Origin of the sequence: Brachybacterium sp. AOP3-A1-3, from assembly GCF_052378285.1 — a bacterium.
In the GTDB taxonomy this organism is placed as follows: Bacteria; Actinomycetota; Actinomycetes; order Actinomycetales; family Dermabacteraceae; genus Brachybacterium.
This window is the reverse complement of the sequence record NZ_JBQSXM010000009.1, coordinates 1-54,484: the sequence shown is the minus strand read 5'-3', so window position 1 is coordinate 54,484 and position 54,484 is coordinate 1. Positions and strand designations below refer to the sequence as shown.

Here is a 54,484-nt window from a genome sequence, read left to right as displayed (position 1 = left end):
CGGTGATCAGGGTCGTCGCGACGGGTCGACGCTCGCTGTCGTAGCGGTCCAGAGCCGCCTCGGTGCACCGCCCGGAGGTGACGTCGGCCAGCAGGTGCGCGAGGTGGTGGGCATCCTGCAGGCCGGTGTTCATGCCCTGGCCGCCGAGGGGTGAATGCACGTGCCCGGCATCGCCGGCGAGGAAGGCGGCACCCTGCCGGAAGCGCGGGGCGATGCGGTGGTGCACGCGGTAGGTGGAGAACCAGTCGACCCTGTCGTAGTCGATGTCGAGGTCGGCGCGGGCCTCCGCGAGGGCAGATTCCTGCTCGGGATGCTCATCGCCGTGCAGCCAGATCAGCCGCACATGGCCGCCGGGCCCGAGCGGGAACAGGACCGCGAACTTCTCGTCCCCGAAGCGGGCGGCCAGGGACTTGTCGGGCAGCCCGGTGACGCCGTGGAGATCTGCCACGCAGAACGTCGCGTCATCGGTGACACCGTCGAAGGGCAGGCCCAGCTCGTGGCGCACGGTCGAGCTCGCCCCATCGGCGCCGATGCACCAGCGCGCCCGGATCCGCAGCGGCCCGTCCGGGCTGCTGACCAGTGCTTCGACCGGGCTTCCGGAGGGTGCGTCCAGCGACTCCAGCGCATGCCGCCACAGGACCGGACGGCCCTCGTCGGCGAGGACCCGGGCCAGCAGCTCCTCGTTCCGGGACTGCTCGAAGACCTGGACTCCGGGGAACGGAGTCTGACCCTGCTGCATGCGCTCGATGTCGACGCCGCTCGCGCTCGACAGCAGACCGCCCGACGCGCTCTCCGCACGGATCTGCATGCCCTCCGCGGCCACGGCCCCGTCGATCACCTCCTGCGCGAGACCCAGCTGGTCGTAGATCTCCATGCTGCGCGCCTGGACCACGATCGCTCGCGACTCCCGCGTGGGTCCGGCCTTGGCGTCGATCACGAGGGCAGGCACCCCGCGCCGGGATAGGACCAGGGCGGCCATCAGTCCGGTGGGCCCGGCGCCGACGACGAGCACGTCTGTCTCCAGCAGCGGCAGACCCTTCTCCGTCGCTGCAGTCGATGACTGCGACGTGGCCGACTCCGTCGTCGCTGGTGGTGTCGTCATGGGAGGCGCCTTTCCTCGGCACGTCCGGTATGGGCGTGCTTCTACGGTAGTGCGCGGGGTCAAGGGCAGGAAGGGGAGCACAAGATCAGCCCGCCGTCGCTCAGGCGAGAACCTCATCCCGTCCTGACGACAGAGAGCCACCGACCCGTCCTGACGACAGAACGAGCCGTGCGTTCTGTACGGAGAGTGAGGCCTGTCTGCACAGAACGTACGGCTCGATCAAGGGCGCCGGGCATCGGGACCTGCCCGTCGGATCAGCCCTTCTGCCGACCCTTGAACCGGGGGTCCTTCGTGTTGATCACGTAGATCCGGCCGCGGCGACGCACCACCTGGGCGCCGGGCTTGCGGATCAGGGACCGCAGCGAGGAGCGAACCTTCATCAGGCACCCGCAGTCTCTGCGGCACCGGCACCGGCACCGGCATCGTCAGCGGCGGCCGGCTGAGGGGCGGACTTCCCGTAGCGACGACGGAACTTCTCGACCCGGCCTGCGGTGTCGAGCACGGTCGCCTTGCCGGTGTAGAAGGGGTGGGAAGCCGAGGAGACCTCGACGTCGATCACGGGGTACTCCCTGCCGTCCTCCCAGGTCACCCTCTTGTCGGAGGTACGGGTGGAGCGGGTCAGGAACGAGAAGTCGGCGCTCGCGTCGCGGAAGACGACGCTGCGGTACTCGGGATGGATAGCTGTCTTCATGGTCGAGTCCTCTCCGGGTGATCTCTCACCGGAACGTTGTGGTTGGGGTTGTTGTTGTGGCTGGCAGGCGACCGGACGGGCCCGGTTCCTCACCGCGGCGCGTCGTGGTCACCAGCTGGATTTCGTGATGCCGGGCAGCTCACCGCGGTGGGCTGCGGCCCGGAAGTGGACTCTCGAGAGCCCGAAGGTCCGCAGGTAGCCGCGGGGCCTGCCGTCGATCGCGTCGCGGTTGCGCAGGCGGGTGGGGCTGGCGTCCCGTGGTAGACGCTGCAGGGCACGTTGGGCCTGGACCTTCTCGGCGAGGGTCGTCGACGGGTCCTTGATCGCGGCCTTGAGGGCGGCGCGGTGCTCGGCGTGCCGGGCGACGGTCCTCCGTCGGCGCTGGTCAGCGGCGATCTTCGAGGTCTTCGCCATCAGCGCTCCTCGCGGAACTCGACGACGGCGCGAGCGCGCGGATCGAACTTGCGGGCAGAGAGCCGATCCGGGGTGTTCCGGCGGTTCTTGCTGGTCATGTACGTGTAGCCGGTGCCGGCGGTGGAGCGCAGCTTCACGGTGCCGCGCACGTCGTTCTTCCTGGCCATGGGTATGGCTCCTTTCAGATCTTCTCGCCGCGGGAACGGATCTCGGCCACGACGGCCTCGATCCCGCGGCGATCGATGGTGCGCAGGCCGCGTACGGAGACTCGGAGCCTCACGGTGCGGCCCAGGGACGGGACGTAGAACCGCTTGCGCTGGATGTTGGGGTCGAACCGGCGCGAGGTGCGTCGATGCGAGTGGGAGATGGACTTCCCGAAGCTCGGTGCGGCTCCGGTGACTTGACAGTGCTGGGACATGCTCAGCGATACTATTAATGAGAATCGTTATCGTCAAGTAAGGAAGGTGGTGTCGGCATGACCGACGTCCACGGGTTCGATCAGTTTCAACGACCGCGGGGTGATGGGCATTCCCTGCCTGTCGCCGTGGTCACGGCCATCGATCCGGTGCTCCGGGATGCGCTGGTCGCGAGCCTGCTGCTCGACGGCCAGGGCGTGGTCGAGCTCCGCTACGAGGTGGATGCGGCCTCTGCCGCACTGCGCCGCCTGATCCTGCGGGCCGACGGTGTGATCGAGGACGAGGTCATCCACCTCGAGCACCCGTGCGTCTCCTGCGCCATGCGCGAGGACGCCGTGCCGACCCTGGCCCGTCTCGCGGGGGATCCCCGGTGCGCCGGTGTGCTGCTCGCACCTCCCCTCAGCGCCGATCCCACGGTCGTGGTGGGAACTCTGCAGCCCCATCAGGACCGCTGGCATCTCGCAGGTGCCGCTGCGGTGCTCTCCTCCGACTCCGCACTGGATGATCTGCTCGGGGACGCCACGCTCGCCGAGCGCGGCGTGCAATGGGCCGACGGGGACCAGCGAAGCGTCGGCGAGGCGCTCGCCGCGCAGATCGAATACTCCGACCTGCTCGTCGTGGACGGAGATCCTCGCTCGGAGGGCGCTGAGCTGCTGGAGCATCTGCGTGCCCCGGATCAGATCCTCGCAGCCGGGCCGCACGAGGTCGGGCTCGACCAGGTTCTCGGAGGGCACCTCGATCATCTCGTCGGCCTGCGCCGACGCGACATGCGATACGTCGAGCCCTACGGCGGCCTGACCGCGCACGGCACCTGGACGCTCGACCTCACCTCCCGGCGACCGTTCCATCCGCAGCGCCTGCTCGAGAACATCGAGGACCTGGGATCCGGGAAGCTGCGCAGCCGGGGTCGGTTCTGGGTCCCTGACCGGCCCGACAGCATCTGCCAATGGGACGGCGCCGGCGGTCAGGTCTCCGTCGGCGCCGTGTGGAAGGCGGGTCTCGAGCTGCCCACGACGCGCCTGGTGGTCACCGGCGTCGACCCGGCCGATCGGGAGCGGGTGCGCGGGGCCTTCGGGCGCAGCCTGCTCACGGCGGACGAGTGGTCCGACGGTCTTGCCCCGTGGCTCGGCGCCGAGGATCACCTTGCGCCGTGGTTGGGGGCCCGGGACGCGACCGTCTGACCGGACGCGGTCAGGCGGTCAGGACCCCGGTGCGGCCGTAGCGGCGACGGAACTGCTCGATCCGGCCCGCGGCGTCGCGCACGGCGGCGCGGCCGGTGTGGAAGGGGTGCGAGGCGGAGGAGATCTCGATGTCGATCACCGGGTACTCCTTGCCGTCCTCCCAGGTCACCGTGGTGGACGACGTACGGGTGGAGTTGGTGAGGAACGAGTGGTGGGCGCTCGCGTCACGGAAGACGACGGGGCGGTACTCGGGGTGGATGTTCTTCTTCATGGTGTTCTCCTCGCCTGCTGGCGGACGCGGCCTGGTGGGGTGCGGTGCCGGTCGACCGACGCTCGTGCCGAGAGCCGTTGACGTGAATTTTCAACGAGGGGAGGGGATGGTGTATTCCCCGCCAGTCGAACGGGTTCCGGCGGCCACCTTCCCGGCGGGCGGAAGGGCCCGCCGCACGAAGGCGCGATGGGCGAGGATCGTGAGCGTCAGCAGGGCGCCGACGCTGATCACACCGATCAGGATGTGGAGGATCCCGCTGGTGGTCGCATCCCAGGCGGTGTGCATCACGATCGCGCCGACGTAGGCGACGGCCAGGGCGAGCACGCCGCGCAGCTTGTGGGAGGTCTCCACCAGGAACCACAGGGCCGCGCAGATCGCGCCGGTCCAGGCCACGTGCCCGGCCGGCACGAGGATGCCGCGGAGGATCAGGGTCGAGTCGAGCGCGCCGAGTCCGCCGCTCCTGGACAGCAGGGCGTTGAACCCGTAGCCCATGGTCTCCAGGACCGCGAACCCGGTGCCGGCCGCGATGCCGATCACGACGCCCCCGCCCCGGGTGCTGCGATGGGCCAGGCCCAGCACGATCAACGGGACCACGAGCTTCGCGGTCTCCTCGATCACGCCGACCAGCAGGATCGAGGCCTTGCCCAGGAGCAGGCCGGCGATGGTCTCCTCCAGGCCGGCGGCGCAGATCCCGAACAGCCCGCCCAGCGCGACCGTCACCAGGACGGTGCGGGTGGGCACGAGCGGGCCCACCCGGCTGGACTGCGCGAACAGCAGGACCGTGAGGGGGATGGTCGCGGCGCCGACCAGCAGCACGGTGGGCAGCATCGTGGGGTTCCGGGTCAGCAGCATGATCACGAACGTCGCCACATACGCGATGATCCCGGCCACCAGCGCGAGGATCCACGCGAAGCGCAGGTACCAGGGGTAGCGGGCGGTGCCCGCGGTGCCTGACGATGGAGCCGCGGTCAGCGACGGGGCCGGTCCGGGGTGCGGACCCGACGATGCCTGCGGCATCCGCGGGGGAACCGACGGTGCCTGCGGTGTCGGCGGGGGACCGGATGGCGCGACGGTCGGGGCCTGCGGGGGGATGGCTGGCTGCTCGCTCATCAGACGATCCTTCCTGGAGCGGGATCGGACCCGCCCACCCGAGGTGCGGCGTCGTCGAAGCGGCGGCGTCGCTCTCAGTATGCGCCCCGGCCGCGGGCGGACGGGGCGATCATCAGGAAGCGTTCTGCGTCTGCGTCTGCGTCTGCGTCTGCGTCTGCGTTCGCGTCCGCAGCTCGGCGAGGTGCGGGGGCTGGGCGCCGTGACGCCCCACGGTGAGCGCGGCGCTGCGGAGCGCGATGCGGGCCCAGCCCTCGACCGTCCGCCGGCGCAGGTCACCGGTGCGCACGGACTCGTCGCCGTCCTTCGAGAGCACGGCGTACAGCAGCCCGGACATGAAGGCGTCGCCTGCACCGATCGTGTCCACCATCGTCGTCGGCTCGGCCGGCATCCGGCCAGACCACTCGGCGGTGCTGAGGAAGCATCCGCACGCACCGAGGGTGACCACGAACAGCCGCACCCCGGCCCCGTGCATCCTCGCCGCGACCTCGCCCGGCGACGCGCCCGGGTACAGCCACTCGAGGTCCTCGTCGCTCATCTTGACCAAGTGGGCGTGGCCGATGGCGACCTCGAACCGTGCCAGCGCCTCGTCCCGGGAAAGGCCGAGGGACGGCCGGATGTTGGGGTCGAGGGAGACGAGCGTGGAGGGGGTGGCCGCGGAGAGTGCGGCCGAGACCTCGGACGCACCGGGCTCCAGAACCATCGCCAGCGACCCCGTATGAAGCACCCGCACCTCACCGACGCTGATCGGGCCCGGGTCCCAGTCGATGTCGAAGGAGTAGATCGCCGCACCGTCGGGGCCGATCCGGGCCACGGCTGTGGAGGTGCGATCGGGCCCGGCCGAGATGGCTGGTACCAGGCCGACGCCCGCCTGCTCGAGATGGCTGCGCAGCTCGTCCCCGTAGGCGTCCGGCCCGATCCGGCACAGCAGATCGGTCGCCACCCCGAGCCGCGCGAGCCCCACGGCGATGTTGGCCGGACTGCCGCCCGGACGCGCCTCCTCGGCGCCGTCGGCCCCGATCACCACGTCGGTGAGCGCTTCGCCGACGACCAGCACGGTCAGGTCGCTCATGCCGAGCGCTCGACCAGCACGGCGACGGTATCGGCAGCGGGGAAGATCTGCTGGGAGACCATGGCGCGGCCGCCATCGAGCTCGAGGTCCACGCAGGAGCGGTCCACGACCAGGTCGAAGGCGACGCCCTCGGCTCCTGCCAGGGGGCTGTAGGGCAGTGACCGGGAATGGTCGGGAGCGAAGGGCTCGAGGTGCGCGCGGCTGCGGTCCAGGACCACGTGCCCCTCCGGGTCCAGGCCCAGCACGAGCTCGCGCTGCGCCGGTCCGGCACCAAACCGGAGCACGATCCGTCGTGCCCCCTGCGGGGAGAGGGTTCCTCGCAGAAGGAAGGGCTCGTCCGCGTCCAGCTGGACGGGCTCCCCGTCGACCGCGGCGTCGAGATCCACGGATCGCAGACCCCCCGGGACGATCGCGTGCTGGACCACGTGGAGCGTCCCGTCCGCGGCCGGCTCCACGTGGAGGGTCCGCGGCAGCGTCATCGCCGAGCGCCACGGCGCGGTCGGAGTCTGCTCCGCATAGGCCCAGTTGTTCATCCAGCCCAGCAGCACCGGATCGCCGTCCACGCCCGAGAAGGACACCGTCGCGTAGCAGTCCTGCCCCAGGTCCAGGGGGACCGGCGACGCGTCGCTCGTGAAGCGGGTCCCGTCGAAGTCGCCGATCAGCGCGTAGGTGCCGGATCCACCGGCCGGTCCACCGGGGTTGGTGCTGATCACCAGGACCCATGCCTCCTGCCCGGGGGCCCGGTCAGTTCCCGGGACCTGCACCCGCAGGAGATCCGGACACTCCCAGATGCCGCCGTCGAGCCCCGGGTGCGTGACGGTCGAGGCAGGCTCCCAGGACAGCAGGTCGGTGGATGTGTGGAGATGAACGGCGTGGTCCAGGGCCTCGACCGTGACCATCACCCAGCGGCCGCTCTCGGGATGGAAGAACACCTTCGGGTCCCGGAAGTTCTCCGAATCTCGTGTGAGCACGGGGTTCTCGGCGTAGAAGTCCCAGGTCGTGCCGCCGTCGAAGGAGAAGGCGATCGACTGCGCCTGGATGCCGGGAGCCGTCGCATGCTCCGGCGTGTACGCGCTCGTGTAGAAGGCCACGAGCGGACCGTCCTCGCCCGGCGCCCCCAGGCCGGAGGTGTTCGCGGCGTCATGGACGATGCTCCCGGAGAAGATCATCTCCGTCTCGGAGCAGAGGAGTGCGACCGGCAGGTGGGTCCAGGTCGCGAGGTCATCGGAGACCGCGTGGCCCCAGGACATGTTCCCCCAGGTGCTGCCGAAGGGGTTGTTCTGGAAGAACGCATGCCAGACGCCGTCGTGGTGGATGAGCCCGTTGGGATCGTTCATCCAGGTGGCCTCGGGGGTCAGATGGAACTGCGGGCGATGCTGATCGGTGCGCTGGCGGGACGGGGAGGTGATGGTCATGGTCTCTCAGTCGATTGTCGTGGGGCCGGCTGGGGACACCGCGTCCAGAGCGGAGCGTGGTGGTGAGCCGTCTGGGTGATCGGGTGTTCGAGGTCAGGTGTTCGAGGTGAAACGGTCGTAGGCAGTCTGGTAGACCTCGACGACCTCGGGAAGGCCGATGCTCTCCAGCTGGGCGACGTAGCCTTCCCACTGGTCCTCGATGCCTCCCTTCACGATCCAGGTGGCGATCTTCTCGGTGACCAGGGTGTTGATGTCCGTCTCGATGGTGCTGATCCGGTTCAACTCGTCCACCGAGAGCATGACCGGTGGGTACTTCTCGTTGGCGCGATGGGGCTCATAGTGCTCGGCGATCTGGGCCTGGCGCTCGGCGGCCCGGGGCTCCGCGAGCACGACCGTCTCGAAGTCCTTCGCGGTGATGATCTTCGGGCCGCCGGGGGCGACCTTCACCCGACGCTCCTGCTCGGTCTCGCCCTCGCCCACGGGGATCTGCTCGAGCAGTCCGTCGTCGTTGATCTCCTGCGAGATGCCGATCGGGCCCCAGTTGGCCTGGGCGCTCATGACCGGGTCGAAGAGCATGTCCGCCCAGCGCAGGGTGGCGGCGGCGTACTCGTTGGTGCGGCTGATCGCGAAGGCGCCGCGGTTGATCTCCTGGTTGTTGGCGACGCTGGCCCGCTGGACGCCGTCGGGGCCGGGGAAGATCGGCACGATCGCGTACTGGTCCGCGCGCTCGGGGCCGACCACTTCCGGGATCTCCCAGAAGTAGAACGATCCCAGGGTCTGCGGATCCGCCTTGCCCTTGGAGACGAACTTGACGTAGTCCTGGGAGAACGACTCCTGGTCGATGAGTCCTTCCTCGTACCAGGTGTGGAGCTCGGCGATCGCGTCGCGGAAGCCCTCGGTGTTCGCGGTGTAGATGACCTTGCCGTCCTGGACGATGCGGTGATCGGGGTTGTCGGGCTGCCCGCCGATCGCCGCGATCAGGTCCGCGATGTCGCTGACCTCGAGGAAGGACAGGGGAAGGACGCCACCGGGCACATTCTCCTTGAAGGCCAGCAGAACCTGGTGGTACTCCTCTACCGTCGTGGGCATCTCCAGGTCGAACTCCTCGAGCCAGTCCGTGTTGAGGAACAGCATGCGAGGGAACTCGACCAGGCCCATCTCCTCGACGGAGGGCAGGGTGTAGATGTGCCCGTCGGATGCCGTGATGGCGGCCTTGATGTCCGGTCGCTCCGCGAGGATCCCCGCCAGGGTGGGGGCGTTCTCCTCGATCAGGTCCTCCAGGGCGATCAGGGTGCCGTTGGCCCCGTACTTGGCGACCTCGGCATCGGAGAGCCCGGTGTTGAACAGGGCGTCGGGAAGCTCGCCGCTGGCCAGCAACAGGTTCTTCTTCTCCCCCCAGACCTCGTCGGGCTCGTTGTTCCAGGTGATCTCGATGCCGGAATCGTCTTTCCAGGTCTTGACCAGCTCCATCGTCTCGAAGTCCGGGGCCAGCGCGGACTTCGCGCCGCCGAAGGCGAGGGTCAGCTCCTCGGTCACGATCGGCACGCCGGAGTCAGTCATGCCGACGTCGGAGGAGAGATCCTCGGTGGTGCGCTCCGAGGGTCGGGAGCAGCCCGAGACCCCGAGCATCGTGACGCCGAGAGCGGTGGCGGACAGGGTGAAATGACGGCGAGAAAGCATGGCGGTACTCCTTCGTAACGGTGATGCAGTGAGGGGGTGATGCAGGGAGGGGATGCGGGGTCAGCTCTTCAGAGCGCCGAGCGTGGCGCCCTTGATGAAGTGGCGCTGCAGGAAGGGGAAGGCGATCAGGAGCGGGATCGTGGAGACGACGATCATCGAGTACTTGAGCAGCTCGCCCATCTTCTGGGCGGCGGCCGTGCTGTCCATGGAGGCCATGTCCATCCCGGAGGCCGAGGCCTGGGACTGGATGAGCACATTTCGCAGGATGAGCTGCAGCGGATACTTCGATTCGTCGTTGAGGTAGATCATCGCGTCGAAGAACGCATTCCAGTTCGCGACGAGATGGATCATCACCATCAGCACGATGAGCGGCTTGGACAGCGGGATCGCGATGCCGAAGAAGAAACGGAAGTCGGAGGCACCGTCGAGCTGGGCGGCCTCTCGCAGCTCTGGGGAGAGGTTCTGCTGGAGGAACGTGCGGGCGATGATCAGGTTCCAGACCCCGACTGCGCCGGGCAGTACGACCGCCCACATGGTGTTGAGCATGCCGAGCTCCTTCACCACGAGGTAGCGGGCGATCATGCCGCCGTCGAAGAACATCGTGATGACGAACAGGATCATGAAGAGGTTGCGTCCGGGCATGTCCTTCCTGCTTAGGGCGTAGGCGCCGGTGAGGATCATGGTCACGCTGAGCGCGGTGCCCACCACCGTGTACAGCACGGAGTTCGCGAACCCGCGCACGATGGTCGAGGTCCCGAAGATGGTCAGGTAGCCGTCGAACGTGATCCCCCGGGGGAAGAGGACGACCTTGCCCTGCTGGACGAGGCTCGGGTCGGAGATCGACGCGATCACGATGAAGTAGAGCGGATAGACGATCAGCACGATCGCCACGGCGATCAGGCCGTAGGTGACCACGCCGAACAGAGGATCTGCCATGCGGCGGTGGAAGGGCTCCCTGCGCGGGGAGTTCTTCGCGGGGGACAGGGTGCTCGACATGTTCATCACCACAGGCTCGATTGGTTGGCCTTCTTCGCGACCCAGTTGAAGGTCAGGAGAAGCAGGAGGTTGAGGACGGAGTTGAAGAGCCCGATGGCTGCTGAGTAGCTGAACTGGGCGTTCTGCAGGCCGGTCTTGTACACGTAGGTGTTGATGACCTCGGAGGTGGGGAGATTGAGGTCCGTCTGCATCAGATAGACCTTCTCGAACCCGAGGTTGAAGATGTTCCCCACGGCGAGGATGAACAGGATCGTGATGACGGGAAGGATCCCGGGGATGTCGATGTGCCGGATCCGCTGGAAACGATTCGCGCCGTCCATCCGGGCCGCCTCGTGCAGCGACGGATCGATGGCCGTCAGCGCCGCGAGGTAGATGATCATCGAGAAGCCGGCGTTCTGCCAGATGTCCGAGCCGATGTAGAGGGGCCGGAACCACTCAGGCGTCCCCATGAAGAAGATCGGTTCGCCGCCCAGCAGGGAGATCGCGTGGTTCACCATGCCGGAGCTGGGGGAGAACAGCAGGTGGATCATGCCCACGATGACCACGACGGAGATGAAGGACGGCGCGTAGAGGATCGTCTGCGTCATCCGCTTGAACCGCTCGCTGGGCAGCTGGTTCACGATGAGGGCGAGGATGATCGGGACCGGGAACGCCACCAGCAGGCCGACGGTGTTGATCGTCAGCGTGTTGGCGACCAGCCGTTCGAACTGGAACGAGGTCACGAAGGCGACGAAGTGGTCCAACCCCACCCAAGGGCTCCAGAAGAACCCGTCGACCGGGTTGTAGTCGCGGAACGCGATCTGGGCCCCGTACATCGGCCAGTACTTGAAGACGACGAGGTAGATGAGCGCCGGGGCGAGTAATACGTATAACTGCCAGGCCTGAAAAATGCGGGTCGGGAGGTGCTTTCTGGCGCGCGGAGGCGGAGGCCCGGGCGATGCTCCCAGAGGTGGAGCGCCGGGGTCGGAATCGGTCGGCGACGTGGTTCCGACATCGGTGGCGGTGAGCGAGTGCGACATCATCGTCCTTTCGGCGGGGCAACGGACTTGCGGTGGATGACCGGGCAGTGGACCAGGTGGACGTCCGCCGGCGCAGAGGGGTCGAGCGCCAGGGCGGCGGCCTTGTCGCCCATCTCGGCGAAGGGGAGGTGGACGGTGGTCAGCGCCGGATGGAAGAAGTCGCGCAGCAGATCCTGGTCGTCGAAGCCGACGACGGAGACGTCGCCGGGGACGTGGAGGCTCAGCTCGGCCAGTGCCTGATAGGCGCCGAGGGCGCTGCGGTCGTTGCCGCAGAAGATTGCGGTGGGCGGCGCCGGCAGGGCCATCAGGTGGCGGACGGCCTCGAAGCCGGAGCGCTGGATGCCCTCACCCTGGTAGACCAGTTCCGGGTCCACCTCGATGCCCACCTCGAGCAGTGCCCGCTCGTATCCCTCACGTCGACCTCGGGCTGCAGGCAGCGTGTCGTGGATGTTGACCATGGCGATGCGGGTGTGGCCGGCGTCGAGAAGGCTGCGGGTGGCCTCGTAGCCTCCCGTGACCTCGTCGGGGATGACGCTGGGAGCTCGACCGTCGAGATCGCGAGCGTTCAGGCAGACGACGTGGGTGTCGAGGGCGGCGGCCGGGACCGTCACTTCACGGTGGTACATCGCGGTGTAGATGATTCCGCGGACCCGATGGGACAGCATCGTCTCGATCGCCGCGCGCTCGAGATCGTCGTCACCGCCGGTATCGACGGTCATCAGCGTGTGCTGATCCTGCCAGGCGCGGTCCTGCGCGCCCTTGATCATCATGCCGGAGAACGGTGACGTGGCGACCTCGTCGCCAACCAGCCCGATGATCTCCGTGACGCCCGTTTTCAGGCTCTTGGCCTGCAGGTTCGTGCGGTATCCGAGTTTCGCGGCGGCATCTCGGACGCGCTGGGCCGTGGTCTCGGAGGCCCGACCGGCGGACGATCCGCTGAGCACGAGGGACACGACGGCCTGCGATACGCCGGCGGCGGCGGCGACGTCATGCATGGTGGGGCGCTGTGCCATGGCCCCTCCTCGGGGTCGGATGCGGATGTGAACTCGGTGCGGTTCGTCGTGCGTCGGTTCGTCGTGCGTCGGTTGCGTCGGCCAGTTCGGCTGCGTCCGCGCAGCGGCGCCAGTGTGATCCGCTGGACGTTATTCGTATGACGAGGATCCTGCACTGCGAACTTCGCGCGTGTCAAGAGCGACGGCGAGTGGGGCCTCTCTGCCCGCTGTCAGCCCGCGTCGTCGTCGCCCTCGCGGTGCTCGCGTCGGGCGGCGCGGTCCACCATCATCAGCACGTCGACGGGCCCGCCCTCGGCGCCGAAGGCGTGGGGGAGCATCGTGTCGAACTCGGCGCTCTGGTTCGCCTCGATCCGATAGCGCCGATCGCCCAGCAGCAGGGTGAGCGTTCCGGAGAGCACCACGAGCCATTCCTGGCCAGGGTGGGCTCGCGCCCGATCCGTGGCGGGCGGCGGCCCGGTCACGCGGCGGCGCAGGATGGTGGTGCCGGGGGAGCGACGCACCGACCAGTGCAGGGAGTCCAGGCCGCGGTCCATCATCGCGTTCGAGACGACCTCGTCCTCCTGGACCTCGACCAGCTCGTCCAAGCTCGTGTCGAGGCCGCGTGCGAGGAGCACCAGCTGGTCCAGGGCGAGGCGTCGCTGGCCGTTCTCGATCCGCGAGAGGGTCGAGGGGCTGAGGTGTGCGCGCTCTGCGAGGTCCCCGAGCGACAGGCCCTGGGCGAGACGCAGGGCACGCAGGCGTTGGCGCACGAGGCTGTCGACATCTCTGATTCCTTGCGTCATGCGCAAAAGACTATGCATGTGCGGCAACGCTGTCTAGCGTCGGGAGCATGACGTCACCACTTACCGCCGCTCCCGTTTCCCTGTCCGACTCGTCCGTGCCCGACGCCCTCGACGCCCTCGACGCCCTCGACGACCTCGTGGATGTCGTCGTGATCGGCGGTGGCGCCGCCGGTCTCAACGGCGCGCTCATGCTGGTCCGCTCCCTCCGCTCGGTGGTGGTGATCGACAGCGGAGACCCTCGCAATGCCCCGGCCGAGGGCATCCACGGCCTGCTCGGCAACGAGGGCACCCCGCCTGCCGAGTACCTCGAGCGCGGGCGCGGGGAGGTGCGCCGGTACGGCGGCATCATCGTGCCCGGCGAGGTCATCTCCGCGCGGGCCGCGGAGCCGTCGGCCGACGGGGACCTGCGCTTCACCGTCGATCTCGCGGACGGTCGCCGGCTCACGGCCCGCCGCCTGCTGGTCGCGACCGGGCTGCGTGATGAGCTGCCCGAGATCCCGGGCCTCGCCCGGCACTGGGGGCACGGGCTCGTCCACTGCCCCTTCTGCCACGGTTATGAGGTGCGCGGCGAAGCCATCGGCATCATCGCGACCCGCCCGGCATCCCTCCACCAGGCGCTCATGTTCCGTCAGCTGAGCGAGGACATCACCGTCTTCGTCCACGGGTTCGAGCTCGACGAGGACTCCCGGGAGCGCTGCGCCGCCCGGGGCATCTCCGTCATCGAGACCGGGATCGAGGAGATCGTCGCCTCCGAGAACGGCTCCGTCGCGGGGGTGCGGCTGGTCGGCGGGGAGGTCGTGCCGCGCACCGTGCTCGTCGCCGCGACCGTGATGCACCCGCGGCTGGAGGGCCTGGACGCGCTGGGTCTTGCCGTCGAGGAGGTGCCCGGCGGGATGGGCGAGAAGATCTCCAGCGGCTTCGCCGGAGCCACCGAGGTGCCCGGGGTCTGGGTGGCCGGCAACGTCACCGATCCCAGCGCCCAGGTGGGGCCGTCGGCCGCGGCCGGGTCGCTCGCCGGGGGACACATCAACGGCATGCTGGTCATGGCCGATGCCGAGGCGGCGGTGGCGGCGCACCGGGAACGCTCCGCCGCCTGACCGCCTGACCGCCTGACCGCCTGACCGCCTGGCCGCTCACCCCCGGCACCGCTGTCGGGACATCGGGGAACGACGATCGAGCCGTGCACCACCTGCCTTCAGACCGTGGTCTGAGCAGGGAGTGCACGGCTCGAGATGATCGGCCGCTGCCGATGCGTGGCAGATGCCGGGTCTGCGCCGGCTGCGAGGTCAGCCGCGGGCGGCGGCGCTCTTCGAGCGGCGACGGCGGGCGCGACCGGAGCGGCCGGCAGAACCGGCCGTGCCGGTGCGGCGATGGCCGGCCAGATGGGCCGCGGAGGACAGGTCCACCTCGATGACGGGGTAGACGTTGCCGTCCTCCCAGGTGGTCGAGAGGTCCGTCGGGCGATCCGAGCTGGTCAGGTAGCGCACACCGGCGCTCTGGTCGCGGAACACGACGGTGCGGGTGCCGGAGTGCTGCGAGGCGCTGGGGGCGGTCGGGGCCGCCGGGGTGGTCGGACTGTACGTGGTGCTGAGGGTCGTCATGGTGTTCTCCTTCGGCGCCAGCGGAAGGCTGACGCATGCGACGTCGACCGGAGCCGACGCAATGATGTGGGTGCTGGATTCTCACCAGCGAGGTGTCGTGTCACCGGGATGCCTGCCCTGGTGGGCGGCGGCCCGGAAGCGCACGTGCGGCAGGCCTGAACTCTGCGGTTCCCCGCAAGGTCGGGCCGGAGGCTGCACGGTCGCGCGGTGTGGAAAGGTCGCGCGCATCGCTTCGGTGGCAGCAGCTGTTGAGCCGGGAGTTACTCGTCCATGAGGCGCTCAGATCGGTGTTCGGTCACCGGTCTTCGCCGCGGACTCCAGCTGTCCACCACCGCTACAGTCTCCTACAACGGGACGGTCCGCAAGTTTATTCCCGCCGGATGTGAGCAGAGCTCGCCTCCGTCCGACAGGGACCATGGCGAGCAGCGGTCGTGCAGCCGATGATTCCTGGGCGGTCGAGGAGTCCCGTGCGACCGAGGGACTCCGCACGGGCGGGGGAGGTCAGCGTGCGAGCTGCGTACCCCGCTCACGGAGGATCAGCAGGCCCAGAGGGATCAGCACCAGGGCCGCGCCGACGGCGCCGACCAGCAGTGGCCCGCGCGTGCCGAGACCCGAGCTCAGGCTGGCCCCGGCGATGCCGGTGCCGATCGCCGTGCCCAGGTTGAAGATCGAGGTGGGCATCGCCGTGGCCAAGGTCGAGGCCTCTCCGCCGTAACGGTTGGCCAGACCCACCAGCACCGGATTCGCGGACAGGCCGACGAGCCCGAGCAGCACGAACAGCACGAGCACTGCGGCCGGCACCGCGGCGACCTGGAACAGGGCAAGGGCGACCACGAGGGTCGCGATGCTCGTGACCAGCGGGGTGGCCAGGGGCCGGGTGTCGCCCATCCTGCCGCCGAGCACCGAGCCGATCAGCGCGGCGATGCCGAAGCCCATGAGAGCCGCAGGGACCCAGGACTGCGGGAGGCCGGCGCCGTCGGTGAGGATCGGGGAGATGAAGCTGTAGATCGACAGCACGCCGCCTGTGACCATTGCGCAGGTGGCGAGCACGAGCCAGAGCTTCCCGGAACGCAGGGAGGCGAGTTCGGCCCGGATCGAGGGGGCGGGCGAGGGCCCGTCGGCCGTCGTGGTCCCCGGCACGCTGCGCGCGACCGCCACGGAAAGGACTGCAGCCAGCAGCGCGAGCGCCCAGAAGGTGCCCCGCCAGCCGATGACCTGGCCCGCGAAGGCGCCGAGCGGCACGCCGAGGACATTGGCGAGCATGCCCCCGCCCAGCACGATCCCCAGGGCTCGTGAGCTGGCCCGGGGACCGGCGGCGTTCACGGCGGCGACCGAGGCCACGGCCCAGAACGCTCCGGTGGCGATCGCCGTGAGCACGCGGGTGCCCAGCAGCACCGCGTAGTCGGGGGTGAGGGCGCCGATGGCGTGGCCGACGGCGAAGACCAGCAGCGCCGCGGTGAGGGTGACCCGGTGCGGTACACGCAGCGTCGCGAGCGCCATCGTCGGGGCCCCGACGATCATGCCGATCGCGAAGACCGTGATCGCGAGGCCCGCGGCCGCGATGCTCACGGAGAAGTCGGCCGCGACGGCGGGCAGCAGCCCGGCGACCACGAACTCGGTGGTCCCCATGAGGAAGGTGCCTGCGGTGAGCACGTAGGTGACGGCCGGGAGCTTCGCGGGAGCGGGAGCGAGTGCGTGCGGGGACGCGGTGCTGGACGCAGCGTCCGGGGAGGGCGCCGGCGAGGGGGCTGCTGGCGGGATCGTGGCGGTCATGGGCCCTTCTCGGGGTGGGGTGTGGGGTCGAGGTGGTGATGCTGGTCCCCGGCGGGCGGGGTTAGAGGGTCAGCAGCACCTTGGTGGCGCGGCGCTCGTCCATGGCGCGGTAGCCCTCGGCGGCGTCGGCCAGGGGCAGGGTCAGGTCGAAGACCTTCCCCGGGTCGATCGTCCGGTCCCAGATGAGCTGGATCAGCTCGGGCAGGTAGCGGCGCACCGGAGCAGGGCCGCCGTGGAGGTGGACGGCGGAGAAGAACAGCTCGTCACCGGGGATCTGCACGTCGTGCGAGACGCCCACGAAGCCCACGGATCCGCCGGGGCGGGTGGAGCGGATCGCCTGCATCATCGACTCCTGGCTGCCGACGGCCTCGATCGTGGAGTGCGCGCCGAGCCCGCCGGTGAGCTCGTTCAGACGCGCCACGCCCTCGTCGCCCCGTTCCTCGATGATGTCGGTGGCTCCGTACTCGCGGGCCAGCGCCTGCCGGTCGGCGTGGCGGCTGACGACGATGATGCGCTCGGCGCCCATCTGCTGCGCGGCCAGCACGCCCATCAGGCCCACGGCGCCGTCGCCCACCACGGCGACGATCCTCCCGGGACCGGCCTGGGCGGCGTCGGCCGCGAACCAGCCCGTGCCGAGCACGTCGGAGGCGGCGAGCAGCGAGGGGATGAGCGCGGCGTCCGGCTGGCCGGGCGTCGCGACGAGGGTGCCGTCGGCGAAGGGGATCCGGGCCCTCTCGGCCTGGGTGCCGATCGCGCCGTCCACGAACACCGCGTTCACGCAGCGGGACTGGTGGCCCGCGCGGCAGATCTCGCAGGTGCCGCAGGAGATCACGAAGGAGCCGACGACGAAGTCCCCGACCTCCAGGGTCTCGACGGCGGAACCGACCTCGTCGACGACGCCCACGTACTCGTGGCCCATGTGCTGGTGGTCGGGCTGGTCGGCGCCGCGGTAGGGCCACAGGTCCGAGCCGCAGATGCAGGTGGCGGTGAGGCGGATGATCGCGTCCGTCGGATCGATGATCCGAGGGTCCTCGCGCTCCTCGACGCGGACGTCGCCGGGGGCATGCATGATGACTGCGCGCATGGGGTGCTCCTTCGTGCTGGGTCGTTCCCGTCCGATCAGGTCCGGTCCGGGGACCGGGATCGCTCGGGTGATGACCCCATTCCACGACCTGCACGCGGCCTGGGGGAGTCCCTGCCGAGGGGTGTACCGGCAGGGGACCTCTCCGGCCGGGCGGCGCGGCTCGCGGAGTCCTATGGTGGCGGCATGGACAATCGAGCCGAGGTTCGCGAATTCCTCATGTCGCGCCGTGCGAAGGTGACGCCGCAGGCGGCGGGGCTGCCCGCGGGCGGCGGGTCCCGTCGGGTGCCGGGGCTGCGTCGCAGCGAGGCCGCGATGCTCGCCGGGGTGAGCGTCGAGTACTACGCCAAGCTCGAGCGCGGGGCGATCGCCGGGGCGTCGGCCTCCGTGCTGGATGCGGTCGCCACGGCCCTGCAGCTCGACGAGACGGAGCGCATCCACCTGCTGGATCTGGCCCGCGCGGCGGACGGCATCCCGACGTCGGGCCGGCCCCGTCGGCGCAGCGCCGCGACCCCCGCTCCGGTGCGCCCCGCCCTGCAGTGGGCGCTGGACTCCCTGACCGACGGCGTCGCCTTCGTGCGCGATCAGTACCAGAACCTGCTGGCGACCAACGAGCTGGGCCGCGCCTTCTACTCGCCGCTGGTCGGTGACGGCACGGCGGGACGGATCCCCAACCTCGCCCGCTTCCAGTTCCTCGATCCGGCCTCGAAGGACTTCTATCCCGAGTGGGAGCGGTTCGCGCAGATGTGCGTGGGGAGCATGCGCGTCGAAGCCGGGAAGGACCCGCACGGCGCGACGCTCCAGGACCTGGTGGGTGAGCTGTCCACGTGCAGTGACACCTTCCGCCGGCTGTGGGGTGCGCACGACGTGCACACCCACGGGTCCGGGACGAAGCGCTTCGAGCATCCGGTGGTCGGCGAGCTGACCGTCGCCGACGAGGAGCTCGCGCTCACGGCGGAGCCGGGTCGCGCGATGATCGTCTACTCCGCCGAGCCGGGCTCGCAGTCCGAGGAGCGGATGAGGCTGCTCGCGAGCTGGGCGGCGACCCGCCGCGCCGAGCAGCAGCCGGACCGACATGCCGGGCAGCAGCCGGAACGAGATGCCGGGCGGCAGCCGGACCGACATGCCGGGCAGCAGGCCGGATGAGAGCGGGTCAGCTCGCAGGGTCCGCCCAGGGGCGCAGCGGGGAGACGGCGTCGATCCGGTCGCGCCGCCAACCGTCCGGGCCTTGCACCATGTTGGAGGCCAGCGGGATCTGGTGCGAGGCGCTCTCCAGGATGTGCATGAGGTAGCCGGCGGTGTTGGGCAGGGCCACGATGTCTCCTCGGTGGACCCCGTGTGGGAAGCGCAGACGTCGACGCTGGATCAGCTCCGCCTCGATGCAGTAGGCGCCCACCAGGAACGCGTCCACCGGTTCCGATGTGCTCTGCGGCGGCACGGCGCCGGCGCGGACCAGCACCGGGTCCACGAGGAAGTCATCCGAGGTGGATCGGCACTGGGTGCGGTTCATCTCGAGCCCGATCAGGGGGATCCCGTCGCTCGTGGAGGTGCGCTGGACGACTCGGGCCAGGGTCATGCCGCAGCCGTCGAGCATCGAGCGCCCGGGCTCGCAGCGCAGCTCCAGGCCGCGCTCGCGCAGGGCGTCGGCGGCCGTGGTCCCCGGGGCCACCTCGGCGGCGAGGACGGTGGTCAGCCACGGCCCGCGCACCATCTGCTGGTGATACGGATACACCTGTCGCAGCGGTTCCCCGCGCCAGGTCAGCGAGCTGTCCGCTGTGCCGGTCCGGTCCTCGTGCGCGCTCCAGAAGGTGGCCCATTCCTCGGGGTCGTCGAGGTAGGACATGGGGATCCCACCCCCGATGTCGATGAACCGAGGTCGGTGACCGAGCGCACGCAGGGCATCGACCAGGCCGACCGCCTCGGCGAGGGCATGGGCGCGGGCGAGGGGGTCGTAGCCGTGCAGGTGGAAGTGAATGCCGTCGATGCGCAGAGCGTCCTGGACGGGGTCGCGGGACTGGGCCCACTCGCGCCAGGTGCGCGCGGATTCTCCGAACCGGGTGGGGCCGACGGTCTCGCTCGGCGTGGGCGCGAGCCGCAGGGCGACGGGCCGACGGGTGGGGGCCGGGACGGAGCTGGGCGAGGCGAGCAGGGCGTCGACCGCGGCGGCCTCGTCGAGGTTGTCCAGCACCAGCATCGCCCCGGAGGTCAGTGCCAGGCGCAGCAGCGGGGCCGGTTTGATGGCCGCCGTGACCACGATGTCCTGTGCCGGGACACCGAGTTCGAGGGCCTGCTCCAGTTCGCGCTCGCTGCCCATGTCGAGCCCGAGCCCGGCGTTCTGCGCCGCCGTCATCAGACCGAGGGTCTTGTTCGCCTTGCGCGCCACGAAGATGCGCAGGTCGACGCCCTGTTCTGCGGCGGCGTCCGACAGCTCGGCCGCATTGCGGGGCAGCGCCGAGAGGTCGTGCACGTTCAGCGGGCTGCCGTGATCCTCGAGCAGGTCGCGGCAGGCGACGGGATCGGCGAGGAGCTCGCGCATCCACGGCTCCAGGCGCGCGGTCAGCGGAGGCAGGCCCTGGCAGCCGGACCGGAGATCCGCATCGTCGGGAACGTCGGGGACGTCGGGTCGTTGCAGGCTGGGACGGCGCGGGCTGGGACGGCGTGCGCCGAGAAGTCGAGCGCCGAGGCGGCGAGCCCAGAGCCCCGGCTCGGCATGCAGATGGCGGTTGAGGGTGTCGTGGCCGATCACGTGGTCCTCCGTCGGCCGGCCCAGGAGCGCCAGTCCCTCGACGCGACTCCCGTCGGGCGCGATCGCGGTGGCGTCGGGGTCGATGACCGCGCCGCGACGGCCGGGACGCACCGACACCAGGCCCGTCTCCAGCAGGTGTCGCGCCAGCGGATCGGAGACGCCGACCAGGCCAGGAGGGGGCTGGACCGCGTCGACCACGACATCGGCCGAGGCAGAGCCGGCGGGCAGGCCCTGGATCCCCTGCGCGGTGATCGTGGTGCCGGCGTCGACCCAGGACAGGTCCACCGCGCCGGAGTCGACCATCGCGAGCAGCTCGCGCGCGGTGTCCAGGGGCGGCCCGAAGGCGAAGCGGTCCAGCACCAGCTCGGCCTCCCGGAACCGGGACCAGGCCGTCTCGTCGACCGTGCAGTCTCGCAGCGCCGCGGTGATCTGGGGATACATCAGCACCCAGGCGCGGCCGAGGGCCCAGCTGGGCCCTGGCTTCCGGCTGCCCTCGGCGACGGCCACGCTGCGACGCAGCGCCTCCGCGGCGCGTCCTGGCCCGGAGGGCAGCTCGGGATCGGAGCCCTCGCCGAGCGTGCGGCGCACGGCGAGGGCTGGCGCCGAGCCGGTGTCGACATCGACATCGACATCGGAATCGACATCGTCGAGCAACCGAGCGGCGACGCCCAGCACGATCTCGAGCACCTGATCCGGGGTCAGGGAGCCGGAGAGGGAGGTCTCGTACGCCAGCTGGCGTCGGCCCTCCTCGATCGCCGCCTCAGCAGCGTCGGGCAGGGCGGTTCCCGGATCGGGCTTCGCCTCCAGGAGCAGGCCGTGGCGGGTGGTGGGGAGGATCGCAGACGGCTCCTCGGGACTGCGCTCGTGGAGCAGCCGCCCGGATCCGGCGGAATCGGGGTGGAAGCGGGCGCCGCGGCCGACGGTGAGCGTGAGGGCAGCATCGATGAAGGTCAGGGCCCCACCCCGCACAGCCACCCGGGACCCGGGTGGCACGTGAGCCGCCGCGAGCATGGTCCCGACCGGCAGGACGGCGGGGCGCAGCGGCAGCCCAGCAGACCACCGGCCTGAGGCCCGCGCGGTCGCCAGGGAGCTGTCGTGCCCCGCCGCGTGGCCGGTCGCCACGAGCACCTCGTCGGCGGGAATCTCGCCAGCCGGAGCTGCGGGGGTCTCAGCTGCGTCGGCCGGCGCGAGCGGCGCCGAGCCCTCCCCTCGCGAGACCAGCCATCCGTCGGCGTCCCGATGGACGGCGACGGCGCGGTCGCGGAGCAGGCGGACAGTCCCGAACGGGGCGAGGGACTCCTGCATCCGCTGCCAGCGCTCGGTCAGATAGCGGCCGACGACGGCGCGCGGCGGGTACGGCTCCTCTGCCAGCTCCGGATGCTCACGCGCCGCCCAGTCGGGGAAGGACGCGAAGGCGCCGGCAGCCGGGGCATCGAGGATCCCGGAGCCGACGTTCAGCAGCAGCTCGGGAGGTTGGGAGAGGTCGTAGGCGGCTCCGGTGCCGGGATGCTCGCCGGGGTCGAGGACCGTGATCTCCAGGAGCTCTCGCGGGGAGCCGGCCCCAGGGCGCCCGACGGGTTCCGGGTGACCGACCAGCAGCGCGGCGAGCTCCTCGAGGGCGAACAGGGCCTTGGGGCCGGCCCCGATCACGGCCAGGCGCAGGGGTCCTGTGGCGGCGCGCTCAGCCACGCGCGGCGGTGTCCAGCAGGGACGAGGTCGCGGCGGCGAGGGCGTCGACATCGGCGTCGAGGGTCTGCTGGACCCAGGCATCGTCGTAGACGGTCTCGAGATAGGGCACTCCGCCATCGTGCACGATGAACGCGAGCCGCGTGCCGGGTTCCAGGTGCGGGACCAGCATGCCCAGTGCGTGGACGATCCCGCCGGTGGAGGCGCCGGCGAGGATCCCTTCGCGACGTGCGAGTAGTCGCGCGCCGACCACGCAGTCCAGCCCGCTCACGCGCATCACCTGGTCGGGCTCGACGGTGCGGGAGATGTCGGTGACCACACCGGCGCCGAGGCCCGGCAGGGGACGCGGCGCGGCGGTGCCGCCGAACAGGACGCTGCCCATGGCGTCGACCGCGATCGTGCGGGTCGCCATGCCGGAGTCCTGGATGTAGGCGGTGCAGCCGGCGATGGTGCCGGTGGTGCTCACGGCGGCCATCAGCACGTCCAGCCGGTGATCGGTGGCCTCGGCGATCTCGCGCATCGTGCCCGCGGCGTGGGCGCCGGGGTTCGCCGGATTGCCGTACTGGAACAGGTTCACCGCGCCGGGGATCTCCTCCAGGAGCTGCTCGACCCGTCGGAACCTCGCCGTCAGCAGATCGCCGGTCTCGGGGTCCGGCTCGGAGACCAGGGAGATCTCCCCGCCGAGCGCCCGGATGGTGGCCACGGTGGTGGCGTTGGTGCGCGAGTCCACCACGCACACGAAGCGCACCCCGTGCGACGTGCACACCCGCGCCAGGGCGACCCCGAGGTTGCCCGAGCTGGATTCGACGACCGTGCCGCCGGCGGCGAGGCGGCCGCTGCGGATCGCGTCGCGCACCATCGCGAGCGCCGGGCGGTCCTTGGTGCTGCCGCCGGGATTCACGGATTCCAGCTTGGCGAGGATCTCGACGCCCGAGTCGGGGAACAGGTGGTCGAGACGGATCAGCGGGGTGCGGCCGACGGCAGCGGAGATGCCGACAGTGATGCCGGGGGCGACAGCGCCGGGCGTGCCGAGGCCGGGCTCCTGGGCGGACTGCGCGAGGTGTGTGGTCACGTTCGTCAAAATACGGCACCACGGGGTCCGTGCCGAGGGTCCTCCCGACCTTCTTCGTAACCGCCGCGCGTGGCGGGTGGAGGACGGTCGACGTGCTAGCAGGAAATCGTCGCAGGCGGGATGGGCGCGCGCAGGATGCCGGTGCGTCGGAGACCTGTGCACGCCCGTGAGAATCGGTACCGAACGGTCGGGTCCGCGCCCGGGATCGGAGGGCGCGAGTACCGTCGGACGGGACAGTACAGGCGACGCGGGAGGACCCCTCATGACCGACGACACCCTGGCCCTGGAGGACGTGGTGGACACGCTCCGCGACGCCGACCTCGTCATGCTCACCACGGCGCTCCCGGGCGGCAAGCTCCTGTCCCACCCCCTGTCCATCCAGGGCGTGACCGACGACGCGGACGTCTGGTTCTTCGTCGGACTGCGCGGCGGCCAGGCCGAGGCGTTGCGCAGCGGACCGCAGGTGAACCTCTCGATCTCGCAGGCAGGGTCGTGGCTGTCGGTCGCGGGACATGCCGAGTTCGTCGAGGACCGCTCTCTGGTGGAACAGCTGTGGACCAAGCGGGCGGCCGCCTACTTCCCCGACGGTCCGGACGACCCGGACCTGGGGCTGCTGCGGGTCAGCGGCGAATCCGCGCAGTTCTGGGGCCTGCCCGGGGGCAAAGTCGCCGGGCTTGCGCAGATCCTCAAGGCGAAGGTGGTCGGGGAGCGCCCACCCGGCGGCACGGCCACCACCGAGCTCTGAGCACGGAGACCGCGGGTCACCCGGTGTCAGCGGCGTGCGTCGCGCCGGGTCTTCAGCCAGCCGTCGAGGATGTCCCACACCGGGATGCCCACGAGCATGAACCAGGTCAGGATTCCGAGTACCCGCATCGAGTCCGGCTCGACGCCGTTGGCGATGAACACCGACTGCAGGAAGTCAGGGTTCAGCAGGAGGCCGTTGCCCATCAACGTGAGCACCAGAGTCATGGCCAGCATGGCGAGCACGGTGTTGAGCACTGCGAGCCGCACGGTCCAACGACCGTTCGCAGAGAGCATGACGGCCAGGACCGCCTCGAGGGCGATCAGGGCGAGCAGGCCGGCCATCGCCCAGGGCCACAGTCCTGGATGCAGGATCGGCAGCGAGACCCCGTCGACCCGGAAGAACCCGAGGAAGTGGTCCCACAGGAGGGCACCCGCACCGGCTGCGGCGAGTATCAGTGAAGCGATGAGGTCCGCCCGTCCGGTCCCCGTCGACGTCGGCTCGCGCAGCTGGTCCACCGTCCACCCGGGGCCGGTGTCCGCGCCCGTGCGCTCGAGGAGGACGAACACCAGCGTCACCCAGAAGAACAGATGCATCGTGGCGGTGACCCCGACGCCGACCGCCTGCCCGATGACGGCGCCGACAGAGGCGCCGGCGATCACCTGCGCGAGGGCGACTCCGACGACGGCGCACGCCGGCACGATCATCAGCAGGATCTTCAGCAGCTGCTTCCACGCGAGGTAATAGCGGGGGCCCAGCAGGTGCAGCGGACGGTCGGCATAGCCGGCCGCGAGGGCGGCCGGATCGCCCAGCTCGGTGAGCACGGCGCGCTCGGCGTCGCCAGGATCCTCGCCCTGATCCAGGCGGGCGTCGACGGCGTCCGCGATGGAGCCCTCGAGCTCCGCGCGCACATCCTCCTGGGCGGTCGGAGGGAGCGAAGCGACGGTGGCGCCGATATAGCGCTCGGTGAGTGAGGTGGTCATGTCAGATCTCCTCCGGGGTGCCCGGGTCATCGGTGAGGGAGGAGATCGACCGTGTGAGGTCGAGCCAGTCCCTGCTGAGGGTGTCGGCCAGGCTCGTACCCGCGGCCGAGGTGACGTAGAACTTGCGGGGCCTGGAGTCCTCGGTGTTCCACTCGCTGGTCAGGAATCCCTGCTTCTCGAGCCGACGCAGCAGGGGGTAGAGCGTGTTCGCGTCCGTGAGGAAGCCGTGCGCCGCGAGCTGCTCGAGCAGGTTGTAGCCGTAGCCGGGGGTGCGCAACAACTGCAGGCATGCGAGCACGACGGTGCCGCGTCTCAGCTCCTGCAGGTGGGTGTCGAAGTGCTCGCTCATGTTCCACACCATAGTGTGTGACACACAGTGTTGTCTATGGTGCGGTCGTGCGCGCTGCGTTCAGTCGGGCCTGCGCGCGCTGAAGCGCTGCTGCAGCTGCGGGGAGTGGCCGGGGGCGACACCGTTCGCGCGATCCAGCTCGAGCACCTCGGTCAGGGGATCGGCGCGCACGTCCACGAAGCCGGCCGCCTCCCACTCGGCGATGATCTGCTCGGTGCCGGCGCGTCCGAAGGTCAGACGCTCGAAGGCCTCCGCGTCGTACGCCGACGCGAAGTGGTCCTGCCGCTCGGTTCCGCGCGGCAGCGCGCCCTCGCCCCGGAACCAGGGGGCGTCGACCGCCACCAGCACGCCACCGGGGCACAGCAGCTCGAACCAGCGGGCCAGCGCGGTCGAGGCGTCGCGCAGAGTCCACAGCAGATACCGCGAGATGATCGCGTCGAAGGAGCCCGGGGCGAAAGGCGGATCCACGGCATCCCCGACCAGGAACGTCGGCGGATCCGGGTGGTCCGCGCATTTGGTGTGCGCCTGCTCGAGCATGCCCGTGGCCAGGTCGATCCCGGTCACGGTGTGGCCCGCGCCCGCGAGCAGCAGGGCCATGTTCCCGGTGCCGGTTCCTGCGTCGAGGATCGTGGACGTCCCCGTCGGGAGCACCTCGGTCCAGACCCGGGACCAGGTCTCACGTTCCTCGGGGTGGGCGAGGCGGCACAGCTGGTGCTCGTCGTACTCGGCCGCGTATCGGGTCCAGTAGTCGTTCCAGCGGGCCTGGGCGGGGTCGGCGGTGGGCGTCAACGTCGGGCTCCTCGGGGGTGGAGGCGGTGGGGAAGAGGGGGCTGGCGGGTGCGCCGGGTGCGCCGGGTGCGCCGGGTGCGGCAGGTGCGGCCGACGGGCCGGGTGCGGCAGGGCCGGGGGGCGGCTCCTGCCCGCGGAACAGGAACTGCGCGGTGCCGTCGTCGGCCGTGGCCCGTTCGGCGGCGACCCCGTAGGTGGCGCTGACCAGGGAGGCGGGCAGTGCCTCGCCGGGCGGGCCCGCGGAGTGCACGAGGCCGTCGGCCAGCACGATGACCCGATCGCAGTAGCGGGCGGCGAGGTTCAGGTCGTGCAGCACCACGATGGTCGCCACGCCCTTGGTGCGCACGATCTGCAGCACGTGGTGCTGGGAGCCGATGTCGAGATGGTTGGTGGGTTCGTCCATGAGCAGCAGATGCGGTCGTTGGGCGAGCGCCCGCGCGATCAGCACCCGCTGCTTCTCCCCACCGGAAAGAAGCCCGAACTCCCGCCGGGCCAGGTGCAGGGCGCCGGAGTCCTCGAGCGCCCGGGTCGCGATCTCCAGGTCCGCATCGGACGTCGAGCCGAAGGTGCTGGAGTGAGGGATGCGGCCCAGCAGCACCACGTCCGCCACGGTCAGAGACACCTCGCCCGTGATCTCCTGCGCCATCACGGCGATGCGCCGGGCCCGCTCGCGCCCGGAATAGCTGCCCAGCTCGCGGCCCTCGAGCAGCACCTGCCCGGCGTCGGGCACGAGCTCGCGGTGCAGGAGGCGCAGGGCGGTGGTCTTGCCGCTGCCGTTGGGGCCCACGAGGCCCACGATCTCCCCGGCCGACACGGACAGGTCCATCCCGCGCAGCACGGGCTCGGTCCCGAAGGCGTGCGTGAGGCCGCGGGCCTCGAGGACGGGTGCGGCGGGCGAGGAGCCGGGGTCGGGACTCATCCCTCGATCTCGAGCAGCCACTCGTGGATCCTCTCCAGCCCCTCCACGACCAGCGGGGACGCGGGCTCGGCGAAGTTGAACAGCAGCGGCAGCACGGCCTCGTCCTGCACCGCGCGCAGTCCGGTCAGCTGGTCCTGGGTGGTCATCTCCGCGGTGACGTCGCTGCCGTCGCCCTCTCCCTGGTAGAGCACGATCAGCACGTCGGGGTCGGCTGCCAGCAGCGGCTCCGAGCTGATCTCGAACACCCGCTCGGCGGTGTCGGCGAAGACGTTCTCGATGCCCAGCGCATCGAGCTGCGCGGTGACCATGGACCCCGCCCCGTAGGTGTACAGCGGGCCGCCGCCGAGCGAGGGGTAGAGCACCGCGGCCGTCGTCGTGCGGAGGGCCTCGGCGGATTCGGAGACCGCCGTGACCCGGTCCGTCAGCGCAGCCGTGAGGTCCTCCGCCTCCTGCGCGTGGTCGAAGATGCGGCCGTAGGTGGCGATCGTGGAGTACAGGGTCTCGAAGCTCGCCCGCTCGTCGTCCGTGCCGCAGTAGATGTCCTGGACCACCACCTGCGCGCCGGCATCGGCCATCGCCTCGCGGCTCACGCCGTCGGGCAGGCCGAACACGATGTCCGGAGTCTGGGCGATCACCATCTCCTGGGAGATCTGCAGGTGGCCCGAGGCGTCGATGTCGTCCGAGAGCGTCGGGATCTCCTCGACCCGGGCGTCGAGCTCCTCGTCGTAGTACCCCGGGGGGAACACCCCGGCCCGGGCGACGACCCGGTCCAGCACCCCGATCCCGTCCAGCGTGGTCACGGGCGCGGATTCCAGCAGCACGATCCGCTGCGGCGGGGCGTCGAAGGTCAGCGTGGCCTCGCAGTTGGCGAGCTCGAGCGGGAAGCCGGCGGCTCCCTCTGAGCCGGACGTCGAGCCGCCGGCGGTCCCCGAGCTGCAGGCCGTCGCGCTGATCCCGAGGATTCCGGCGAGCCCTGCGAGCGCCGAGCGGCGGCTGAGGGTGCCGGCGGACGGACGGCGGGCGGCGGACAGATCCATGGGGACCTCTTTCTGGGGCGGGGGAGAGGGATGGAGTGGGGCGCTCAGTGCTGTCGGGCGTACATCCGGCGCACGAGGATCAGCAGGAACGGTGCGCCGATCGCCGCGGTGATCACCCCGATGGGCAGCTCGCGGGGCTGCATGACGATGCGGGCGGTGGCGTCGGCCCAGAGCAGGAACAGCGAGCCCAGCAGGGCGCTCGCCGGGATCAGCACCCGGTGCCGGGCGCCGACCAGGCGGCGGGCGAGGTGCGGGATCACGAGGCCGACGAAACCGATCGAGCCGGCCCCGGCGACCGCCGCCGCGGTGCACAGCGAGACCACGATCAGGAAGCCGATGCGGGCACGGTCCGGGGAGATGCCCAGGCCGTGGGCGATCTCGTCGCCTGCGCTGAGGGCGTCCAGCACCCGCGCCCCCAGCAGCATGATGAGCGTGCCGATCCCGGCGGCGAGCACCGCGATCAGCAGGAAGGCGTTCCAGCGTGCGAGGGACAGCGAGCCCAGCATCCAGAACATCACCGAGCGCGACCCCTCGGCGGAGTCCGAGGAGAAGATCAGCAGGTTGGTCACGGCCGTGAGCGCGTAGCCGACGGCGACCCCGGACAGCAGCAGGCGCAGCGAGGTCACCCGCCCGCCGGCCCGCGCGATCGCGAACACCAGCAGGGCCGCGCCGAGGGCCCCGACGAAGGCGAGCACCGACTGCGCGTACTCGCCCATCGCCGCGCCCACACCGAAGAGGATCGCGGCCGCCGCTCCGGTCGAGGCGCCGCCGGAGACGCCGAGGATGTACGGGTCGGCGAGCATGTTGCGCACCATCGCCTGCAGGGCGGCGCCGCTGATCGCGAGGCAGGCGCCGACGGCGGCTCCCATGAGGGCCCGGGGCAGGCGCACGGTCCAGATGATCGCCTCGGTGGCCGAGTCCGCGGCGGATCCCGTGGCCGGAGCGGGAGCCAGCCCGAGGTGCTGGGCGATGACCTGCGCGGTGGTGCCGGGGGCGATGGGGACCGGGCCGATGCCCAGGCAGATCAGCAGGCTGAGCAGGGTGGCCGCGGCGAGCAGAAGGAGCACCAGGGCGGAGCGCCGGGCGCGGGAGCGCACGCCGAGCGGGTCGGTGAGACCCGGCCGACGGGACCCGGCGGCGCTGCCTGACCCGGCGGAGCTGCTTGGCCTGGTGGAGCTGCTGGGCTCGGCGGATCGGTGCGGAGCCGGCGGGGCGTCGGGCCGACGAGGGCGGGGTGACGCCTGCCCGTCGGTGGCGTCGGTCGTTGTCGCCATGGCCGCCCCTCCTGCTGTCCGCTCGGTGTCCGTCGCCGAATCCGACGAACTACTTGAAGGACTCTACAAGTATCCGGCGCTCAGGGAGCAGGGCGGTGCCGCTGGCTGTCGACAGTCAGGTCTCGGGGGCGTGCTCGTGGTGGTGGATGCCGGGCAGGTGGTCGGAGCCGAGATCGTGCAGGAGCGAGTGGGCGAACCCGTCGGCCAGCTCGTAGCGCACCTCGCGGCCCGCGCGTCGTGGCCGCACCCATCCGGCCTCGCGCAGCAGGGCCAGCGCATGCGATGCGGTCGAGTCGCTCGCCCCGATGGCCCGGGCGATGTCCGAGCTGCGCACCCCGGGGTGGGCGTGCACGCAGAACAGGATCCGCAGGCGGCGCGGGTCGGCGAGCAGCGCCATGCGCTCGGCCATCGCCTCGAGGCCGGTCACCGAGTCCAGCAGCTCGGTGAGCTCGGCGACCAGGTGATCGTCCGGCGGGGCGGTGTCGTCGGCCCGCACGTGCAGGGGGTGGTCGGCGTCCATGGGCTCAACCTACCGGGGGCTGATCGGGGCCATTTGCAGAACCTGCTCCTGGACCTCCGACCCGACTCCCGTACTCGTACCCGCCGCAGCGTCGAGCCGCAGCTCGTAGGTCGTGCCGTCCACGCGTGCCTGCTGGCCCGCCGTCGGGACGACGCCGACCTCCTCGACGCAGTCGGCGATCATCCGGTGCAGACGGCCGATCCTCTGCGTCGTGGTCATTTCGGGCGCGGCGAACCGCACCTCCGCGCCGCCGAGCGCCGCGAGCCCGGCGGTCCGTGCGGCGTCGTCCGCGCCGGGTCCGTCGGCGCCGATGCTGACCAGCGCCGACTCGGGGTGGACCCGGCACGTGGTGGGCAGCCCGGCCGCGATATCTGCCGAGAACTGTGCGGCGGTGGTCAGATGCCGCTGATGGGGGAGCCAGACCGCGAGGGCCTTCCCGGTCTCGACGAGCAGCTGCGCCATCGCCGTCGCGCCGGCCACGGTCGCGCCGTCACCTGGGCGCTCCGGGGAGAGCGTGAGCACCGTGGCGTGGCTGGTGATCGCCTCGCGGAGCACGGCGAGCTCCTGCTCCGGCAGCGCGGCGAGCTCGAGGTCGTCTGCGAGGGCCGACGGGGCGAAGCGCCCGCCCACCCGCCAGCGCAGCGGCTCGGGACCGATCGGCAGCACGAACTCGTCGATGCCCTGCGCGCCGAGCTGCTCCGCCATGTTCGGCAGCACCCCCTCGAGCACCTGACCCAGATGCTCGGCCGGCTCCCGCAGCAGCACATGCATTCGCCACGGCGCCGGCCCGTCGGTCACGGATTCGCGCGCCGGATCGAGGACCGCGGTGACCCCGGCCCGCTCGAGGCGGTCCAGCACCATGTCGCCACCTGAGGGGACGGAGACCCTCAGCGCGAGCTCCTCGTCGGTGGCCGGGAGCACCGCGAGGATCTGCACGCCACCGGCGGGGGTCGGCGCGTTCATCAGCTGCGGCGGGTATCCGTAGGGCGGGCCGATCAGCGCCCCGGTGAAGGGGACCGACGGGTCGTAGCACGTGCCCAGATTCGTGATGCTGTGGCCCCAGTCCAGCGTGGAGCCGTCCTCACCCGGGATCCGCGCGGTGTCCCGCAGGAGATGCAGCGGCCAGGAGTTCGGGTTCTGTTCCAGCAGCTCGGGCTGGGGAGGATCGATGCCCGGCCATCCTGCGGGAAGACCCATCAGCAGTTCGAGCCGGTACTCCTCGCCGCTCTCGGTGCGCATCGGACTCTCGGACAGACCGAGCGTGACCAGGGTGGCGTGGGGAACCTGCTCCGACGGGGCGAACACGGCCAGGTCGATCGGGGCGGGGAGCCCCGAGGAGACATCGGGACCTGTCGCGCTGCCGGGAACCGTCGTGTCGGTGGCGATGACGTACTGATCCCCGAGGAACTCCGTGAGGTGCGCCAGCAGCGCCTCCCGGTGCGAGGTGCCGTGCGGCGTCGGGTCCATGAGTGCTCCAAGGGTGCGGGTCGATCGGGGATCCGGGGGATCCGTGCACGGTCCATCTTCGGTCATCGGCGCTGTCACCGGCGACGGTTGGGCCGCCGGGCGTCGGCCCCTACACTGGCGCGCGCATTGGGGCTCTGGTCCCGATTCCCGGTTCCCGATCTGCAGTCATGAGGTGAGCGTGATGGTCGACCTGCTCTGGGGCCTCGGTGGAATGGCAGGCCTCCTGCTGATCGCCGTCGCCCTCTCCAGCAACCGCCGGGCGATCCGGCTGCGCACCGTGATCGGTGCCCTCGCCCTGCAGGTGGGGTTCGGAGTGCTGGTCCTGTACTGGGGCCCCGGCCAATGGGCGCTCGGGAAGGTCTCGGCCGGCTTCCAATCCGTCATCGACACCTCCGCCGAGGGCATCTCCTTCCTGTTCGGGCCCCTGATCCCGGCCGACGGAGAGGGCAGCGTCTTCGCCCTCCAGGTGCTCCCGGTGATCATCTTCTTCGCCTCCCTCACCGCGGTGCTCTACCACTGGAAGATCCTGCCCAAGCTCGTCGCGCTCCTGGGCGGCGGACTCGGGAAGCTGCTCGGCACCGGCTACGCGGAGTCCGTGAACGCCGCGGCCAACATCTTCGTGGGCCAGACCGAGGCGCCCCTGGTGATCCGTCCCTACATCAAGCGGCTCTCGCGGTCCGGCCTGTTCGCGGTGATGGTGGGCGGCCTCTCGACAGTCGCCGGATCCGTGCTCGTGGGCTACTCGCTGCTGGGCGCCCCGCTGGAATACCTGATCGCGGCGAGCTTCATGGCCGCCCCGGGCGCCCTGCTCATGGCCAAGATCCTGGTGCCCGAGGACGACCCCGACGCCCTGGCGCGGGAAGCCGCCCTGGTGGAGGCCAGCAACCGGCGCTCCGGGGGACGGAGCGCGAAGGCGGCCGACGACGGGGCGGCCACGGCCGGGACAGGCGCCACCGCCCGCACGACCACGACGGCCGAGGACGAGGACACCGAGGACGATCTCGAGGAGATGCAGTACGCCAACGTCATCGACGCCGCGGCCGGAGGAGCGGCCGACGGGCTCAAGCTCGCCGCGACCGTCGGCGCGATGCTGCTGGCCTTCATCTCCCTGATCGCGCTGATCAATCTGCTGCTGGGCACCGTCGGCGGCTGGTTCGGGGCCGGCGATCTCACGTTCCAGCAGATCCTCGGCTGGGCGTTCGCCCCGATCATGGCCATGATCGGCGTGCCCTGGGGCGAGGCCGTGAGCTCCGGCAGCTTCGTGGGGCAGAAGGTCGTGGTCAACGAGTTCGTCGCCTTCGCCGGCTTCGGCCCCGAGATCGACAGCTTCAGTCCGAAGACCGCCGCGATCACCACGTTCGCCCTCACCGGCTTCGCGAACCTCAGCTCCCTGGGCATCCTGCTGGGCGGGCTCGGGGGCCTCGCCCCGAGCCGACGCTCCGAGATCGCCCAGCTCGGCCTGAAGGCGATCCTCGGCGGCACTCTGGCCAACCTCATGAGCGCCGCGATCGCCGGGGTCCTGCTGGGCTGATCGCGGCGCTCCGGCATCTCAGAGGGTCGTGGCGAAGGGGTCGAAGTCGGCCGGCATGGGCTCGACCTCGGTGAAGGTGGAGCTCACCTCAACGATCGAGCCCTCGGCGATGGCGGTCTCGATGCCCACCATGACGTCCAGGACGTGCGCGGCGATCTCGCCCTGGGCGCGGTGCGGGACGCCGGCACGGATCGAACGGGCCATCTCCAGCACGCCCAGCCCGCGGCCGGTGACGGCGCCGGTGGCGGGGATCGGGGTGGCCGTCTCGCCGCGGTAGGTGGTCAGCGCCGAGTCGCCGTCGAAGACGTTGGGGTCCGGGAAGGCGAGCGTCGCCTCGGTGCCGTACACCTCGACGAAGCCGGTGCGGGTGTGCGGGGAGTCGAAGCTCAGCAGCACGGTCGCGTTCTGGCCGGACTCGAAGCTCAGCAGCGCTGCGACCTGGGTGGGCACGGTGACGTCGAAGAGCTCGCCGGCCTTGGGGCCCGAGCCGATGGTGCGCTGCTCACGAGCCTTGGAGCCCACGGCGCTGACCGAGGTGACCGGGCCCAGCGCGAGCACGAGGGTGGTCGTGTAGTACGGCGCGATGTCGAACAGCGGCCCGGCGCCCTCCTGGAACAGGAAGGCCGGGTTCGGGTGCCAGGACTCCGGGCCGGGGGACTGGAACAGGGTCAGCGCGCTGGCCGGGGTGCCGATCGAGCCGTCGCGCAGGGTGCGCAGACCGGTCTGGATGCCGGCCCCGAGCACGGTGTCGGGAGCGCCGCCCACGCGCACGCCCGCCTTCTCGGCCGCCTCGAGCAGCGCCGTCGCGTCGGCCGGGACCGTGGTGATCGGCTTCTCGGTCCACACGTGCTTGCCCGCGGCGACGATGGCCTGGGAGACCTCGGCGTGCGCGGTGGGGATCGTCAGGTTGATGACGATCTCGACGTCCGGGTGATCCAGCACGTCCTGGGCGGTTCCGAAGGCGGGGACGCCGAACTCCTCGGCGCGCTTCTGAGCGGCCTCGGGGTAGAGGTCGCCGATGACGTGCACGGTGACGTCCGGGAAGGAGGTGAGGTTCTCGAGGTACTGGCCGGAGATGGTGCCGGCGCCGATGATGCCGATGCCGACGGGGCCGGTCTGGTTCTGGGAGGTCATGGAGACAGTCCTTCGTGGTGCGAGGGGAGCGGGCCCCGGAGCGGGGCGCGGATGGTGCGGGGGCCGACGGGCGGGTTCGTCGTGCGTGCTCGTCGGATGGTGCGGTGCGTGCGCCGGGTCAGACTGCGGTCCTGAGGTGGGCGAGCGAGGCGGCGATGCCGTCGAACATGTCCCCGGCGTACGCGTCGAACTCGATCACGCCGTAGGCCGTCTGCGCCGAGGCGTCCAGGGTCTGGGCGAGCGGCATGGCGCCTTCGCCGAGCGGCAGCTGCGTGGACGCATCCGTGGAGAGATCGCCGTCCTTGAGTTGCACGAGCTGCACGCGCTCGCCGAGGGCGCCGAGCAGGGCGGGCACGTCGGCCCCGCCCACAGCGGCCCAGTAGGTGTCGACCTCGAGCACGACCCGCGGATCGAGCTCGTCGGCGAAGAGCTCGAGGGCGCTGCGGCCCTCCAGCTGGGAGGAGAGCTCGATGTGGTGGTTGTGATAGCCGACGCGGATACCCGCGGCCGCCGCCTGCTCCGCGCGCTCGTTCAGCCTCGCCGCCACGGCGCGGACCTTCCCGGCGTCGGACCAGTCCTCGGCCCTCCACGACGGGTCGATCAGGTACGTCACTCCCACGGCACCTGCCGCCTCGAGCACCGTGGCGAAGTCGGTGTCCTCACCCAGGAAGGACTGGTGGGCGCTGGGGAAGTCGATCGCGAACTGCTCGCGGGCGCGCACCAGCTCTTCGCGGTACTGGAGCAGGCTGAACGGCTCGGCGTGGGTGAGGCCGAGCTCGACCAGGCGCGCGACGGTGCCCTGGAAATCGGACGCGAGGGCCTCGCGCACGCTGTACATCTGGACGGAGATCTCCATGGGGTTCCTTCCGGAGGGAGGTCGGGGCGGGTTGTCTCGCCGGGGCGGGTCACTTCACGGCGCCGGCGGTGAGGCCGGCGACGAAGTTCTTCTGCATCATGAGGAAGCCGACGACCACCGGGATCGACACCGCGAGCGAGGCGGCGAGGACCTGGTTCCAGTAGACGTTGGTCTGCGTGGCGTACTGCCGCAGCCCCACCGCGAGCGTACGGGTGTCCTCCGTGGTCAGGACAGAGGCGAACAGGACTTCTCCCCAGGCCGTCATGAAGGCGTAGATCGCGACGGCCACGATGCCGGGCCGTGCGGCGGGCAGGATGATGCGCAGCAGGATGGTGAGGTTGCTGGCACCGTCGACCTTGCCGGCCTGGTCGAGCTCCTGGGGGATGCCGTCGAAGTAGCCCACCAGCATCCAGATCGCGAAGGGCAGCGAGAACGTCAGGTACGTGATGATCAGGCCGATGCGGGTGCCCACCAGCGGGATCCCGAAGGTCGCGTCGATGTTCACGAAGATCAGGTACAGCGGCAGCAGGAACAGCACGCCGGGGAACATCTGGGTGGACAGCACCGTGGTCATGAACGGGCCGCGGCCGTGGAAGCGCCAGCGTGAGACGGCGTAGGCGGCGAGGGTCGCCACGGCCACGCTGAACAGGGTCGCGACCGAGGTGACGATCAGCGAGTTCATGAAGTACTTCGCCAGCGGCACCGTCGACCACATGTCGATGAACGGCTGGATGGTGAGGGTGCTGGGGATCCACGAGAACCCGGCCTGCACATCGCCGAGCGGCTTCAGCGAAGTGGTGACCATGACGTACAGCGGCACCGCGACGAACACGGTGAGGACCACGAGCACGATGGTGCGGAAGACTTTCTCTCCGACGGTCTCACGCATTGTTCTTCTCCTTCTTCCACTGGGTGAAGTAGAGGTACACCAGCGACACCGCCAGCAGGAACAGCAGCAGCAGGACGCTCATCGCGCTGCCCACCCCGAAGTCCCAGGACAGGAACGAGGCGTTGTAGATGTGGAAGCTGATGAGGTCGCCGGCAGGGGGCTGAGCCGTCCCGAACAGCACGTACGGGGTGTTGAAGTCGTTGAACACCCACAGGAACATCACCAGCATCATGGTCTGGTTGACCGGTGCGAGCATCGGCAGGGTGACCGAGCGCCACTGCCGCAGCGGAGTGGCGCCGTCCATCGCGGAGGCCTCGTAGAGCTCGCCGGGGACCGACTGCAGGCCGGCCATGAACATGAGGAAGGCGAAGGGCCACATGCGCCAGATCGCGACCACCACCACGGAGATGAAGGCGTTGTTCCCGATCAGCCAGAAGGGTGCGCCGTCGACCAGCCCGAGCTGATCCACGATCACGTGGTTCACGGCGCCGGTGTCCCGCTGGAGCATGAAGTTCCAGGTGATCACCGCGGCATACAGCGGCAGGGCGTAGGGGATCAGGAACAGCGTGCGGAAGATGCCGCGTCCGCGGAAGGGCCGCTGCAGAGCGACCGCGGCGGCCATGCCCAGTCCCCAGCTGAGGCCCACCACGAGCGCCGTGAACGCGAGCGTCACGACGAAGGAGTTCAGCAGCTCCTGGCCGACGGGCGTGTTGAGATCCACCGCGATCCGGTAGTTCTCCAGGCCCGCGAAGGGGGCCTCCGTCCAGCGGCGGATGAAGAACTTCGTGAGCTCGATGAAGCTCATCCAGAAGCCGGTGGCCATCGGGATGATGTGGATCAGCAGCTCCAGCAGCACGGCCGGCGCGATGATCAGGTACGGGAACAGGTGATGGCGAGGGCGCCGGGGCGTCGGCCGATCGGGATGCTTCGGAGGCTGCTTGGTGCTCTCCGGGGCGAGCTGGCTGGTCATAGGGCTCTTCTCATCGAGGTGGCGGGCATGCGAGGCGGGCATGCGAGGGCCGACGGGGGCTGAGCCCCCGTCGGCCGGTCGGACCCTCAGGCGCGGATCGAGTCCTGCGCGGTCTGCATGGCGGTCTTCACGTCGTCACGGGTGACCGTGCCGCCGGTCGCGATGGTCGCGAACATGGTGTTCATGGCCTGGCCCACGGAGGTCTCGAACTGGTCCTCCCACGGCACCAGCGGCAGCGGCTCGGCGCGCTCGCCGTAGATCTCCATGAACATGTCCGCCTGCTCGGTGTCATCGGTGAAGGTGGGCTTGCCGTCGGCCAGCACGGGCAGAGAGGCGAAGGGCTTGCCCAGCTCCGACTGCGTCTCCTCCGAGGTCATGAAGTTCAGGAACTTCAGAGCGCCGTCCTCGTTCTTGGTGTCCTTCATGATCGCGAGGTTGATGCCCGCGAGATGCGAGGCGCAGTCGCTCACGGCGTCCGCCGGAGCGGGGAAGGGGACGGCCTTGAACTGCTCGGGCTTCATGCCCTGCGACTCGATCGTGGCGTTGGCGTTGTTCTGGTTGATGATCATCGCCGCCTCGCCGTTGGCGAAGGAGGTGACGGACTTGGTGCCGTTGTCGAACTGCGCGTTGGAGGGGTTGACGACCTTGTGCTCCTGCATGAGGTCGAGGTAGCGCATGATGCCGTCGACCACGCCGTCATCGGTGAAGGAGGGCTTGCCGTCCTCCGTGTTCAGCGCGGCGCCGTTCTGGGCAGCATTGATGAACGCGAAGTGGTTGTTCTCCGTGTAGGAGCCGGCGGCCAGGGACATGCCGTAGACGTCCTTGTCCGTATCGGTCAGCGCCTTGGCGGCCTCGACCATCTCCTCCCACGTGGTGGGCGGCTCGATGCCGGCGTCCTCGAACATCTGCACGTTGTAGTACATGCCGTAGGCCAGGCCGTACAGCGGGATCGAGGTGGGGTCGGTGTCGACTGCGCCGCCGGTGGCGAGCGCTGCCGGCACATAGCGGTCCCGGCCGCCGAGGGCCTCGAACTGCTCGTCGCCCAGGTCCAGCAGACCGCCGGTGGCCTGGAGGCTGACGCCCCAGGTGTTGCCGATATTGACCACGTCGGGGCCCTGGCCGGAGGTGATGGCCGTCTGGATGCGGGTCTGCAGATCGGCCCAGCCGATGACCTCGAGGCTCACCTCGATGCCGGTGTCCTTCGTGAACTTCTCGAGGACCGGGGTGAGCACCTCCTTGTCGTTCTCGACGCTGGTGCCCTGGTTGGAGGCCCAGTAGGTGAGCTTGTCCGGGCTGTCGTTCGAGCCGCCGGACCCGGAGCCGCAGGCGGCCAGACCGGCGGCGCCGGCGCCGGCGAGGGGGATCGAGGTCAGAAGTGTGCGTCGTCGCATCGGAGAACTCCTTGGCGAGCCGTCATCGGTCGCCGTTGCAGGAACGGGGAGGCGCAGGCCCGGGAGGGCCGCGCGGCAGAACTGCTTAATCGATTCGAACTTAATCGATTCGGCGAGTATGGCCCGACGACGAGGCGGGTGTCAACGGGGGAGTGTCACGGTGCGATCACGGACCGCGCCGAGCGCTCGGAGAGCGGTGCGGTGCGGCGCGGGGTGACGGTGGTTGTGCTTCGGTGGCGCGGGTGATGGCGGCGGCCGTGCTCCAGGGGCGCGCCCTCTGTGCAACTGCCGGCCGTCGACACCTATCCACCGCCCGCTGGTGTCCAGCGACGGGTCGTCGGTCGCATCCACTGGCGTGTGGTGTGCAGCGGCAGGCCTTGTGTCGTATCTACTGGCCTGTGGTGTGCAGCGTGGGCGTAAATGCCCCAGCCTGCACACCTGCCGCCAGTGGATGCGATGGGTCGGCTGGCCAGGGCTGGTCGGGGCAGAGCAAAGCGGAGCAGAGCTGGTCAGGGCAGGGCAGGGCAGGGCAGGGCAGGGCAATGCTGGGTTGGGCCGGGCCGGGCCGGGCTGGCCGGGCTGGCAGGGCAGGGCCGGGCTGGCCGGGCTGGCCGGGTCAGGTCAGGTCAGGTCAGAGCAAAGCGGAGCAGGGCAGGGCGGGGCAGAGCGGGGGAGAGTGCTGGGTGGGGCGGCGTGGCGTGGGTCAGAGGGCGCCGGTGGACTCGCGGCCGATCAGCGAGGCGGGCTCGACCTCCAGCACGGTGCACGGCGGCTCGACGCCCTCGATCTGGCGCACCAGCAGGTCACCGGCATGATGGCCCATCTCGAAGGGCCTGCGGGCCAGTGCCGTGACCGCGGGGACGGTCAGCTCGGCGATCAGCGAGTCGTCCCAGCTGACCAGGCCGAGCTGCTCGGGCACCGCGATGCCCCGACGCAGAGCTCCGCGGAGCGCGCCGATCGCGAGCAGGTCGCTCGAGGCGACCACCGCCGGCCGGCTGCTGAGCTGCAGGTCGGAGGCCTCGAAAGCGGCGAGCCCGGCGTCGATCGTGTAGGGGCCCGAGGCGTGGACGTGCGGGATCCCGTGCTCCTGGCACAGCGAGCGCAGCAGCTCCAGGCGGCTGAGCTCGTGGGCGAACTGCTCGGGGCCGGTGAGCTGGATGCAGCCGTCGTAGCCGCGCTCGACGATGTGCTCCACGACGGTGCGTGCGTCGTCGGCCTCCGCGGTCATCACCTTCGCGAAGGACTCCGGGCCGGTGTAGTGGCCAAGCACCGAGAAGTCCATGTTCAGCGACTCGAGCACAGCGGGGCGATGGTCGTCCTCGGCGATGTCCAGCAGGACGACGCCGTCGACGCGACGCTGATGGGCCCAGGTGCGGAACACGTCGGACTCCGCGTCGGCGCCTCCCTGCACGAAGCGGATCAGCAGCTCGTAGCCGTGCGCCGAGGTGGCGGACTCGATCCCGGCGGTCACCGAGGAGTAGAAGGGCTCCCTCGAGACCTCCTGCGGATCCCGGATCAGCACGAGCCCGACGTTCCCGCTGCGGCCGCGGCGCAGGGCCTGGGCGCCCGAGTGCGGGGTCCACCCCACCTCATGGGCGCGCACGAGAACACGTTCGCGCATCGCAGCGCTCACCCCCGGCTTGTCGTTGAGGGCATAGCTCACCGTCGCGGGAGAGATGCCGAGGTCGCGCGCGATGGTGGCGACGGTCGGACGAGTCGATTTCCGCGACATGGCTGCTTCCGGTCTGTGGGTGGGACGCTGGGAATGCTCTCCAGCGCGGAGGTCACCGCAGGTCGGCAGGTCGGCAGGTCGCTGGATGGCCACATGATAGGTCCCAGGTCTGCGGGGACGGCGTCGCACGGCGGTCGTCGAGGCCGTTCACGAACGATCGAGCGTGGCCCAGCCCATGGAGTACGCCCAGGCCATCCGATGCCGGAGCGGGGTGCGCAGCACCGCCCGGATCCCGGCGTCCCGCACGCCCGCGACCAGGGTTGATCGAGGTCGCCCGAGGACCATGTTCAGCTCTGCCAGGAGTCCGGCGGTGCGTGCTGCGAGTCTCCGGTCGCGGTCGAATCGCTGCAGCAGCGGCATGGTGGGCAACGGGTGGCGGAGATCGCGGGTGATGACCTGCTCGAGCAGGGGTGCCAGCGCGAGGGCGTCGAGCCAGCCCAGGGTGATGCCCTGGCCGCCGATGGGGCTGATCTCGTGGGCGGCGTCCCCGATCAGCACCTGGCGGCCGCGCAGCATGGTCCGGGCCGTCCGCCGCTGCACCGTGAACGCGCTGATCATCGTGGTGGTCGCCGGGTCGATCCGGGCTCCGGTGCGGCGGCGGACGATGGCGGCGAGGTCGTCGGGGTCCGACGCCGTCGGGGCGGTCCCGGTGTGTGCCACCCAGCGGCGTCCGCTGCCCGGCAGCGGGAAGGACTCGACCACGCCGCCGGGGTGGAGATGGATCGTCGCGGGCCGTGCGGCGTGCGATGCCGCGGTGCGCCGGGCGTCGTCAGAGTCGGCGACGTCGCCCATGAGGTACGTGTCGGGGTAGATGCGCAGGTCCGTGCGGATCCCGGCGAGCTCGCGCACCGTGCTGCGCGCCCCGTCGGCGCCCACCACCACTCGGGCGCGCCACGTCGTGGGTCCCGGGTCGGTGCCGGCCGAACCCGCTGCGGGGCTGGCCGAACCCGCTGGGGTGCCGGCCCCGTCGGGCGCCGTTCCCTGCCCGTCCTCCCGTGGGGTTCTCCGGGCTGTCACCTGGACGTCCGCTCCGCGATCCTGGATCGCGACGACGTCGATACCGCGGTGAAGTGCCGCGGGAGCCAACTGGGTCAGGCGCTGGGTGAGCATCTCTTCGGTGACGCTCTGGGGCAGCGCGAGCACGTAAGGACGCTCCGGACAGGACAGCTCGAAGCTCAGAGACCCCAGGTGGCGGTCCCTGCTGCGGGCGGCTCCGCGAAGGATCGGTGCACCTCGGGCGATGGCCGCCGCGTCGAGGCCGACAGCCGTCAGCGCGGCCAGCGCCGGCGGGTGCAGGCCGATGGCGCGGGAGTGGGTGCTGAGCTGCCACCGACGCTCCAGGACCACGGCGTCCACACCCCTCTGCTGCAGCAGGATCGCGAGCAGGAGGCCGGCGGGCCCGCCTCCGACGACGAGCACATCGCAGGTTCGGGCCGATGGATCGGGAACGTCGACGGGATCGGCCGTGCCCGCAGGGTGGCTCGCGGACGTGCTGGTCACGACGGGCCGAGGTGATCTGGGTCGGGCAGGCGGTCGGCCCAGCTGAGACGTGCTGGATCAGCATCGGGGTCGTGGAGGAGGTCGGCGTCGTGGTGGAGGAGGATCCGCGACGGGGCCTGCTCGGTCACGCGCCACACGGGCGGGACCACGGCGCGCAGTTCCGGGACGGTGTAGCTGCGGCGGATCGAGGTCAGCCCGTCCTCCCGGATGAACGACGTCCGGAAGACGGGGTGGAGGGCCGCGGTGCCGGCGGCGAACAGCAGATAGCCCCAGCGGCTGCGCCGGATGTCGCTGTGCACCGCGCGGACCCGGGCGAGCCGCTGGGAGTCGACGAGCAGATCGGAGAGCTGCTCGTCGTCGAGATGATGGAGCAGGTGGTTGGAGATCACGAGGTCGAACGTGCGACCCTCGCCGACGAGCTCGCGGCTGGTCGCCCGGCGGAAGCTCGCGCCGGGAACCGGGGGCCGACGCCTCGCCCACGCATGCGCCCGAGGATCGGGATCGATGCCGGTGACGCGCACGTCGAACCCGTCGCGCCGCGCCCACCGGACCAGACCGCGGGAGAGGTCCCCGCCGCCGGAGCCGATGTCGAGCACGGTGGTGGGTCGATCTCGGGACAGCACCGGACGCAGGTGACGGGTGTAGGTCGTGCGCCAGCCGGCGACCAGCGCGTTGACGATCCGGAACCGGGCGTAGGTGCGATCCAGCATCTCCGGGTCGCAGTCCGCGGCGTCCATCTGCTCGGTGAGGCTCCGCGCCCGGTGGCGCAGCGGGGGAGGGATCATCAGGTCCCCGTCGGCCCGACCGGCGTGACCGGCCCGACCGGCGCGATCCGGGCGGCGGCGGGCGAGAGCCGCGGTGAGGCGGGGCTGCCCGGGACCCGGGTCATCAGCGCAGATTCGACGGTGAGGCCCGGCCCGAACGCCATCGCGCAGACCCGCTCCTCGGCGACGGCCGACCCGCCCTCGAGGATGTGCTTGAGCACGAACATCACGGTCGCGCTGCTCATGTTCCCGTAGTCGCGCAGGGTGTCACGGGCCGGGACCAGCTGCTCGGCGCTCAAGTCCAGCCGGGCCTCGACCTTGTCCAGGATGCTGCGGCCGCCCGGATGGATCGCCCAGTGCTCGATCTCGGCGTAGTCGCGCTGCGCGAGGGAGGGATCGTGCGCGAGCAGAGGGGCCAGCGCGCCGGTGATGTGCTCGTCGATGATGTGAGGGACGTAGGTGCCCAGCACCATCTCGAAACCGTGGTCGCCGATGTTCCAGGCCATGGCCTCCTCGCCGACCGGCGTCAGGACCGTCTCGAAGTGGTCCAGCGTCAGGACCGGTCGCTGCGAGGGGAGATCGCGGCCGGTGACCACGGCCGCCGCGGCGCCGTCGGCGAACAACGAGGAGCCGACGATGGTGTCCGGGTCGTTGGAGGTGCGCACGTGCAGGGTGCACAGCTCGACGGTCACGACCAGCACCACCGCCTCCGGATCGGCGCGGCAGATGATCTGGGCCTGCCGCAGGGCCGGGAACGCGGCATAGCAGCCCATGAACCCCAGGTGGTAGCGCTGCACGGAAGGATCCAGGCCCAGGGCGCGCACGATGCGGTAGTCGGGACCGGGGGCGAAGAACCCGGTGCAGGAGACGGTGATGACGTGGGTGACGTCCGCCGCGCCGAGACCCTCGCTGGCCTCCAACGCCGCAGCCGCAGTGCGTACGTAGAGCTCGGTGGCCTCCCGGGCGAAGACCTGGTTGCGGGCGCCGGTGGTCGGGTTCAGGAAGGCGTGGGTGGTGGCGTCGAAGAACACCGGGTCCTCATGCGCCGCGTCCTCGCCCCATTCGGTGAGCGCGGAATAGCGTCGCTCGATCCCGGAGTTGTCGAAGGCCGAGCTGACCAGCCGGGTGCCGAGCCGGCTCAGGCCGGGCTGGGCGAGGAAGACGTCGCGCAGCTCCTGCTGGGCGAGCTCCGTGCCGGGTACTGCCAGTTCCAAGGACCTCAGGGTGACCGTCATGCTTCATTCTCTCGGTGCGTGATCCGGGGCACAACGGGTCGTGGAGAGGCGGCGGGCTGCGTGAGGGCGCGACCGAGCCCGGCACCGGTCCACGTGCGTGCCTGGTGCGTCGGGGCGGTTCGATATCGGTGTGGACCGATCGGTCGAGGGTCGAAGGTGGAGGGTCGAGGGTCGAGGGCCGGGGTCGGGAGGGGTGGGGAGCGGTGGGAACGAGCAGTGGTGAGCGAGGTCAGCTGCGCAGGGCGATCCAGATCAGCAGCTGGGTGAGCAGGAACCCGGTCAGCAGGTTCAGGGCCAGGAACCGCCGCCAGCCGGGACGGGCGCGGTCGCCGTGCTCGTCGGACAGCGAACGGTACGGCCAGATGCTCGCGATGTAGGGAATGACCAGGAGTCCTGCTAGCAGGGCCGGCCATCCGGCGGCGAGCATGACCAGGCCGGCGGCGGTGTACAGGGTGAGCGAGAACCGGACCGTCGTGCGCGCCCCGAGCACGGTGCCGATCGACCCGATCCCGGCCTCCCGGTCCGGCACGATGTCCTGCACGGCGCCGAAGGCGTGCGAGGCCATGCCCCACAGGAAGAACGCGGCCAGCGCCGCGAACGCGGCGAGTGTGAGCGGTGCGCCGGACAGGGCCAGGCCCACGGCGGCGGGCCCGACGAAGTGCGTCGACGAGGTGAGCGAATCCAGCACCGGCCTCTCCTTCAGGCGCACCCCGGGCGCGGAGTAGCCGACCACCGCCACCAGCACCACTGCGAGCACGAGCGCGGAGACCGGCGAGCCGAGCAGCAGGAGCGCGATCACGAAGGGCAGGGCGAGCAGCCCGGCGGACCACAGCGTGAGCGCGTGCCAGCGGCTGTCCAGCACGATCCCCTCGACGCCGCCCTTGCGCGGGTTGCGGAGATCCGATTCGTGGTCGAAGACATCGTTGATCCCGTACATGAGCAGGTTGTAGGGCACGAGGAAGAACACCGTGCCGAGCACGAGCGTGAGGGTGATGCCGCCGCCGGCCAGCAGGTATGCCGCTGCGAAGGGGTAGGCGGTGTTGATCCAGCTCAGCGGGCGGGAGGAGCCCACCACCTGGCGGACGGCGCCGGGCGCGCCGGTGGTCGTGGTCATCGGTCCTTCTCCTGGGGGTTCAGCAGCAGGGCGAGTGAGGGCAGCAGCAGTCCGGCGGCGATCGGCCAGGCGAGGTCCTCCACCGGCACCAGCGCGATCCGCAGCCCGCTCAGCTGGGACTCGTCGTACCGGAACAGGTCCGCCGCGATCATCGCGGTGTCGAACACGATCGTGAGGAGCAGCAGCCCGACGACGGTCCCGGCGGTCACCGCCCACCAGCGTGGTCCGGGCCGACGCACCACGGCGGCGAGCGCCGTCACCAGCACCGGGGGCAGGAGGAAGAGGGCGGCGAGCAGGGCGTAGGTCATGCCGCCCTCCTCCGGCGCTCTCTCCTCCGGGGCATCGCACGGGCGAGCAGGCCCCACAGCACGAGCGTCGTGTAGGCGAGGAAGCTGACGAACACGAGCTCCTCGAGGGGCAGATCGGGCAGGAGCTCGATGCCGGTCATCGCCGGGCTCTGACCGGTCCGGTAGTGACCGGAGGCGATCGCGGCGAGATCCCAGAGCAGGAAGAAGACGATCCCGATCGCGAGGGTGAGCACGAGGGTTCGGGCAGCGCGCTTCGGCGTCCGCCACAGGACGAGGCGGAAGCGATGATCCAGCAGCACGATGCATCCGGTGGGGACCAGCAGCACGGCGAGGTACAGCCCGGCCATCAGGCGTCGACCCCGGTGCTCGCGGCCGTCGTCGTCCGAGTGCCGGCCTCGCCGGGCGCGCGGGATCCCGCCGGCGGTTCGGGCAGCGGCGCGGAGGAGCGGTCTCCCCGCAGCCTCTTGGCCACGAGCTCCGCGCTGATCAGGCACATCGGCAGGCCGATGCCGGGCAGCGTGCTGGAGCCCGCGTAGAACAGCCCGGACACGTGGCGGGAGGCGTTGCCGGCGCGGAAGAAGGCGCTCTGGCGCAGGGTGTGCGCCGGGCCGAGCATGCTGCCCTGCCAGGCCCCGAGATCCTCGGCGAACTCGGCCGGACCGACCGTGCGGCGCACCACGATGCGCTCGGTGAGGTCGGGGATCCCGGCCTGCTCGGCGATCCGCGCGATCGCCTCGTCGGCGATGCGCTCGACGGCGGGGGAACCGCTCCCGTCCACGCCGCCGTGACCCAGCGACGGGTCCGACGGCACGGGGACCAGCACGAACAGGTTCTCGTGTCCGGGTGGCGCGACCGACGGATCGGTCGCCGAGGGCCGGCACACGTACGACGAGGCCGGGGACGGGACGCGTCCCTCGCGGATCGCCCCGAAGTTCTCGTGCCAGTCGCGGGTGAAGAGCAGGGTGTGGTGCTGCAGCTGCGGAAGCTCGCCCCGCACGCCGAGCAGCACCAGCACGGCGCCGGGTCCGCTCGTGCGCCGCCGCCACCACGACTCCGGATAGGTCTGCAGCGGGCGCGGCAGCAGGGTGGTCTCGACGTGATGGAGGTCCGCGGTGGCGACGACGACGTCGGCGTGGAGGACGCGGTGGTCCCCGTCGGCCGTCCGCACCTCGACTCCCTGCACCTCGGGCTTCCGCGCCCGTGTGCCGCGTCCCTTGGCGCTCGGGGCGGTGAGGATCCGTGTGGCGCGCGTGCCGGTGTGCAGGCACACGCCCTCGCGTTCGGCGAGGCCGACGATTGCATCGATCAGGCGAGCGAAGCCACCCTGCGGGTACTGGACGCCACCCGTCAGGTCCAGGGCGCTCATCAGGTGGTACATGCTCGGGGTGCGGTCCGGCGAGGAGCCGAGGAACACCGCCGGATAGCCGAGCACCTGGCGCAGCCGCGGATCCCGGAAGCGCCGTGCGACGAACCGTTCGAGGGGCTCGGCGAGCAGTGCCAGCAGCCGGGGTGCCCGGGTGATCACGGCAGGGTCCAGGAATCCTCGCAGCGAGGTGAAGGACGTATACAGGAAGTGCTTCAGCGCCAGGTCGTAGGTGTTCCCGGCGGAGTCGAGGTACTCCGCGAGCCGGCGTCCCGCGCCGGGTTCGATCTCCTCGAAGGCGTCGGCATTGCGGGCGGCGGAGGCGTGGATGTCCAGCGGCTCCTCGTATCCCTCGAAGAGCACGCGGTAGCCCGGGTCCAGGGGGCGCAGGTCCAGCTGCTCGGCGGACGATGTGCCGAGGAGGCGGAGGAAGTGGTCGAAGACCTCGGGCATCAGGTACCAGGAGGGGCCGGTGTCGAAGCGGAAGCCGTCGCGCTCCCACGAGCCGGCGCGGCCGCCGAGCTCCTCGCGCGCCTCGACCAGGTCCACCTGGTAGCCGTCGCGGGCCAGCAGGGCGGCGGTCGCGAGTCCGGAGATCCCGCCGCCGATGACGACCGCGGTGCGGGGGTTGGAAGCGCTGGCGATGGAGGCGCGGGGATCGGTGGTGCGGGGCCTGGAGGGGCGAGGATCGGAGGTGCTCATGCGCGCCTGCTCAGCAGGACGCGCACGAGGATCTGCGCCTTCTCATGATCGGGGACCCGCACCCGGGTGCGGCGGATCTCCGCGGCGGGGGTGGCCCGCAGTCGGCGGGACAGCGCGCTGTACAGGCCGTGCGCGGCGGCCACGGCCCGACGGCTGCCGCCGGGCAGGTGGGGGATCGCGGCGGCGGCGCGATCGAGATCCGCGTCGATGTCGTCGAGCAGCTGGTCGCGGTGCGCGTCGGAGAAGTGTGCGGGGTCCAGGCCCGGGAAGTAGGTGCGGCCCAGCTGGTCGTGATCCTCTGCGAGGTCGCGCAGGAAGTTGACCTTCTGGAACGCGGCGCCCAGGCTCTGCGCAGGCTCCCGCAGCCGCGCATAGGCGGCATCGTCCCCGGCGACGAAGACCCGCAGGCACATCAGCCCGACCACTTCGGCACTGCCGTGCACGTACTCCTGCAGGCTCGCCTGGTCGTGCTCGGTGACGGACAGGTCGGCGCGCATCGAGGCGAAGAACGGGTCGATCAGCTCGGGTCCGATGCCGTGGCGTCGGGCGGTGATCGCGAAGGCCTGCACCACGAGGTTGGTGGAGCGGCCCCGCTGCACCGCCCGCGCCGTCTCGGCGGCGAGGTCGTCGAGCATCTGAGCGCGGAGCGTGTCCGGCAGGAGCGGGTCGGGGTCGTCCACGGTCTCGTCGGCCACGCGCACCAGGGCATAGATGCTGCGCACGTGCGTGCGCACAGGTTCCTCCAGGAGCCGCACGGCCCAGCCGAACGAGGTCGAGTAGCCCGCGATGACGGTGCGCGCGCTGCGCTGCGCGACCCGGTCGTAGTGGGCGCCGGGCGCCTCGGGCGGGTGCAGCGCGTTCATCGCACGGTCCCGTCCGGTGCCCGTCGACCGCGCAGCCATCCGATGGCCCCGGCGACCGTGATCACGAGGGCCGCGGTGGCGGCCGCGCTCGCGACGACGGGGGAGTGCGGGGCGTCGGCGGCCCGGCCCACGGCGATCCAGGCCAGACCCCAGACCATCGCAGCCGGCGCGGCGATCGGGCGCCGCCCTGCCACCGTGAGGGCGATGCCGAGCGCGGCGACGACCGCGAGCACCGCGACGGCGAGCACCTCCGGGACCCCGAAGCCCAGGAAGCCGGCACCCTTGAGCGCCGCAGCGATGTTCGCGCAGGTCGCGACGCTCACCCAGCCGAGATACAGGCCGAAGGTGCCATCGACCACGACCCGCTCGAGGGAGCTGCGGGCCGGGTGCACCGTGATCCGGTGGAACAGCAGGGCCAGCACGCCCAGCAGCACGGCGATCACCGGCACGCTGACCCACACCCAGCCCGCCTGGATCACGAGGATCCAGGTGGCGTTGAGCAGCAGCGAGGCGATGGCCGGGGCGGCGATCCCGCGCTCGTCGCGGGCGTCCCACCACTGCCACAGGGTGTATGCGCCGAGTCCTGCATAGATCAGCGACCAGATCGAGAACGCCGAGGAGGCCGGGGCGAGATGGGTGGAGTCCGCGGCGAGCAGCCCGCCCGCGGCCTCGGCGATCGGGTCCCCGCCGACGGCACCCACGCCGATGGCGGTGCCGACCATGGCGATCAGGAAGGCGAGGGTCACGGCCCCGCGGCGGAGGATCGTCATGAGGTGGGCTCCTGATCGGGTCGACGGGAAGTGCGGGGGAAGGTCGTGCCTGAACCGGTCGAGCCGGAACCGGCCGGGCCAGAACCGGTCGAGCGGGGGCGGGCGGTGGGAGCACTGGTGGTGGCACCCTCGGCGGCGCGGGCGATGTTGCGCTGCATGCCGCCGAAGACGATGCCGTGGAAGGGCCAGACGGCCCACCAGTACGCGTCCCCGAGCAGGCCGCGCGGGTGGTAGATGGCGCGCTGGTGCAGGCGCGAGCCGCCGTCGGCCTCGGCCTCGACCCGCAGCTCGAGCCAGGCCTCACCCGGGACCCGCATCTCGGCGCGCAGGCGCAGCAGACGGCCCGGCTCGAGCCGTTCCACCCGCCACCAGTCCAGGGCATCGCCCACCGAGAGGCGCTGCGGATGACGGCGACCGCGGCGCAGTCCCGGACCGCCGACGATCCGATCCATCAGCCCGCGGGCGACCCAGCCGAGACGCCAGGAGTACCAGCCGTTCGCGCCGCCGATGCCCTCGACGACGGCCCACAGGGTCTCCGCGGTCGCCGCGACGCGCCGGCTGCGTTCGTCGCCCCGGACGATGCCGCCGGCCCACTGCGGGTCCTCGGGCAGCGGGGCCGACGGTGCCCCGGCCGGTGCTGCGGAGTGCCAGGCGGTGCTCACGTCGAGCTCGTGGATCCGGGTCAGGGCGAGGGAGATGGCACGGTCCACCCCGGTGAGTCCTCCCTCGGGGTCGGGGATGAGCCCGCGGAGGTCGGACTCCGCCGCGACGGACTCGTGGATCAGCGACTCGACCAGCGGGCGGGCGATCCCGGTGGGGACCGGGGTGACCAGGCCGATCCAGTGGCTCGCCAGGCGCGGGGTGAGCACGGGGACCGCCTGGATCCGGCGCGGGCGCAATCCGGCGACACGGGCGTAGGCCCGCAGCAGGCCGGCGTAGGTGAGCACATCGGGACCGCCGACGTCGAAGGTGCGGTTGGGCGTCCCCTCGAGGCGGGCCGCGCCGACGAGATAGTGGAGCACGTCGCGCACGGCGATCGGCTGGATCCGGTTGTGCACCCAGCGCGGGGCGATCATCACCGGGAGACGCTCGGCGAGGTGGCTCATCACCTCGAAGGAGGCGCTGCCGGAGCCGAGGATCACCGCGGCGCGCAGCACCACGGCAGGGACCTCGCCGGCCAGGAGCACGTCCCCGACCTCCTTCCGGGAGGCCATGTGCGGGGAGAGCTCCTCATCCTCGGGATGGATGCCGCCGAGGTAGACGATGCGTCGCACCCCGGACCGTGCCGCGGCGTCCGCGAAGTTCTGCACCCCGGTGCGGTCGTGGTCGGCGAATCCCTTGCCGCCGCCCATGGCGTGGATCAGGTAGTAGGCGACGTCGACGCCGTCCAACGCGTCGGCCAGCGTCGCGGCATCCATGACGTCCGCCTCGACCACCTCGACGTCGTCCCGCCAGGGGCGCCCGTCGAGCCGGTCGGCGTGCCGGGCCATCGCGCGCACCCGCAGGCCGGCGCGGAGCAGCTCGGGGATCACCCGGCCGCCGATGTAGCCGGTGGCACCGGTGACGAGGACCAGCGGGGCGTCGGGTCCGGAGCCGGTGCTGCCGGCGGGGGTGATGCCTTCTGAAGTGCTGCCATCTGCAGTGCTCATGAGGAGGATCCTGTCGTCGCCGGGCTGCGGTGCGCGGGGGCTGCACGGGTGGGGTCCCGGTACGCGGCGCCGCGATGAGGCGAAGTGTCCCCGTCGGGGCGAGGGGCTGGCAAGGATTCTGCCGGGTCCGCTTCCCGGCCCGGGGCCGACGACGGCTGCGAGGGGAGCAGGAGGTCGGCGGTGCGCAGGATCTCCTCGGTCGCGGTGCTCAGGGCGTGCACGAGGGCGGCCGGCAGCCGGTGGCGGATCGCGGAGGAGACGGCGCTGGCCAGGTGCCAGCGGGCGAGTTCCTCCGTCCACGCGCGGGAACCGCTGTCGGTGAGCAGCGTGCGGGCGCGGCGCGCGTCCTCGGCGTCGAGGTCCGGCCGTCCCAGCAGCGGCTGGAGCTGGCGCCACTGGGCGGTGGTGGTCGCGTGCGCGATCAGCGCGGTGCGCTTGCCCTCGCGCAGGTCGCCGAGTGCGCTCTTGCCGGTGCGGCGCTCCTCGCCGAACAGTCCCAGCAGGTCGTCGAACAGCTGGAAGCCGATGCCGAGCAGGCTGCCGATCTCGTCGAGGGCGGCGAGGGTCGCGTCCTCGGCGTCGGCGAGCAGCGCGCCCGCGTGGAGCGGGAACTGGAAGGAGTAGACCGCGGTCTTGAACTCGGCGACGGCCAGAGCGTCCCTCAGCGCCGCGGACTGCGCTGTCTGGCTCGACTGCGCCGTCTCGCTCGACTGCTCCGCCTGATCGGGGTGCAGCTCGGATCGCAGGTCCAGCTGCAGGCGCACGTCGGCGAGCTCGCCGACAGCGGAGTCGTGGACGGTCGTCTCGACGAGATCCAGCAGGCGGTCGACCACGGGGGCAGGGGCTTCGCAGCGGGCGATCGCACGGAACGCCGCGAGCAGGCCGAGATCGCCGGCGAGGATGCCGGCCGCCTCGCCGTAGCGCTGGGCAGCGGCGAGGGAAGCCCCGCGCTGCTGGACGTCCTGCGCGAAGCTGCCGGGAAGGCTGGGCACGCCGCGTCGCGTCGGATCGCCGTCGATCACGTCGTCCTGGACGACGAAGGCGGTGTGCAGCAGCTCGAGGGCGGCGGCGACCTGGACCGCAGCCACCTCACGCCCACCGCCGAGGGCGCCGTGCGTGGCCGTGAGCAGCGCGGGTCGGAACCGCTTCCCCCCGTCGGCGGCGCGGGCGAAGGCATCCCACAGGTCGCGGTGCTCCGGGCTCGAGGAGGTGACGCCGCGCGAGAGCAGGCGCGCGATCTCCCGGTCCACGGCGCCGTGGTCGTGGGCGCTCATGATCTGCTCGCGGGTGCGGGTGCGGGTGCGGGTGCGGGTGCGGGTGCGGGTGCGACGGCGGGGCCCGGCGTCTGTGCGGCCGACGGGACGAGGTGTCTGCGCAGATCAGGGACTTGGGAGACCATCCACGGGCTCAGGGTCCAGGGCGCGAGGTCCACGAGTGCGGCGATCTCGCCGGGGGCGACCCAGCGCAGGTCCATGACCTCCGCAGGATTCGGCGTGAGCTCTCCGGCGGCGTCGGCGATGAAGACGGGACAGATCTCGTTCTCCACCACCCCGGAGGCGTCGACCGCGCGATAGCGGAAGTCCGGCAGCGCCTCGCGCACCCCGCGCACCTCCAGGCCCAGCTCGTGGGTTGCGTGGCGGGCGACGGCAGCGGCGAAGGACTCGCCCTGGCGCGGATGCCCGCAGAAGGAGTTGGTCCAGACTCCGGGCCAGGTGCGCTTGGTCAGGGCGCGACGGGTGAGCAGCACCAGGCCGTCCTCGCGCACCACGTGGCAGGAGAAGGCGAGGTGGAGCGGTGTCGTGGCGGTGTGGACGGTGGTTCGAGGGGCGAGGCCCCGGGGGGTGCGGTCCTCGTCCATCAGGATCACGTGGTCCCAGGGTTCGCTGGACACCATGTCCTCGGGCGCCCGTGCGCTCTCGCCTGCGGTCTCGATCATGGTCCTCCTCGTCGGTGCTCGGCGTCAGGTGCTCGGCCTGAGATGATTAGCCTATCTATATAAATTTACTTTAGCATCGGAGGATGGTCGAGAGCGCGGGGGAGACGAGCGGGAGCTCGAGCGGTTCGTACTGGTACGACGGCGACGATTCGGCCGTTGACCTCCTGTCGGCCCTGCGAGGATTCCGCGCCGCTGATCACGACATGCGCCGGCGCATGAGCGCCGGCATGGAGATGAACACCACGGACCTCTCCGCGCTCCGCTACGTGATCGCGCACGAGGCCGGGGACGATCACGCGACCCCGCAGGCGCTCGCGAGGCACCTGGGGATCTCGGGGGCGTCGACCTCGAAGCTGCTGGATCGGCTCACCGAGTCCGGCCACCTCGAGCGCGTGCCCCACCCCTACGACGGCCGCTCCCGCATCGTCGTGGCCACGGACCACGCCCATACCCAGGTCCGTGAGCGACTCGGCGGGATGCACGAGCGGATGCTCGAGATCGCCCACCTGGTGCCGCCGTCGGCCCGACCGGCCGCCATCGAGTTCCTCCGGGCGATGGCCCGGCACCTCGAGACCGAGGCCCCGCCCGAGGAGCTCACCGCCCGCGACGTGTGAGACCGTCGGAGGATGGTCGCCACCTGGCAGGAACGTGCGCAGAAGCTATGGGCCGCCGCGGTGCAGCCCGAGGCGGTCACCGGCTGGCTGCAGATCGCCAAGGCGGTGATCGCGGGCACCGTCGCCTGGTGGCTGTCGCGGGACGTGCTCGACTCCCAGATGCCCTTCCTGGCCCCGTGGACCGCCCTGCTCACGGTGCATGTCACGGTGTACCGATCCGTCTCCCGCGGCCTGCAGACCCTGGTCGCCTCGATCCTCGGCGTCGCGCTGTCCTTCGTGATCGGCGCCTGGCTCGGGGTCAGCGTCGGCACCTTCGCGCTCGCCCTGGCCGTCGGGATGGTCCTGGCGCTGGTGCCGTGGATCCGGGACGAAGGGGTCGCGATCGCGACCACCGCGATCTTCGTGCTGGGCGCGGGCTTCGGGCAGCAGCAGCCGCTGCTGCTGGACCGGATCCTGGAGATCGGGCTCGGCGTCGCCGTGGGGATCGCCGTGAACCTGCTGATCATCCCGCCGCTGCGGGAGAAGCAGGCGGCGCGCTACGTGGACAGCATCAACCGCCGGATGGGCGGCGTGCTGGTCGACATGGCCGACGAGTTCGCCACCGCCTGGGACACCGAGCGGGCCGACGCCTGGGTGGAGGAGACCCGGTCGATGTCCCGGGAGCTCGCCAGCGCCTGGCAGGAGGTGCACTTCGCCCGCGAGAGCGAACGGGGGAACCCCCGCACCCGGCGCGCGGGTGCCCTCCTCCGCCGTCACCGCGGCACCCCGGCGGATGATGCCGAGGAGGCCTCCTACGAGGAGATCCTGGCCCGGGTCGAGGAAGGGATCTCGCACCTCCGGCACCTGTCGCGCACGCTCCGCGAGGGCGCCTACGCCGAGGGTGAATGGGACGACCGCTTCCGTCAGCGCTGGGTCGCTGTGGTCCGCGACGCGGGCCGGTCGATCGCCGATCCCGACGCGGAGGTGGAGCCGATCGCCGACCGGCTCTCCGCCCTCGCCCTCGACCTGGCCGACAACACCGAGCTGCCGCGGCGCTCCTGGCCGCTCTACGGCTCCCTGATCGCGAGCATGCTGCACATCGCCGTCATCGTGGACGACGTCGCCTCCGCGCGGGCCGCCCGTGAGACGCCATCCACCTCATAGTCGAGGCCGGGCAGCAGAGACCGGTTGGATGAGGTCGGCTGGGTCAGGCCGGACGCAGATCGGCGCGGACCTCCGCGGGTTCCCCCGCAGGACGTCCGCGCCGATGTCGGCCCAGAAGGTGCCGATTCAGAAGGTGCCGGCGGCCACCTGGTCGCTGCGCTCCTGCTGGCGCTCCACGTCCCGGGGGTACACCTTGTAGAACAGCATCCAGTACAGGGCGTTGAGCAGGTACGGCACGACGACGAACCACAGGAACATCGTCTGGCTGCTGAAGGCCTCGGCGACGAAGCCGAGCCCCAGGGACATGAGGGCGGTGACGCCGCCCTGGATGAGCGAGAACAGCATCGCGAAGGCGGTGGCACTGAGCTGGGTGGGCACCACGTTGGAGACCATCGGCAGCACGCAGCCGGAGAAGCCGATCGAGAACACCAGGCCCAGCAGGAAGGTGATCGGGGCCGCGGCGCCGAAGCCCTCGTAGGGGAGCTGGGTCACGATCGCGACGGTCGCGGCGAACGAGACCAGGTAGATCTGCATCAGCATGATGCGGCCCTTCTCGCCGAACTTCCGCACGAACAGGTCCGCCAGGCGGCCGCCGAGGAAGGCGGAGAACACTGCGCCGATCGAGAAGCAGGACATGGTCAGGGTGGTCTCGAAGACGCTGACCCCCCGTTCGACGACCAGGAAGTTCGGGTAGAAGGCGAGCAGCACGAGGCTCGTGACGAGCACGACCATGCCGGCCATGAGGGAGATGGTGGGGATCTTGAAGAGCTTCACGCCGTCGGAGATCTTGAACGTCCCGGCCTCGGCCATGGGACTGCCGCG

54 protein-coding genes (1 of these 54 cut by a window edge) are annotated in these 54,484 nt (G+C 71.0%); 7 read left to right on the top strand and 47 right to left on the bottom strand.

The features are described from left to right. From ACT3T5_RS13050 to rpmB, 6 genes are all read right to left on the bottom strand, one after another. On the bottom strand, positions 1 to 1,102 hold the 5' portion of the coding sequence (locus tag ACT3T5_RS13050; RefSeq protein WP_444594542.1) for an FAD-dependent monooxygenase. It extends 497 nt beyond the left edge of the window; 1,102 of the gene's 1,599 nt are visible here — the first part of the coding sequence; its start codon is at positions 1,100 to 1,102; the stop codon falls past the left edge of the window. A gap of 254 nt (positions 1,103 to 1,356) precedes the next feature. Further along, positions 1,357 to 1,482 carry a 50S ribosomal protein L36 gene (rpmJ, locus tag ACT3T5_RS13045; RefSeq protein WP_193116622.1) on the bottom strand — a complete coding sequence of 42 codons (126 nt, stop codon included), beginning with the start codon at positions 1,480 to 1,482 and terminating at the stop codon, positions 1,357 to 1,359. Next, complete coding sequence (locus ACT3T5_RS13040) at positions 1,482 to 1,793, bottom strand: type B 50S ribosomal protein L31 (RefSeq protein ID WP_441448185.1); 312 nt, start codon at positions 1,791 to 1,793, stop codon at positions 1,482 to 1,484. The genes rpmJ and ACT3T5_RS13040 overlap by 1 nt, the downstream gene beginning before the upstream one ends. A gap of 108 nt (positions 1,794 to 1,901) precedes the next feature. Next, positions 1,902 to 2,207, bottom strand: a complete 306-nt coding sequence (gene rpsN / locus ACT3T5_RS13035; RefSeq protein ID WP_444594541.1) for a 30S ribosomal protein S14 — start codon at positions 2,205 to 2,207, stop codon at positions 1,902 to 1,904. Beyond that, positions 2,207 to 2,374, bottom strand: a complete 168-nt coding sequence (gene rpmG, locus ACT3T5_RS13030) for a 50S ribosomal protein L33 (protein ID WP_193116625.1) — start codon at positions 2,372 to 2,374, stop codon at positions 2,207 to 2,209. The genes rpsN and rpmG overlap by 1 nt, the downstream gene beginning before the upstream one ends. Positions 2,375 to 2,388: 14 nt before the next feature. Continuing rightward, positions 2,389 to 2,625 (bottom strand): 50S ribosomal protein L28, encoded by a 237-nt coding sequence (gene rpmB, locus ACT3T5_RS13025; protein WP_193116626.1) that lies wholly within the window; start codon positions 2,623 to 2,625, stop codon positions 2,389 to 2,391. Between the two features lie 57 nt (positions 2,626 to 2,682). Here rpmB and ACT3T5_RS13020 point away from each other — a divergent pair, with 57 nt between their 5' ends. Beyond that, positions 2,683 to 3,804 (top strand): CobW family GTP-binding protein, encoded by a 1,122-nt coding sequence (locus ACT3T5_RS13020; protein WP_343924659.1) that lies wholly within the window; start codon positions 2,683 to 2,685, stop codon positions 3,802 to 3,804. A 10-nt stretch (positions 3,805 to 3,814) separates the two neighbouring features. On the opposite strand, the gene ACT3T5_RS13015 is transcribed toward ACT3T5_RS13020, so the two are convergent. The 9 genes from ACT3T5_RS13015 to ACT3T5_RS12975 form a co-directional block, all read right to left on the bottom strand. Beyond that, the gene (locus ACT3T5_RS13015; protein WP_193116628.1) at positions 3,815 to 4,075 is read right to left on the bottom strand and encodes a type B 50S ribosomal protein L31; all 261 of its coding nucleotides are present in this window, start codon (positions 4,073 to 4,075) and stop codon (positions 3,815 to 3,817) included. Positions 4,076 to 4,165: 90 nt separating this feature from the next. After that, positions 4,166 to 5,185 carry a PrsW family glutamic-type intramembrane protease gene (locus ACT3T5_RS13010; RefSeq protein WP_444594540.1) on the bottom strand — a complete coding sequence of 340 codons (1,020 nt, stop codon included), beginning with the start codon at positions 5,183 to 5,185 and terminating at the stop codon, positions 4,166 to 4,168. A 112-nt stretch (positions 5,186 to 5,297) separates the two neighbouring features. Beyond that, entirely contained in the window at positions 5,298 to 6,254 is a 957-nt protein-coding gene (locus ACT3T5_RS13005; protein ID WP_444594539.1) for a carbohydrate kinase family protein, read from the bottom strand. Then, the gene (locus ACT3T5_RS13000; RefSeq protein ID WP_444594538.1) at positions 6,251 to 7,669 is read right to left on the bottom strand and encodes a GH32 C-terminal domain-containing protein; all 1,419 of its coding nucleotides are present in this window, start codon (positions 7,667 to 7,669) and stop codon (positions 6,251 to 6,253) included. Before ACT3T5_RS13000 ends, ACT3T5_RS13005 begins: the two co-directional genes overlap by 4 nt. 93 nt (positions 7,670 to 7,762) lie before the next feature. Continuing rightward, a complete protein-coding gene (locus tag ACT3T5_RS12995) occupies positions 7,763 to 9,349 on the bottom strand; it encodes an extracellular solute-binding protein (RefSeq protein WP_193116632.1) in 1,587 nt (528 codons plus the stop codon). Between the two features lie 60 nt (positions 9,350 to 9,409). Next, positions 9,410 to 10,351 carry a carbohydrate ABC transporter permease gene (locus tag ACT3T5_RS12990; RefSeq protein ID WP_193116633.1) on the bottom strand — a complete coding sequence of 314 codons (942 nt, stop codon included), beginning with the start codon at positions 10,349 to 10,351 and terminating at the stop codon, positions 9,410 to 9,412. Then, a complete protein-coding gene (locus ACT3T5_RS12985) occupies positions 10,351 to 11,367 on the bottom strand; it encodes an ABC transporter permease (protein ID WP_444594537.1) in 1,017 nt (338 codons plus the stop codon). Before ACT3T5_RS12985 ends, ACT3T5_RS12990 begins: the two co-directional genes overlap by 1 nt. After that, positions 11,364 to 12,377 (bottom strand): LacI family DNA-binding transcriptional regulator, encoded by a 1,014-nt coding sequence (locus tag ACT3T5_RS12980; RefSeq protein ID WP_444594536.1) that lies wholly within the window; start codon positions 12,375 to 12,377, stop codon positions 11,364 to 11,366. Before ACT3T5_RS12980 ends, ACT3T5_RS12985 begins: the two co-directional genes overlap by 4 nt. 209 nt (positions 12,378 to 12,586) lie before the next feature. Further along, a complete protein-coding gene (locus tag ACT3T5_RS12975) occupies positions 12,587 to 13,159 on the bottom strand; it encodes a helix-turn-helix domain-containing protein (RefSeq protein ID WP_193116634.1) in 573 nt (190 codons plus the stop codon). 47 nt (positions 13,160 to 13,206) lie between these two features. On the opposite strand from ACT3T5_RS12975, the gene ACT3T5_RS12970 reads away from it, so the two are divergent. Further along, positions 13,207 to 14,256, top strand: a complete 1,050-nt coding sequence (locus tag ACT3T5_RS12970; RefSeq protein WP_444594535.1) for an NAD(P)/FAD-dependent oxidoreductase — start codon at positions 13,207 to 13,209, stop codon at positions 14,254 to 14,256. 189 nt (positions 14,257 to 14,445) lie between these two features. Here the strand turns inward: ACT3T5_RS12970 and ACT3T5_RS12965 are convergent, their stop codons facing one another. From ACT3T5_RS12965 to ACT3T5_RS12955, 3 genes are all read right to left on the bottom strand, one after another. Further along, complete coding sequence (locus ACT3T5_RS12965) at positions 14,446 to 14,760, bottom strand: type B 50S ribosomal protein L31 (protein ID WP_444594534.1); 315 nt, start codon at positions 14,758 to 14,760, stop codon at positions 14,446 to 14,448. A gap of 501 nt (positions 14,761 to 15,261) precedes the next feature. Then, on the bottom strand, positions 15,262 to 16,533 hold the full coding sequence (locus tag ACT3T5_RS12960; protein WP_444594533.1) for an MFS transporter: 1,272 nt from the start codon (positions 16,531 to 16,533) through the stop codon (positions 15,262 to 15,264). 61 nt (positions 16,534 to 16,594) lie between these two features. Further along, complete coding sequence (locus ACT3T5_RS12955; protein WP_444594532.1) at positions 16,595 to 17,617, bottom strand: zinc-dependent alcohol dehydrogenase family protein; 1,023 nt, start codon at positions 17,615 to 17,617, stop codon at positions 16,595 to 16,597. 183 nt (positions 17,618 to 17,800) lie between these two features. Here ACT3T5_RS12955 and ACT3T5_RS12950 point away from each other — a divergent pair, with 183 nt between their 5' ends. Further along, on the top strand, positions 17,801 to 18,760 hold the full coding sequence (locus ACT3T5_RS12950; protein ID WP_444594531.1) for a helix-turn-helix domain-containing protein: 960 nt from the start codon (positions 17,801 to 17,803) through the stop codon (positions 18,758 to 18,760). Between the two features lie 7 nt (positions 18,761 to 18,767). Here the strand turns inward: ACT3T5_RS12950 and ACT3T5_RS12945 are convergent, their stop codons facing one another. Next, positions 18,768 to 22,049, bottom strand: coding sequence for an FAD/NAD(P)-binding protein (locus tag ACT3T5_RS12945; protein ID WP_444594530.1), 3,282 nt, complete (start codon positions 22,047 to 22,049; stop codon positions 18,768 to 18,770). Further along, entirely contained in the window at positions 22,042 to 23,118 is a 1,077-nt protein-coding gene (gene sbnA, locus ACT3T5_RS12940) for a 2,3-diaminopropionate biosynthesis protein SbnA (protein ID WP_441463132.1), read from the bottom strand. Before sbnA ends, ACT3T5_RS12945 begins: the two co-directional genes overlap by 8 nt. Positions 23,119 to 23,380: 262 nt before the next feature. Between sbnA and ACT3T5_RS12935 the strand changes: the two genes are divergently transcribed. Next, positions 23,381 to 23,863 (top strand): pyridoxamine 5'-phosphate oxidase family protein, encoded by a 483-nt coding sequence (locus tag ACT3T5_RS12935; RefSeq protein WP_441463134.1) that lies wholly within the window; start codon positions 23,381 to 23,383, stop codon positions 23,861 to 23,863. Between the two features lie 26 nt (positions 23,864 to 23,889). On the opposite strand, the gene ACT3T5_RS12930 is transcribed toward ACT3T5_RS12935, so the two are convergent. The 8 genes from ACT3T5_RS12930 to ACT3T5_RS12895 all read right to left on the bottom strand — a co-directional run bounded on the left by ACT3T5_RS12930 (position 23,890) and on the right by ACT3T5_RS12895 (position 31,198). Then, the gene (locus tag ACT3T5_RS12930; RefSeq protein WP_444594529.1) at positions 23,890 to 24,843 is read right to left on the bottom strand and encodes a permease prefix domain 1-containing protein; all 954 of its coding nucleotides are present in this window, start codon (positions 24,841 to 24,843) and stop codon (positions 23,890 to 23,892) included. A 1-nt stretch (position 24,844) separates the two neighbouring features. Next, on the bottom strand, positions 24,845 to 25,192 hold the full coding sequence (locus tag ACT3T5_RS12925; protein WP_343924687.1) for a PadR family transcriptional regulator: 348 nt from the start codon (positions 25,190 to 25,192) through the stop codon (positions 24,845 to 24,847). Between the two features lie 60 nt (positions 25,193 to 25,252). Further along, positions 25,253 to 25,981 carry a class I SAM-dependent methyltransferase gene (locus ACT3T5_RS12920; RefSeq protein ID WP_444594528.1) on the bottom strand — a complete coding sequence of 243 codons (729 nt, stop codon included), beginning with the start codon at positions 25,979 to 25,981 and terminating at the stop codon, positions 25,253 to 25,255. Then, a complete protein-coding gene (locus ACT3T5_RS12915) occupies positions 25,869 to 26,900 on the bottom strand; it encodes an ABC transporter ATP-binding protein (RefSeq protein ID WP_444594527.1) in 1,032 nt (343 codons plus the stop codon). Before ACT3T5_RS12915 ends, ACT3T5_RS12920 begins: the two co-directional genes overlap by 113 nt. After that, a complete protein-coding gene (locus ACT3T5_RS12910) occupies positions 26,897 to 27,937 on the bottom strand; it encodes an ABC transporter substrate-binding protein (protein ID WP_444594526.1) in 1,041 nt (346 codons plus the stop codon). Before ACT3T5_RS12910 ends, ACT3T5_RS12915 begins: the two co-directional genes overlap by 4 nt. 44 nt (positions 27,938 to 27,981) lie before the next feature. Next, positions 27,982 to 29,211 carry a FecCD family ABC transporter permease gene (locus tag ACT3T5_RS12905; RefSeq protein WP_343924695.1) on the bottom strand — a complete coding sequence of 410 codons (1,230 nt, stop codon included), beginning with the start codon at positions 29,209 to 29,211 and terminating at the stop codon, positions 27,982 to 27,984. Between the two features lie 115 nt (positions 29,212 to 29,326). Then, positions 29,327 to 29,731 carry an ArsR/SmtB family transcription factor gene (locus tag ACT3T5_RS12900; protein WP_443426629.1) on the bottom strand — a complete coding sequence of 135 codons (405 nt, stop codon included), beginning with the start codon at positions 29,729 to 29,731 and terminating at the stop codon, positions 29,327 to 29,329. Between the two features lie 9 nt (positions 29,732 to 29,740). Then, positions 29,741 to 31,198 (bottom strand): suppressor of fused domain protein, encoded by a 1,458-nt coding sequence (locus tag ACT3T5_RS12895; RefSeq protein ID WP_444594525.1) that lies wholly within the window; start codon positions 31,196 to 31,198, stop codon positions 29,741 to 29,743. A gap of 181 nt (positions 31,199 to 31,379) precedes the next feature. Between ACT3T5_RS12895 and ACT3T5_RS12890 the strand changes: the two genes are divergently transcribed. Beyond that, complete coding sequence (locus tag ACT3T5_RS12890; RefSeq protein WP_443426627.1) at positions 31,380 to 32,729, top strand: NupC/NupG family nucleoside CNT transporter; 1,350 nt, start codon at positions 31,380 to 31,382, stop codon at positions 32,727 to 32,729. A gap of 18 nt (positions 32,730 to 32,747) precedes the next feature. On the opposite strand, the gene ACT3T5_RS12885 is transcribed toward ACT3T5_RS12890, so the two are convergent. The 18 genes from ACT3T5_RS12885 to idi form a co-directional block, all read right to left on the bottom strand. Further along, positions 32,748 to 33,863, bottom strand: coding sequence for a Gfo/Idh/MocA family protein (locus ACT3T5_RS12885; protein WP_444594524.1), 1,116 nt, complete (start codon positions 33,861 to 33,863; stop codon positions 32,748 to 32,750). 118 nt (positions 33,864 to 33,981) lie between these two features. Then, on the bottom strand, positions 33,982 to 34,719 hold the full coding sequence (locus ACT3T5_RS12880) for a sugar phosphate isomerase/epimerase family protein (protein ID WP_444594523.1): 738 nt from the start codon (positions 34,717 to 34,719) through the stop codon (positions 33,982 to 33,984). Positions 34,720 to 34,768: 49 nt separating this feature from the next. Then, positions 34,769 to 35,608: a carbohydrate ABC transporter permease gene (locus tag ACT3T5_RS12875; protein ID WP_441448205.1), complete on the bottom strand. Its 840-nt coding sequence runs from the start codon at positions 35,606 to 35,608 to the stop codon at positions 34,769 to 34,771. Further along, positions 35,601 to 36,578 carry a carbohydrate ABC transporter permease gene (locus tag ACT3T5_RS12870; protein ID WP_441448206.1) on the bottom strand — a complete coding sequence of 326 codons (978 nt, stop codon included), beginning with the start codon at positions 36,576 to 36,578 and terminating at the stop codon, positions 35,601 to 35,603. The genes ACT3T5_RS12875 and ACT3T5_RS12870 overlap by 8 nt, the downstream gene beginning before the upstream one ends. An 86-nt stretch (positions 36,579 to 36,664) precedes the next feature. Then, entirely contained in the window at positions 36,665 to 37,969 is a 1,305-nt protein-coding gene (locus ACT3T5_RS12865) for an ABC transporter substrate-binding protein (RefSeq protein WP_444594522.1), read from the bottom strand. 703 nt (positions 37,970 to 38,672) lie between these two features. Then, complete coding sequence (locus ACT3T5_RS12860; protein WP_444594521.1) at positions 38,673 to 39,701, bottom strand: LacI family DNA-binding transcriptional regulator; 1,029 nt, start codon at positions 39,699 to 39,701, stop codon at positions 38,673 to 38,675. A gap of 147 nt (positions 39,702 to 39,848) precedes the next feature. Continuing rightward, positions 39,849 to 41,201, bottom strand: a complete 1,353-nt coding sequence (locus ACT3T5_RS12855) for an FAD-dependent oxidoreductase (protein WP_441448209.1) — start codon at positions 41,199 to 41,201, stop codon at positions 39,849 to 39,851. Beyond that, positions 41,198 to 41,986, bottom strand: coding sequence for a class I SAM-dependent methyltransferase (locus ACT3T5_RS12850; protein ID WP_441448210.1), 789 nt, complete (start codon positions 41,984 to 41,986; stop codon positions 41,198 to 41,200). Before ACT3T5_RS12850 ends, ACT3T5_RS12855 begins: the two co-directional genes overlap by 4 nt. Next, on the bottom strand, positions 41,986 to 43,200 hold the full coding sequence (locus tag ACT3T5_RS12845; protein WP_444578314.1) for a type III polyketide synthase: 1,215 nt from the start codon (positions 43,198 to 43,200) through the stop codon (positions 41,986 to 41,988). The genes ACT3T5_RS12850 and ACT3T5_RS12845 overlap by 1 nt, the downstream gene beginning before the upstream one ends. A 229-nt stretch (positions 43,201 to 43,429) precedes the next feature. Then, positions 43,430 to 44,314: a prenyltransferase gene (locus tag ACT3T5_RS12840; protein ID WP_444594520.1), complete on the bottom strand. Its 885-nt coding sequence runs from the start codon at positions 44,312 to 44,314 to the stop codon at positions 43,430 to 43,432. Next, a complete protein-coding gene (locus ACT3T5_RS12835; protein WP_441448213.1) occupies positions 44,311 to 44,622 on the bottom strand; it encodes a lycopene cyclase domain-containing protein in 312 nt (103 codons plus the stop codon). The genes ACT3T5_RS12840 and ACT3T5_RS12835 overlap by 4 nt, the downstream gene beginning before the upstream one ends. Further along, the gene (locus ACT3T5_RS12830) at positions 44,619 to 44,969 is read right to left on the bottom strand and encodes a lycopene cyclase domain-containing protein (RefSeq protein ID WP_441448214.1); all 351 of its coding nucleotides are present in this window, start codon (positions 44,967 to 44,969) and stop codon (positions 44,619 to 44,621) included. Before ACT3T5_RS12830 ends, ACT3T5_RS12835 begins: the two co-directional genes overlap by 4 nt. Continuing rightward, positions 44,969 to 46,687, bottom strand: coding sequence for a phytoene desaturase family protein (gene crtI / locus ACT3T5_RS12825; protein WP_444594519.1), 1,719 nt, complete (start codon positions 46,685 to 46,687; stop codon positions 44,969 to 44,971). The genes ACT3T5_RS12830 and crtI overlap by 1 nt, the downstream gene beginning before the upstream one ends. Further along, positions 46,684 to 47,550 (bottom strand): phytoene/squalene synthase family protein, encoded by an 867-nt coding sequence (locus ACT3T5_RS12820; RefSeq protein ID WP_444594518.1) that lies wholly within the window; start codon positions 47,548 to 47,550, stop codon positions 46,684 to 46,686. Before ACT3T5_RS12820 ends, crtI begins: the two co-directional genes overlap by 4 nt. Further along, positions 47,547 to 48,320 carry a tryptophan-rich sensory protein gene (locus ACT3T5_RS12815; RefSeq protein WP_444594517.1) on the bottom strand — a complete coding sequence of 258 codons (774 nt, stop codon included), beginning with the start codon at positions 48,318 to 48,320 and terminating at the stop codon, positions 47,547 to 47,549. Before ACT3T5_RS12815 ends, ACT3T5_RS12820 begins: the two co-directional genes overlap by 4 nt. After that, the gene (locus ACT3T5_RS12810) at positions 48,317 to 49,969 is read right to left on the bottom strand and encodes an SDR family oxidoreductase (RefSeq protein WP_444594516.1); all 1,653 of its coding nucleotides are present in this window, start codon (positions 49,967 to 49,969) and stop codon (positions 48,317 to 48,319) included. The genes ACT3T5_RS12815 and ACT3T5_RS12810 overlap by 4 nt, the downstream gene beginning before the upstream one ends. Continuing rightward, a complete protein-coding gene (locus ACT3T5_RS12805) occupies positions 49,966 to 51,243 on the bottom strand; it encodes a polyprenyl synthetase family protein (RefSeq protein WP_444594515.1) in 1,278 nt (425 codons plus the stop codon). Before ACT3T5_RS12805 ends, ACT3T5_RS12810 begins: the two co-directional genes overlap by 4 nt. Next, a complete protein-coding gene (gene idi, locus ACT3T5_RS12800) occupies positions 51,240 to 51,863 on the bottom strand; it encodes an isopentenyl-diphosphate Delta-isomerase (RefSeq protein WP_444594587.1) in 624 nt (207 codons plus the stop codon). The genes ACT3T5_RS12805 and idi overlap by 4 nt, the downstream gene beginning before the upstream one ends. A gap of 125 nt (positions 51,864 to 51,988) precedes the next feature. Here idi and ACT3T5_RS12795 point away from each other — a divergent pair, with 125 nt between their 5' ends. Together ACT3T5_RS12795 and ACT3T5_RS12790 are read left to right on the top strand one after the other, a co-directional pair. After that, on the top strand, positions 51,989 to 52,519 hold the full coding sequence (locus tag ACT3T5_RS12795) for a MarR family winged helix-turn-helix transcriptional regulator (protein WP_193116660.1): 531 nt from the start codon (positions 51,989 to 51,991) through the stop codon (positions 52,517 to 52,519). Between the two features lie 12 nt (positions 52,520 to 52,531). After that, complete coding sequence (locus tag ACT3T5_RS12790; protein WP_444594514.1) at positions 52,532 to 53,662, top strand: FUSC family protein; 1,131 nt, start codon at positions 52,532 to 52,534, stop codon at positions 53,660 to 53,662. A 126-nt stretch (positions 53,663 to 53,788) separates the two neighbouring features. Here the strand turns inward: ACT3T5_RS12790 and ACT3T5_RS12785 are convergent. Then, the coding region (locus tag ACT3T5_RS12785) for an MFS transporter (RefSeq protein WP_444578305.1) at positions 53,789 to 54,484 on the bottom strand (696 nt) is incomplete at its 5' end.

Excerpts from the sequence above, each read along its gene's own strand:
- ACT3T5_RS12850 (WP_441448210.1), bottom strand. The coding sequence starts at position 41,986 with ATGATCCCTCCCCCGCTGCGCCACCGGGCGCGGAGCCTCACCGAGCAG.
- ACT3T5_RS13010 (WP_444594540.1), bottom strand. The coding sequence starts at position 5,185 with ATGAGCGAGCAGCCAGCCATCCCCCCGCAGGCCCCGACCGTCGCGCCA.
- ACT3T5_RS12875 (WP_441448205.1), bottom strand. The coding sequence starts at position 35,608 with ATGCGTGAGACCGTCGGAGAGAAAGTCTTCCGCACCATCGTGCTCGTG.
- ACT3T5_RS12925 (WP_343924687.1), bottom strand. The coding sequence starts at position 25,192 with ATGAGCGAGCACTTCGACACCCACCTGCAGGAGCTGAGACGCGGCACC.
- rpmG (WP_193116625.1), bottom strand. The coding sequence starts at position 2,374 with ATGGCCAGGAAGAACGACGTGCGCGGCACCGTGAAGCTGCGCTCCACC.
- ACT3T5_RS12885 (WP_444594524.1), bottom strand. The coding sequence starts at position 33,863 with ATGACCTCCCAGAACCAGACCGGCCCCGTCGGCATCGGCATCATCGGC.
- crtI (WP_444594519.1), bottom strand. The coding sequence starts at position 46,687 with ATGAGCACCTCCGATCCTCGCCCCTCCAGGCCCCGCACCACCGATCCC.
- ACT3T5_RS12930 (WP_444594529.1), bottom strand. The coding sequence starts at position 24,843 with ATGACCACCTCACTCACCGAGCGCTATATCGGCGCCACCGTCGCTTCG.
- ACT3T5_RS12890 (WP_443426627.1), top strand. The coding sequence starts at position 31,380 with ATGGTCGACCTGCTCTGGGGCCTCGGTGGAATGGCAGGCCTCCTGCTG.
- ACT3T5_RS13005 (WP_444594539.1), bottom strand. The coding sequence starts at position 6,254 with ATGAGCGACCTGACCGTGCTGGTCGTCGGCGAAGCGCTCACCGACGTG.
- ACT3T5_RS12970 (WP_444594535.1), top strand. The coding sequence starts at position 13,207 with ATGACGTCACCACTTACCGCCGCTCCCGTTTCCCTGTCCGACTCGTCC.
- ACT3T5_RS13020 (WP_343924659.1), top strand. The coding sequence starts at position 2,683 with ATGACCGACGTCCACGGGTTCGATCAGTTTCAACGACCGCGGGGTGAT.
- ACT3T5_RS12910 (WP_444594526.1), bottom strand. The coding sequence starts at position 27,937 with ATGGATCTGTCCGCCGCCCGCCGTCCGTCCGCCGGCACCCTCAGCCGC.
- ACT3T5_RS12835 (WP_441448213.1), bottom strand. The coding sequence starts at position 44,622 with ATGACCTACGCCCTGCTCGCCGCCCTCTTCCTCCTGCCCCCGGTGCTG.
- ACT3T5_RS12860 (WP_444594521.1), bottom strand. The coding sequence starts at position 39,701 with ATGTCGCGGAAATCGACTCGTCCGACCGTCGCCACCATCGCGCGCGAC.
- ACT3T5_RS12880 (WP_444594523.1), bottom strand. The coding sequence starts at position 34,719 with ATGGAGATCTCCGTCCAGATGTACAGCGTGCGCGAGGCCCTCGCGTCC.
- ACT3T5_RS12865 (WP_444594522.1), bottom strand. The coding sequence starts at position 37,969 with ATGCGACGACGCACACTTCTGACCTCGATCCCCCTCGCCGGCGCCGGC.
- ACT3T5_RS12790 (WP_444594514.1), top strand. The coding sequence starts at position 52,532 with ATGGTCGCCACCTGGCAGGAACGTGCGCAGAAGCTATGGGCCGCCGCG.
- ACT3T5_RS12915 (WP_444594527.1), bottom strand. The coding sequence starts at position 26,900 with ATGAGTCCCGACCCCGGCTCCTCGCCCGCCGCACCCGTCCTCGAGGCC.
- rpsN (WP_444594541.1), bottom strand. The coding sequence starts at position 2,207 with ATGGCGAAGACCTCGAAGATCGCCGCTGACCAGCGCCGACGGAGGACC.
- ACT3T5_RS13015 (WP_193116628.1), bottom strand. The coding sequence starts at position 4,075 with ATGAAGAAGAACATCCACCCCGAGTACCGCCCCGTCGTCTTCCGTGAC.
- rpmJ (WP_193116622.1), bottom strand. The coding sequence starts at position 1,482 with ATGAAGGTTCGCTCCTCGCTGCGGTCCCTGATCCGCAAGCCCGGCGCC.
- ACT3T5_RS12840 (WP_444594520.1), bottom strand. The coding sequence starts at position 44,314 with ATGACCACGACCACCGGCGCGCCCGGCGCCGTCCGCCAGGTGGTGGGC.
- ACT3T5_RS12985 (WP_444594537.1), bottom strand. The coding sequence starts at position 11,367 with ATGATGTCGCACTCGCTCACCGCCACCGATGTCGGAACCACGTCGCCG.
- ACT3T5_RS13000 (WP_444594538.1), bottom strand. The coding sequence starts at position 7,669 with ATGACCATCACCTCCCCGTCCCGCCAGCGCACCGATCAGCATCGCCCG.
- ACT3T5_RS12990 (WP_193116633.1), bottom strand. The coding sequence starts at position 10,351 with ATGAACATGTCGAGCACCCTGTCCCCCGCGAAGAACTCCCCGCGCAGG.
- ACT3T5_RS12935 (WP_441463134.1), top strand. The coding sequence starts at position 23,381 with ATGACCGACGACACCCTGGCCCTGGAGGACGTGGTGGACACGCTCCGC.
- ACT3T5_RS13040 (WP_441448185.1), bottom strand. The coding sequence starts at position 1,793 with ATGAAGACAGCTATCCATCCCGAGTACCGCAGCGTCGTCTTCCGCGAC.
- rpmB (WP_193116626.1), bottom strand. The coding sequence starts at position 2,625 with ATGTCCCAGCACTGTCAAGTCACCGGAGCCGCACCGAGCTTCGGGAAG.
- ACT3T5_RS12810 (WP_444594516.1), bottom strand. The coding sequence starts at position 49,969 with ATGAGCACTGCAGATGGCAGCACTTCAGAAGGCATCACCCCCGCCGGC.
- ACT3T5_RS12870 (WP_441448206.1), bottom strand. The coding sequence starts at position 36,578 with ATGACCAGCCAGCTCGCCCCGGAGAGCACCAAGCAGCCTCCGAAGCAT.
- ACT3T5_RS12830 (WP_441448214.1), bottom strand. The coding sequence starts at position 44,969 with ATGGCCGGGCTGTACCTCGCCGTGCTGCTGGTCCCCACCGGATGCATC.
- ACT3T5_RS12795 (WP_193116660.1), top strand. The coding sequence starts at position 51,989 with ATGGTCGAGAGCGCGGGGGAGACGAGCGGGAGCTCGAGCGGTTCGTAC.
- ACT3T5_RS12805 (WP_444594515.1), bottom strand. The coding sequence starts at position 51,243 with ATGAGCGCCCACGACCACGGCGCCGTGGACCGGGAGATCGCGCGCCTG.
- ACT3T5_RS12895 (WP_444594525.1), bottom strand. The coding sequence starts at position 31,198 with ATGGACCCGACGCCGCACGGCACCTCGCACCGGGAGGCGCTGCTGGCG.
- idi (WP_444594587.1), bottom strand. The coding sequence starts at position 51,863 with ATGGTGTCCAGCGAACCCTGGGACCACGTGATCCTGATGGACGAGGAC.
- ACT3T5_RS12995 (WP_193116632.1), bottom strand. The coding sequence starts at position 9,349 with ATGCTTTCTCGCCGTCATTTCACCCTGTCCGCCACCGCTCTCGGCGTC.
- ACT3T5_RS12905 (WP_343924695.1), bottom strand. The coding sequence starts at position 29,211 with ATGGCGACAACGACCGACGCCACCGACGGGCAGGCGTCACCCCGCCCT.
- ACT3T5_RS12955 (WP_444594532.1), bottom strand. The coding sequence starts at position 17,617 with ATGCGCGCAGTCATCATGCATGCCCCCGGCGACGTCCGCGTCGAGGAG.
- ACT3T5_RS12845 (WP_444578314.1), bottom strand. The coding sequence starts at position 43,200 with ATGACGGTCACCCTGAGGTCCTTGGAACTGGCAGTACCCGGCACGGAG.
- ACT3T5_RS12820 (WP_444594518.1), bottom strand. The coding sequence starts at position 47,550 with ATGAACGCGCTGCACCCGCCCGAGGCGCCCGGCGCCCACTACGACCGG.
- ACT3T5_RS12960 (WP_444594533.1), bottom strand. The coding sequence starts at position 16,533 with ATGACCGCCACGATCCCGCCAGCAGCCCCCTCGCCGGCGCCCTCCCCG.
- ACT3T5_RS12950 (WP_444594531.1), top strand. The coding sequence starts at position 17,801 with ATGGACAATCGAGCCGAGGTTCGCGAATTCCTCATGTCGCGCCGTGCG.
- ACT3T5_RS12815 (WP_444594517.1), bottom strand. The coding sequence starts at position 48,320 with ATGACGATCCTCCGCCGCGGGGCCGTGACCCTCGCCTTCCTGATCGCC.
- ACT3T5_RS12980 (WP_444594536.1), bottom strand. The coding sequence starts at position 12,377 with ATGGCACAGCGCCCCACCATGCATGACGTCGCCGCCGCCGCCGGCGTA.
- ACT3T5_RS12965 (WP_444594534.1), bottom strand. The coding sequence starts at position 14,760 with ATGACGACCCTCAGCACCACGTACAGTCCGACCACCCCGGCGGCCCCG.
- ACT3T5_RS12975 (WP_193116634.1), bottom strand. The coding sequence starts at position 13,159 with ATGACGCAAGGAATCAGAGATGTCGACAGCCTCGTGCGCCAACGCCTG.
- ACT3T5_RS12900 (WP_443426629.1), bottom strand. The coding sequence starts at position 29,731 with ATGGACGCCGACCACCCCCTGCACGTGCGGGCCGACGACACCGCCCCG.